This is a genomic window from Algibacter aquimarinus, assembly GCF_039543265.1.
GTDB classification, from domain to species: domain Bacteria; phylum Bacteroidota; class Bacteroidia; order Flavobacteriales; family Flavobacteriaceae; genus Algibacter_B; species Algibacter_B aquimarinus.
Window position 1 is genome coordinate 1,325,842 of the sequence record NZ_BAABJK010000004.1, and the last position, 57,671, is coordinate 1,383,512.

Annotated in this window: 50 protein-coding genes, 1 tRNA gene and 1 pseudogene (2 of these 52 only partly in view); 39 read left to right on the plus strand and 13 right to left on the minus strand. The window is 32.8% G+C overall.

Annotated elements, in window-relative coordinates; translation table 11 throughout:
* The 13 genes from accC to ABD939_RS08715 all read left to right on the plus strand — a co-directional run.
* Positions 1-1,252, plus strand: the 3' portion of a protein-coding gene (accC, locus tag ABD939_RS08655) for an acetyl-CoA carboxylase biotin carboxylase subunit (RefSeq protein WP_345167082.1). The gene continues 101 nt to the left of window position 1, outside the view; only the last 1,252 of its 1,353 coding nucleotides appear in the window; the start codon falls outside the window, past its left edge; its stop codon occupies positions 1,250-1,252.
* Positions 1,253-1,331: 79 nt separating this feature from the next.
* On the plus strand, positions 1,332-2,447 hold the full coding sequence (locus tag ABD939_RS08660; RefSeq protein WP_345167084.1) for an NAD(P)/FAD-dependent oxidoreductase: 1,116 nt from the start codon (positions 1,332-1,334) through the stop codon (positions 2,445-2,447).
* The gene (locus tag ABD939_RS08665; protein WP_345167086.1) at positions 2,444-2,893 is read left to right on the plus strand and encodes a GreA/GreB family elongation factor; all 450 of its coding nucleotides are present in this window, start codon (positions 2,444-2,446) and stop codon (positions 2,891-2,893) included. Before ABD939_RS08660 ends, ABD939_RS08665 begins: the two co-directional genes overlap by 4 nt.
* Before the next feature lie 48 nt (positions 2,894-2,941).
* On the plus strand, positions 2,942-3,463 hold the full coding sequence (locus tag ABD939_RS08670; protein ID WP_345167089.1) for a YceI family protein: 522 nt from the start codon (positions 2,942-2,944) through the stop codon (positions 3,461-3,463).
* Complete coding sequence (locus ABD939_RS08675) at positions 3,456-4,586, plus strand: NAD(P)/FAD-dependent oxidoreductase (protein ID WP_345167092.1); 1,131 nt, start codon at positions 3,456-3,458, stop codon at positions 4,584-4,586. Before ABD939_RS08670 ends, ABD939_RS08675 begins: the two co-directional genes overlap by 8 nt.
* Entirely contained in the window at positions 4,586-5,296 is a 711-nt protein-coding gene (locus ABD939_RS08680) for a methyltransferase domain-containing protein (RefSeq protein WP_345167095.1), read from the plus strand. Before ABD939_RS08675 ends, ABD939_RS08680 begins: the two co-directional genes overlap by 1 nt.
* On the plus strand, positions 5,297-6,349 hold the full coding sequence (locus ABD939_RS08685; protein WP_345167098.1) for a type III polyketide synthase: 1,053 nt from the start codon (positions 5,297-5,299) through the stop codon (positions 6,347-6,349). It begins immediately after the preceding gene.
* 108 nt (positions 6,350-6,457) lie between these two features.
* Positions 6,458-7,252 carry an SDR family oxidoreductase gene (locus ABD939_RS08690; protein WP_345167101.1) on the plus strand — a complete coding sequence of 265 codons (795 nt, stop codon included), beginning with the start codon at positions 6,458-6,460 and terminating at the stop codon, positions 7,250-7,252.
* Between the two features lie 25 nt (positions 7,253-7,277).
* Positions 7,278-7,715 (plus strand): 3-hydroxyacyl-ACP dehydratase FabZ family protein, encoded by a 438-nt coding sequence (locus ABD939_RS08695; protein ID WP_345167104.1) that lies wholly within the window; start codon positions 7,278-7,280, stop codon positions 7,713-7,715.
* Positions 7,712-8,986, plus strand: a complete 1,275-nt coding sequence (locus tag ABD939_RS08700; protein WP_345167107.1) for a beta-ketoacyl-[acyl-carrier-protein] synthase family protein — start codon at positions 7,712-7,714, stop codon at positions 8,984-8,986. The genes ABD939_RS08695 and ABD939_RS08700 overlap by 4 nt, the downstream gene beginning before the upstream one ends.
* Positions 8,987-9,042: 56 nt before the next feature.
* Positions 9,043-9,294 carry an acyl carrier protein gene (locus ABD939_RS08705; RefSeq protein WP_345167110.1) on the plus strand — a complete coding sequence of 84 codons (252 nt, stop codon included), beginning with the start codon at positions 9,043-9,045 and terminating at the stop codon, positions 9,292-9,294.
* Positions 9,294-9,857 (plus strand): 4'-phosphopantetheinyl transferase family protein, encoded by a 564-nt coding sequence (locus tag ABD939_RS08710; protein ID WP_345167113.1) that lies wholly within the window; start codon positions 9,294-9,296, stop codon positions 9,855-9,857. Before ABD939_RS08705 ends, ABD939_RS08710 begins: the two co-directional genes overlap by 1 nt.
* A gap of 2 nt (positions 9,858-9,859) precedes the next feature.
* Positions 9,860-12,112, plus strand: a complete 2,253-nt coding sequence (locus ABD939_RS08715) for an efflux RND transporter permease subunit (RefSeq protein WP_345167115.1) — start codon at positions 9,860-9,862, stop codon at positions 12,110-12,112.
* On the opposite strand, the gene ABD939_RS08720 is transcribed toward ABD939_RS08715, so the two are convergent.
* The 6 genes from ABD939_RS08720 to ABD939_RS08745 all read right to left on the minus strand — a co-directional run bounded on the left by ABD939_RS08720 (position 12,113) and on the right by ABD939_RS08745 (position 18,683).
* Positions 12,113-13,024, minus strand: a complete 912-nt coding sequence (locus tag ABD939_RS08720; RefSeq protein ID WP_345167364.1) for an ABC transporter ATP-binding protein — start codon at positions 13,022-13,024, stop codon at positions 12,113-12,115.
* Positions 13,025-13,103: 79 nt separating this feature from the next.
* Entirely contained in the window at positions 13,104-15,260 is a 2,157-nt protein-coding gene (locus ABD939_RS08725) for a prolyl oligopeptidase family serine peptidase (RefSeq protein ID WP_345167118.1), read from the minus strand.
* Positions 15,261-15,337: 77 nt separating this feature from the next.
* Entirely contained in the window at positions 15,338-16,327 is a 990-nt protein-coding gene (locus ABD939_RS08730) for an aspartate-semialdehyde dehydrogenase (protein ID WP_345167121.1), read from the minus strand.
* A gap of 135 nt (positions 16,328-16,462) precedes the next feature.
* Positions 16,463-16,864, minus strand: a complete 402-nt coding sequence (gene mscL, locus ABD939_RS08735; protein ID WP_345167124.1) for a large-conductance mechanosensitive channel protein MscL — start codon at positions 16,862-16,864, stop codon at positions 16,463-16,465.
* 72 nt (positions 16,865-16,936) lie between these two features.
* A complete protein-coding gene (alr, locus tag ABD939_RS08740) occupies positions 16,937-18,043 on the minus strand; it encodes an alanine racemase (RefSeq protein ID WP_345167126.1) in 1,107 nt (368 codons plus the stop codon).
* A complete protein-coding gene (locus ABD939_RS08745; protein ID WP_345167129.1) occupies positions 18,036-18,683 on the minus strand; it encodes a thymidine kinase in 648 nt (215 codons plus the stop codon). The genes alr and ABD939_RS08745 overlap by 8 nt, the downstream gene beginning before the upstream one ends.
* A 108-nt stretch (positions 18,684-18,791) precedes the next feature.
* Between ABD939_RS08745 and ABD939_RS08750 the strand changes: the two genes are divergently transcribed.
* Positions 18,792-19,532, plus strand: a complete 741-nt coding sequence (locus ABD939_RS08750) for a hypothetical protein (protein ID WP_345167131.1) — start codon at positions 18,792-18,794, stop codon at positions 19,530-19,532.
* Here ABD939_RS08750 and ABD939_RS08755 read toward each other — a convergent pair.
* Positions 19,529-20,014 carry a DUF2867 domain-containing protein gene (locus ABD939_RS08755; RefSeq protein ID WP_345167132.1) on the minus strand — a complete coding sequence of 162 codons (486 nt, stop codon included), beginning with the start codon at positions 20,012-20,014 and terminating at the stop codon, positions 19,529-19,531. The genes ABD939_RS08750 and ABD939_RS08755 overlap by 4 nt on opposite strands.
* Before the next feature lie 84 nt (positions 20,015-20,098).
* On the opposite strand from ABD939_RS08755, the gene ABD939_RS08760 reads away from it, so the two are divergent.
* From ABD939_RS08760 to ABD939_RS08775, 4 genes are read left to right on the plus strand one after another with little or no spacing between them, the layout of a single operon-like run.
* The gene (locus ABD939_RS08760) at positions 20,099-20,719 is read left to right on the plus strand and encodes a TetR/AcrR family transcriptional regulator (RefSeq protein WP_345167135.1); all 621 of its coding nucleotides are present in this window, start codon (positions 20,099-20,101) and stop codon (positions 20,717-20,719) included.
* Positions 20,720-20,737: 18 nt separating this feature from the next.
* A complete protein-coding gene (gene rsmI / locus ABD939_RS08765) occupies positions 20,738-21,409 on the plus strand; it encodes a 16S rRNA (cytidine(1402)-2'-O)-methyltransferase (RefSeq protein WP_345167138.1) in 672 nt (223 codons plus the stop codon).
* A 22-nt stretch (positions 21,410-21,431) separates the two neighbouring features.
* Complete coding sequence (locus ABD939_RS08770; RefSeq protein WP_345167141.1) at positions 21,432-23,012, plus strand: family 20 glycosylhydrolase; 1,581 nt, start codon at positions 21,432-21,434, stop codon at positions 23,010-23,012.
* Positions 23,013-23,015: 3 nt separating this feature from the next.
* The gene (locus tag ABD939_RS08775; protein WP_345167143.1) at positions 23,016-23,588 is read left to right on the plus strand and encodes a uracil-DNA glycosylase family protein; all 573 of its coding nucleotides are present in this window, start codon (positions 23,016-23,018) and stop codon (positions 23,586-23,588) included.
* Here ABD939_RS08775 and ABD939_RS08780 read toward each other — a convergent pair.
* Together ABD939_RS08780 and ABD939_RS08785 are read right to left on the minus strand one after the other, a co-directional pair.
* Positions 23,582-23,788 carry a hypothetical protein gene (locus ABD939_RS08780; RefSeq protein ID WP_345167145.1) on the minus strand — a complete coding sequence of 69 codons (207 nt, stop codon included), beginning with the start codon at positions 23,786-23,788 and terminating at the stop codon, positions 23,582-23,584. The two genes, ABD939_RS08775 and ABD939_RS08780, sit on opposite strands and share 7 nt — an antisense overlap.
* Positions 23,789-24,145: 357 nt before the next feature.
* Positions 24,146-24,736, minus strand: coding sequence for a carboxymuconolactone decarboxylase family protein (locus ABD939_RS08785; RefSeq protein WP_345167148.1), 591 nt, complete (start codon positions 24,734-24,736; stop codon positions 24,146-24,148).
* 221 nt (positions 24,737-24,957) lie between these two features.
* On the opposite strand from ABD939_RS08785, the gene ABD939_RS08790 reads away from it, so the two are divergent.
* The 3 genes from ABD939_RS08790 to ABD939_RS08800 are packed head-to-tail and all read left to right on the plus strand — an operon-like array spanning position 24,958 to position 28,379.
* On the plus strand, positions 24,958-25,380 hold the full coding sequence (locus ABD939_RS08790; protein WP_345167152.1) for an OsmC family protein: 423 nt from the start codon (positions 24,958-24,960) through the stop codon (positions 25,378-25,380).
* A gap of 35 nt (positions 25,381-25,415) precedes the next feature.
* Positions 25,416-27,107: a single-stranded-DNA-specific exonuclease RecJ gene (gene recJ, locus ABD939_RS08795; RefSeq protein ID WP_345167155.1), complete on the plus strand. Its 1,692-nt coding sequence runs from the start codon at positions 25,416-25,418 to the stop codon at positions 27,105-27,107.
* A 3-nt stretch (positions 27,108-27,110) separates the two neighbouring features.
* Positions 27,111-28,379, plus strand: a complete 1,269-nt coding sequence (locus ABD939_RS08800; protein ID WP_345167158.1) for an MFS transporter — start codon at positions 27,111-27,113, stop codon at positions 28,377-28,379.
* On the opposite strand, the gene ABD939_RS08805 is transcribed toward ABD939_RS08800, so the two are convergent.
* On the minus strand, positions 28,376-29,128 hold the full coding sequence (locus ABD939_RS08805) for a UDP-2,3-diacylglucosamine diphosphatase (protein WP_345167162.1): 753 nt from the start codon (positions 29,126-29,128) through the stop codon (positions 28,376-28,378). The genes ABD939_RS08800 and ABD939_RS08805 overlap by 4 nt on opposite strands.
* 156 nt (positions 29,129-29,284) lie before the next feature.
* Here ABD939_RS08805 and ABD939_RS08810 point away from each other — a divergent pair, with 156 nt between their 5' ends.
* Both ABD939_RS08810 and ABD939_RS08815 read left to right on the plus strand, forming a co-directional pair.
* On the plus strand, positions 29,285-30,163 hold the full coding sequence (locus ABD939_RS08810; protein WP_345167165.1) for a helix-turn-helix domain-containing protein: 879 nt from the start codon (positions 29,285-29,287) through the stop codon (positions 30,161-30,163).
* Between the two features lie 92 nt (positions 30,164-30,255).
* Positions 30,256-31,131: a nuclear transport factor 2 family protein gene (locus tag ABD939_RS08815; protein ID WP_345167168.1), complete on the plus strand. Its 876-nt coding sequence runs from the start codon at positions 30,256-30,258 to the stop codon at positions 31,129-31,131.
* Between the two features lie 272 nt (positions 31,132-31,403).
* Here the strand turns inward: ABD939_RS08815 and ABD939_RS08820 are convergent, their stop codons facing one another.
* From ABD939_RS08820 to ABD939_RS08830, 3 genes are all read right to left on the minus strand, one after another.
* Positions 31,404-31,859, minus strand: coding sequence for a 6-pyruvoyl trahydropterin synthase family protein (locus tag ABD939_RS08820; RefSeq protein ID WP_298340975.1), 456 nt, complete (start codon positions 31,857-31,859; stop codon positions 31,404-31,406).
* 135 nt (positions 31,860-31,994) lie between these two features.
* Entirely contained in the window at positions 31,995-33,329 is a 1,335-nt protein-coding gene (locus ABD939_RS08825; RefSeq protein ID WP_345167174.1) for an MATE family efflux transporter, read from the minus strand.
* Entirely contained in the window at positions 33,326-33,826 is a 501-nt protein-coding gene (locus ABD939_RS08830; RefSeq protein ID WP_345167177.1) for a GNAT family N-acetyltransferase, read from the minus strand. Before ABD939_RS08830 ends, ABD939_RS08825 begins: the two co-directional genes overlap by 4 nt.
* Positions 33,827-33,884: 58 nt before the next feature.
* On the opposite strand from ABD939_RS08830, the gene ABD939_RS08835 reads away from it, so the two are divergent.
* The 16 genes and pseudogenes from ABD939_RS08835 to ABD939_RS08910 form a co-directional block, all read left to right on the plus strand.
* Positions 33,885-34,679: a universal stress protein gene (locus ABD939_RS08835; RefSeq protein WP_345167179.1), complete on the plus strand. Its 795-nt coding sequence runs from the start codon at positions 33,885-33,887 to the stop codon at positions 34,677-34,679.
* A 357-nt stretch (positions 34,680-35,036) separates the two neighbouring features.
* Positions 35,037-36,497: a type III PLP-dependent enzyme domain-containing protein gene (locus ABD939_RS08840; RefSeq protein ID WP_345167182.1), complete on the plus strand. Its 1,461-nt coding sequence runs from the start codon at positions 35,037-35,039 to the stop codon at positions 36,495-36,497.
* Between the two features lie 2 nt (positions 36,498-36,499).
* Entirely contained in the window at positions 36,500-37,438 is a 939-nt protein-coding gene (gene speB / locus ABD939_RS08845; RefSeq protein WP_345167184.1) for an agmatinase, read from the plus strand.
* Positions 37,428-38,402, plus strand: a complete 975-nt coding sequence (locus tag ABD939_RS08850; protein WP_345167367.1) for a deoxyhypusine synthase family protein — start codon at positions 37,428-37,430, stop codon at positions 38,400-38,402. The genes speB and ABD939_RS08850 overlap by 11 nt, the downstream gene beginning before the upstream one ends.
* 10 nt (positions 38,403-38,412) lie before the next feature.
* Entirely contained in the window at positions 38,413-38,697 is a 285-nt protein-coding gene (locus tag ABD939_RS08855) for a hypothetical protein (RefSeq protein ID WP_345167186.1), read from the plus strand.
* A 370-nt stretch (positions 38,698-39,067) separates the two neighbouring features.
* Complete coding sequence (gene rimK, locus ABD939_RS08860; RefSeq protein WP_345167189.1) at positions 39,068-40,447, plus strand: 30S ribosomal protein S6--L-glutamate ligase; 1,380 nt, start codon at positions 39,068-39,070, stop codon at positions 40,445-40,447.
* Positions 40,448-40,557: 110 nt separating this feature from the next.
* Positions 40,558-40,631, plus strand: a tRNA-Ala gene (locus tag ABD939_RS08865).
* Positions 40,632-40,764: 133 nt separating this feature from the next.
* A pseudogene (locus tag ABD939_RS08870) lies at positions 40,765-40,926 on the plus strand (glycoside hydrolase family 97 C-terminal domain-containing protein); the annotation flags it as partial.
* A gap of 113 nt (positions 40,927-41,039) precedes the next feature.
* Positions 41,040-42,917: a glycoside hydrolase family 13 protein gene (locus ABD939_RS08875; protein ID WP_345167192.1), complete on the plus strand. Its 1,878-nt coding sequence runs from the start codon at positions 41,040-41,042 to the stop codon at positions 42,915-42,917.
* 232 nt (positions 42,918-43,149) lie between these two features.
* Positions 43,150-45,963 (plus strand): helix-turn-helix and ligand-binding sensor domain-containing protein, encoded by a 2,814-nt coding sequence (locus tag ABD939_RS08880; RefSeq protein WP_345167193.1) that lies wholly within the window; start codon positions 43,150-43,152, stop codon positions 45,961-45,963.
* Between the two features lie 218 nt (positions 45,964-46,181).
* A complete protein-coding gene (locus ABD939_RS08885; protein ID WP_345167195.1) occupies positions 46,182-49,202 on the plus strand; it encodes a SusC/RagA family TonB-linked outer membrane protein in 3,021 nt (1,006 codons plus the stop codon).
* Positions 49,203-49,209: 7 nt separating this feature from the next.
* The gene (locus ABD939_RS08890) at positions 49,210-50,685 is read left to right on the plus strand and encodes a RagB/SusD family nutrient uptake outer membrane protein (protein WP_345167197.1); all 1,476 of its coding nucleotides are present in this window, start codon (positions 49,210-49,212) and stop codon (positions 50,683-50,685) included.
* Positions 50,686-50,699: 14 nt separating this feature from the next.
* Complete coding sequence (locus tag ABD939_RS08895; protein WP_345167199.1) at positions 50,700-52,877, plus strand: hypothetical protein; 2,178 nt, start codon at positions 50,700-50,702, stop codon at positions 52,875-52,877.
* A 12-nt stretch (positions 52,878-52,889) separates the two neighbouring features.
* On the plus strand, positions 52,890-53,780 hold the full coding sequence (locus tag ABD939_RS08900) for a glucan endo-1,3-beta-D-glucosidase (protein WP_345167202.1): 891 nt from the start codon (positions 52,890-52,892) through the stop codon (positions 53,778-53,780).
* A gap of 591 nt (positions 53,781-54,371) precedes the next feature.
* Positions 54,372-57,533, plus strand: a complete 3,162-nt coding sequence (locus tag ABD939_RS08905) for a glycoside hydrolase family 2 TIM barrel-domain containing protein (RefSeq protein ID WP_345167205.1) — start codon at positions 54,372-54,374, stop codon at positions 57,531-57,533.
* Between the two features lie 12 nt (positions 57,534-57,545).
* On the plus strand, positions 57,546-57,671 hold the start of the coding sequence (locus tag ABD939_RS08910; protein ID WP_345167208.1) for a carbohydrate-binding protein. 1,293 nt of this gene lie beyond the right edge of the window; the window shows 126 of its 1,419 coding nt (coding positions 1-126); it begins with the start codon at positions 57,546-57,548; its stop codon lies off the right edge, out of view.

The window sequence follows — 57,671 nt, forward strand, 5'->3', positions numbered from 1 at the left end:
TGTTGATGAAGAAAGTCTTCACGTTAAATTTGCAGATGAAGCCGTTTGTATTGGGCCTCCTGCAAGTAGTGAATCTTATTTAAAAATGTCTAATATTATAGCAGCAGCAGAAATTACAAATGCTGATGCGATTCATCCAGGATACGGTTTTTTGTCAGAGAACGCTAAATTTTCTAAAATTTGCGATGAGCACGGAATAAAATTCATCGGGGCTTCACCAGAGATGATTGATAGAATGGGAGACAAGGCTAACGCTAAAGCAACTATGAAAGCTGCAGGTGTGCCATGTGTACCAGGTAGTGATGGTATTATCGAAACTTTTGATGAATGCCAAAAAATAGCAAAAACTACTGGATATCCAGTAATGCTTAAAGCATCTGCAGGTGGTGGAGGAAAAGGAATGCGTGCGGTTTGGAAACCTGAAGACTTAAAAGATGCCTGGGATTCTGCTAGACAAGAAAGTAAAGCAGCCTTTGGAAATGATGATATGTATATGGAAAAGCTTATTGAAGAGCCTAGACATATAGAAATTCAAATAGTTGGAGATTCTCGTGGAAAAGCATGCCATTTATCGGAAAGAGATTGTTCTGTTCAACGTCGTCATCAAAAATTAACAGAAGAAACGCCATCTCCATTTATGACGGATAAACTCCGTGATAAGATGGGTAAAGCCGCAGTTAAAGCTTCAGAATACATTAAATATGAAGGCGCAGGTACTGTTGAGTTTTTAGTAGATAAACATAGAAATTTCTACTTCATGGAAATGAATACTCGTATTCAAGTTGAGCACCCCATAACAGAGCAAGTTATTGATTTCGACTTAATTAGAGAACAAATACTTGTAGCTGCAGGCGTGCCAATTTCTGGTAAACACTATACTCCAAAATTGCACTCAATTGAATGTCGAATTAATGCTGAAGATCCTTATAATGGATTTAGACCATCACCAGGAGTTATTACAACATTACACGCCCCTGGAGGTCATGGTGTACGTTTAGACACACATGTTTACGCTGGTTATGCTATTCCGCCAAACTATGATTCTATGATTGCTAAGTTAATTACTACTGCGCAAACTAGAGAAGAAGCGATAAATAAAATGAAACGTGCCTTAGATGAATTTGTAATTGAAGGTATTAAAACAACGATTCCTTTCCATAGACAACTTATGGATCATCCAGATTATTTAGCTGGTAATTATACCACGAAGTTTATGGAAGACTTTGTTATGAAAAAACAAGTTGAAGAATAAATATTTAAAACTCCGAAAGTAATTTTTCGGAGTTTTTTTATAAAACAATTTTCCTGTAAGAAAACATTAAATTAGCATTATGAATTTTTCGTATTGGGAAATAAAAAGCTGGTTTTCAAATGTTGATTTTACCATTGTTGGCAGTGGTATTGTTGGACTAAGTTGTGCTCTTCAATTAAAAAATCGGTTTCCTAAAGCAAAAATACTTGTACTTGAAAAAGGTATGCTTCCTCAGGGAGCGAGTACTAAAAATGCTGGTTTTGCTTGTTTTGGAAGCTTAAGCGAAATTCTTGATGATTTAAAAAGTCATTCTGAAGAAGAAGTAATCCAACTCATAACAAAACGTATAGCCGGATTAAAACTTTTAACAGAGACTTTAGGGGTTAACGCAATTAATTTCCAACAGTTAGGAGGCTACGAATTGTTTCATAGGACTGATACTGAATTGTTTGAAAATTGTTTATCAGAAAAAGAAAGAATAAATAAGCTTCTTAAACCGATTTTTAAAGATGCTGTATTTAGTTTAAAAGGAAATTTGTTTCATTTTAAAAACATAAAGGAAGACTACGTTTTTAATCAATTTGAAGGACAGATAGATACTGGTAAAATGATGGAAGCTTTAGTTCAAGAAGCCCAATCTAAAGGTATAAAAGTTTTAAATAATATTTTTGTTGAAAGCTACACGGAAGATATTAATTCTGTAAAGTTGAAAACCAATCAATTCGAATTAGCAACATCAAAGTTATTAATTGCGACTAACGGTTTTGCCTCACAATTATTAAATGAAAATGTTAGTCCAGCTCGAGCACAGGTTTTAATTACTAAACCAATTGAAAACCTAAAAATAAAAGGAACTTTTCATTTAGACAGGGGTTATTATTATTTCAGAAATATTGATAATAGAATCTTATTTGGTGGTGGGAGGCATTTAGACATAAAAGGCGAAGAAACTATAGATTTTGGTCAAACGAAAAAAATTCAAAAACAATTAGAATCACTTTTAAAAACTACTATTTTACCAGATCAAAATTTTCAAATAGAGCGTCGTTGGAGTGGTATTATGGGAGTTGGAAAACAAAAAAAAGCAATTGTAAAACAAGTATCTAATAACGTTTTTTGTGGTGTGCGTTTAGGCGGAATGGGTATTGCTATTGGAAGTATAGTTGGCAAGGAATTGGCAGATTTAACTGTATGAACATAAAAGAACAATTATATAAAGAGTGTCAAAAATTTCTAAATCAACGTTTGGAAAATATACAACACACCATTACTGATATTCAAAATTCATTATTATCAGAAACAAAAAGTAGTGCTGGCGATAAACACGAAACTGGTCGTGCCATGTTACAATTAGAGCGTGAAAAAGCAGGACAGCAACTAGCTGAATTGCAAACGCAAATAGAAATATTGCAAAAAATAAATCCAGAACTTTCACAAGAAAATGTAGCACTTGGCAGTATTGTAAAAACTTCAGCATCAAACTATTTTATTTCGGTAAGTGTTGGAGAAATCAAGTTTAATAATGAATCCTTTTATGGTATTTCTGCAGCAACGCCTATTGGGAAACTCCTTTTGTCTAAGCACGTGGGAGACTCCATTAACTTTAGAACACAAAAATTTACTATTCTAGAAATATCATAAAAAAGTAAAATTACGTGAGGCTTTTTGTGTAACTTAAACCACAAAAAGATGAAGAAGTACCTTTCACTTGTTATAATAGTATTTTACACATCACTTTGTGTTGCACAAGAAAAGTCTAAAATAGAATTTGTTATTCGTAATGTTGGATTAAATGTTGATGGTCATTTTGATTCTTTTTCAGTTACAACAAAGTTTGATACCTTAAATAACTTAGAAAAATTAAGTGGTGAGGCGAAAGTAAAATCTATTGAAACCGGTATTGATAGTCGTGACGATCATTTGTTAGAAGAAGACTATTTTAATGTTTCAAAGTTTCCCAAAATCACTTTAAAAAGTATAGCATTAAAAAAAATAGTTACAAATCAATATTCCGCAAAAGTTAATCTCACCATTAAAGGTAAAACAAAGCAAATAACAATACCTATAACAGTTGAAATCTCTGAGGCTTCTCGAAAAATAACGTCAAAATTTCAGATAAACCGAAGGGATTTTGGTGTTGGTGGTCGTAGTCTCGTTATGAGTAATACAGTTAAAATTAGTGTGGTTCACATTGAAGAAATCAATGGATAAAACTAAAGCGGATATTATTATAATTGGTGGTGGTTTAGCAGGATTAGCAAGTGCCATTCATTTAGGAAAAGCAAATTATAATGTGTTGCTTATTGAAAAAAATAACTATCCTAAACATAAAGTTTGTGGTGAATATGTCTCAAACGAAGTGTTACCATATCTTACTTTTTTAGGTTTTGATCCATTTAAATTTGGTGCTAAGCGCATCTCTAATTTTGAGCTTACAACTCATAATTCTAGAAGTATAAAAGCGAAATTACCTTTGGGTGGTTTTGGAATGAGCCGCTATCAAATGGATTTTCAATTGTACCAATTAGCTTTACAAAACAAGGTTAAGGTGCTTCAAGACACAGTGACTAATGTGAATTATGATGAAGATTTATTTCTAGTAAAAACCACATTAAATGGCACTCTAGAATCTAAAATAGTAATTGGCGCTTTTGGTAAACGCTCTAATTTAGATATGGAGTTGGAGCGAACATTCATAAAAAATAAATCACCATATTTAGGTGTAAAAATGCACGTTTCTGGTGATTTTCCTGAAGATAAAGTTGCGTTACATAATTTTAAAGGTGGGTATTGCGGAGTTTCAAAAGTTGAGAATAATCATATTAATTTATGTTATATCACTGATTTTAAGGCTTTCAAGAGGTTTAAAAATATAGAAGCGTTTCAGGAAGCTATCGTATTCAAAAATCAAAAGTTAAAAGCTCTATTTAAAAGTTCAACACCACAGTTTGAAAAACCACTCACTATCAGTCAAATTTCTTTTGAAACCAAACAGCCTGTAGAACATCATATTATTATGTGTGGCGACACAGCAGGTATGATTCATCCGCTATGCGGCAATGGAATGGGAATGGCAATTAGAAGCGCACAATTAGCTTCAAAACTAATAATTGATTACCTTGAAGAAAAAATTGAAAATCGAAACACATTTGAGCAGCTTTACATAAAGCAGTGGAAAAAAACCTTTAGCCTAAGACTAAAAGTAGGCCATGGTATAGCCTACCTGTTTAGGCAAAATTGGTTAGCACCGAAACTGCTAGTAATACTTGCTAAATTTCCGTTTCTATTACCAAAAATTATTAGAATGACCCATGGCAAATCTATGAACGTTTAATGGCTTTATTTATAGACACCACAAACCGTAGTAACGCTACCGAAATCATGGACGATTTTTCTATGAAAGGCACTTTGTTACGCGATACACTTGATAAATTAGGTAGTATTAATAGATGGCTTGGGGGTAACACTATTACCTTAAATGGCATTAAGCAATTATTAAAAAATCAACCAAAAGCCAAAACCTACACTATTATAGATTTAGGTTGTGGCCATGGTGATATTTTAAGGTTGGTTGCAGATTATGGGCGAAAACACAACTTTAGTTTCAACTTAATTGGTATAGACGCCAACCAAGATGCTATAGATTATGCCAATGAATTATCTGTTAGCTATCCAGAACTAACATTTCAAAACCTTGATATTTTTTCAGAAGCATTTCAAAATTTAGAGTTCGATATTGTGCTTAGTACACTTTTTTTACATCATTTTAAGGACGAAGACATTGTAAATTTATTACAAAACCTATCGCATAAAGCAACATTAGGCATTGTTATTAACGACTTACATCGCAGTAAAATAGCTTACGGGTTATTTAAATTGTTGGGCTTGGTTATTTCAAATCACATGATTGTGCAAGATGGCTTAACCTCTATTCTTCGTGCTTTCAAAAGACAAGATTTAGAAAAATTATCGAAAACATTAGACGTTAAATCAAAAATCTACTGGAAATGGGCATTTCGTTACCAGTGGTTAATAAAAACATAAATGGCAGTAAAAATAATAGCAGTAGCAAAACAATTGCCGCAATATACAAGAGAAACCAAAGATATTCTGCCGTTTGTAGAGCTTTGGTTAGAGGGACAAGACGAACGTTTTAAACGAAAAGTGCTCAAAATTTTTGAGAACGCCGCGGTAGATAGACGTTATTCTATTATGAATCCTGAAGAGGTTTTTCTCAATACATCTTTTGAGAAAAAAAATGATATTTACAGTCGTGAAAGTATCAAGCTTGCTGAAAAAAGCTTGGTAAAAGCTTTAGATAAAGCGCAGTTACAACCCACAGATATTGATTATATCATCACTGTAAGTTGTACGGGTATTATGATTCCTTCTTTAGATGCTTATTTAATAAATAGCCTAAAAATGAAACAGGATATTGTGCGATTGCCCGTAACCGAAATGGGTTGCGCAGCGGGTGTTTCAGGTGTTATTTATGCGAAAAATTTTTTAAAAGCAAATCCCAATAAGCGGGCCGTAGTTGTTGCTGTAGAATCGCCTACGGCCACCTTTCAGTTAGAAGATTATTCTATGGTAAATATTGTAAGTGCCGCAATTTTTGGCGACGGGTGCGCCAGTGTTATTTTATCCTCTTATGAGGATGAAGTAGGTCCTGAAATTAAAGATGAAGCCATGTATCATTTTTACGATGCCAACCACATGATGGGTTTTAAATTACGCAATACAGGCTTGCAAATGATACTAGACCAAACGGTACCACAAACCATTGCAGATCATTTTCCTAACATTATTCACCCGTTTTTAAAAGAAAACAATCTAACCATTGATGATATAAAACATTTAGTGTTTCACCCTGGCGGAAAAAAAATTGTACAAACCGTTGAAGATTTATTTGGGGCTTTAGGTAAAAATATAAATGACACTAAAGAGGTGTTACGATTGTACGGCAATATGAGTAGCGCTACGGTATTGTATGTTTTAGAGCGTTTTATGGATAGAAATTTACCCAAGGGCGATAAAGGCATCATGCTTAGTTTTGGACCAGGATTTTCGGCGCAACGTGTGTTGTTGGAATGGTAATTAATTTTTGTGATTCTGAACTTGGTGCAGTATCTTAATTGTTAATTAAATCTCTTAGGTTTTGGAAACCAGTTAGGTCATAGAAATTAGATTTTTTTAGTTTACAACATGAAAGAATTTCAAAACAAAAATCAATGGGCGTTAATTTTAGGCGGTAGTAGCGGCTTGGGTTTAGCCACAGCAATAAAGCTAGCAAAGCATGGGTTAAATATTTGTATTGTTTACCGAAATCCGCGCATACAAGAAGCCGAAATTCAAACTGCGTTTGATACTATAAAACAGGAAAATATTCAGTTTAAAGCGTTTAATACCGATGCTTTTAAGTCTGAAAAACGTGATGCGGTAATTGAAATATTAAAAACGGAATTAGGCACACAAGGCAGCATTAAAACGCTTGTACATAGCGTAGCTAAAGGCAATTTAAAACCCATGATTTCAAAAGAAGCGCAAGTTTTAAAACATGATGATTTTGCTTTAACCATAAACGCCATGGGCATTAGTTTATACGATTGGACAACAGCAATTTTTGAAGCTAAATTATTTGCTGATGATGCCCGAATTATAAGTTTTACAAGTGAAGGTAATACCAAAGCATGGAAAAATTATGCAGCGGTTTCTGCAGCAAAAGTTACCCTAGAAGCCATAACCAGAAATATAGCTTTAGAGTTTGCGCCCTATGGTATAAAAGCCAATTGTATTCAAGCTGGAGTTACAGATACATCGTCTCTACGTATGATTCCAGGGAGCGATAACATTATTAAACATAGTTTAATTAGAAATCCAAACAAACGTTTAACGCTTCCTGAAGATGTAGCCAATGCGGTGTATTTATTAAGTAAAGATGAAGCTTCTTGGATTACAGGCACTATTATTCCTGTAGATGGTGGGGAACATTTATCTTAAAAAAACCTGTGAGTCTATTTAACGTATGAATACAAATCAAATCATAACACTACTACCCTACCAAAAACCATTTTTGTTTGTAGATGGTATTGATACAATTTCTGAAGAAGGCGTCACTGGACACTACACCTTCAAAAAAAACGAATCATTTTACGAAGGTCATTTTAAAAATAATCCGATAACACCAGGAGTGATATTAACAGAATGTATGGCGCAAATAGGTTTGGTATGTTTGGGTATGTTTATGTTGAAAGACGAATTGAACGCCCAAACACCACCACAAATAGCCTTAACATCACACCAAATGGATTTTTATAAGCCTGTGCTTCCTGAGGAAAAAGTAACGGTAATTTCAGAAAAACAAGTCTTTAGATTTCATAAATTAAAATGCAAGGTGAAGATGCTAAACTCAAAAGGCGAATTGGTAGCTAAAGGATTAATTTCAGGAATGTTGAAAGCATGAAAAACAGAGTAGTTATTACGGGATTAGGCGTAGTAGCGCCAAATGGTGTTGGTGTTACAAAATTCACCGAAGCGTTAAAAAATGGAACATCAGGCATTAAGCACCATCAAGAATTAAAAGATTTAAATTTTTCATGTCAGATTGGTGGAATTCCCAATATTTCAGATGCACTAAAATCTAAATATTTCACAGCGTTACAATTGCGCGGATTTAATAGTTCGGGTATTTTATACGGTTGCATTGCAGGAATTGATGCCTGGAAAGACGCAGGATTTGAAGTAAACGCTAGAAGCGAATTAGATACAGACACAGGGCTTATTTTTGGCACAGGCACGTCGGGTGTTGAGAAATTTAGAGAAGCCATTTACAATTTAGATAAAGGTAACGTGCGCAGGTTAGGAAGCACTGTAGTATTACAAACTATGACAAGTGGAGTGAGTGCATATTTAAGTGGTATGTTGGGTTTAGGAAACCAAGTCACTACAAATTCTTCGGCTTGTAGCACAGGTACAGAAGCTATACTAATGGGTTTTGAGCGCATACAATATGGTAAAGCAAAACGCATGTTGGTTGGCAGTTGTAGCGATCATGGACCTTACGTTTGGGGTGGTTTTGATGCCATGCGTGTCATGACGTATAAACATAATGAAAACCCAGAAGAAGGGTCTCGCCCAATGAGTGCCACAGCTAGTGGTTTTGTTCCAGGAAGTGGTGCTGGTGCATTAGTGTTAGAATCTTTAGAAAGTGCTTTAGATCGTGGTGCAACAATTTACGCCGAGGTTTTAGGCGGTGAAGTTAATTCTGGCGGACAACGTCAAGGAGGCACCCTCACAGCACCAAACCCAGAAGCTGTAAAGCGTTGTATTACCAATGCTATTAAAAATTCGGGGGTAGATGCTAATACAATAGATGTGATTAATGGCCATTTAACAGCAACTTCAAAAGACGGATTAGAAATTGAAAATTGGGTGAAAGCTTTACATAGAAAGGGCAAAGATTTCCCTTACATAAATGCAACAAAGTCTTTAGTTGGACATTGTTTAGCAGCGGCAGGCACCATAGAATGCGTAGCAAGCGTTATTCAACTTAAATCACAATTTATTGCACCTAATAAAAATTGTGAGGATTTGCATCCTGACATCGAAGCTTTAATTCCTTCAGAAAAAATACCACAACAAAAAATAGAACTAGCCTTTAATACGATAATTAAGGCCAGTTTTGGCTTTGGAGATGTAAATGCTTGTGTACTTTTTAAAACATATACTATTTAATACCTGTAGGGTCTTTTTACCAAGTGTTTTGTAACTTAGCTTAAGAAAAATTAATTATGAAAAACGACACGTTAATAGTCAAACTCAAAACAATTATAGAGCCTTATATTCAAGATGAAGACGCTTTTAAAAACCTTTCAGAAGAGACTGATTTTGTCAAAGATTTAAAGATAAATTCTGCAAACTTGGTAGACATTATTCTTGATATTGAAGATGAATTTGATATTCGTTTAGAAAATGAGGATATGGAAAAAATGCTAGATGTAAAATCTGCAATGGCTATTGTAAATACTAAGTTAAACGCTTAATGGTTGGTAACGACATTGTTGATATAAGTGAAGCGAAACGCACATCTAATTGGCAACGTCCACGATTTTTAGAAAAGCTATTTACTAATAATGAACAAGGTATCATAAAAAATGCTCCAAATCCATTTTTAAAAGTTTGGCAATTATGGAGTATGAAAGAAGCTGCTTATAAATTATACACGCAGTTGTATCCCAGTAAGTTTTATAATCCAAAGGGATTTGCGTGTTTTATGAAAGAAGACTTTGGGATCGTGAAGTTTAAAATGTTTCAATGTTATGTTACAACACAAATAACGTCTGAATATATCATTTCCGAAGCGCGACTAAATCAAGAATGGATGACTTCTAAAGTTATAAAATTTGAAAACAAAAATCCTCAGAAACAAAGTAAAACCATCAGAAAAGCCTTGATTGAAACAGGTATTGATAGGTTTGATATTTCAACTGAACAGGTAAAGATTCTAAGCTCAAAATACGGTATTCCTAGTTTGCAAATACCATCTAAAATAGTGCCTTTAAGTATAACACACCATGGGTATTATGGTGCCTTTGCTATCTCCTAACTATGAAAAATCTTAAAAGCATCGTCCAGTTTATTATAAAATTCAGAATTGCTATTATCGTAGTATTTGCAATTTTAATGGCATTGGCTGGTCATCAAACTCTTAATAAACTTAGTGTAGACAATTCACTATCTATCTGGTTTTTAGAGGATGATCCAAGTTATAAAGCCTATATTGATTTTCAGGAAAGATTTGGATCAGACGAGATTTTTATCGCCATGCTTCCTGTTGAAAATGCCATTGGTGAGCCAGATGTTGAGGCTTTAAAGCAATTACATAAGGATATTGAATCGTTGCCTTATGTAAAAACCACATTTAGTTTAGCTAAAGCTAAATACCCTATTTATGCGAACAATAAAATAAATTTTGATGATTTATATAATCCTAAACGTAGTGAAAAAGGATTAAAAAGTCTTTTTTCAAAATTACCGAACATTACGTCTCAATTAGTAACAAAAGATTATAAGCATCAATTTTTCTATATACAAATGAAACCTACGCCAACCATTGAGGAAAAGCGACAGGACATTGCTGTAGAAATTAGAACTGTTATAGATAAATCTTACTCAAATTATTATCTCACTGGGCCGCCAGTACTTAATGAAGCTTATAGCAAGGGTATTTATAAAGAGAGTTTGACTTTTGGAATATTAACCGTTTTGGTTATTACCATTTTACTTTTGTTTTTGCTTCCAAGCAAACGTTATTTGTTTATCGCGTTACTATCAGTAGCAATTCCAGTTAGTTTATTATTCGGATTAATTACATCTTTAGGATTTGCCCTAAACATGATTTCTATGCTTATACCAACAATCCTTATGGTATATAGTGTGAGTGACGCAGTGCATATAATTAATATTTATCATAAAGAAGGTTTAATAAACACTTCAATTTCAAAAGTTGACTTGATTACTATTGCTATTCGCAGGAGTTTAACACCTTGTTTTTATACTACGTTAACAACGTTTGTTGGTTATTTTGCACTTTATATATCACCACTTCCCGCGTTTAAAAATATGGGAGTTTTTACCTGTATTGGTTTATTAATGAGCTTTATTTTGGTTTATGTTATTACCATTATTGGTTTTAGTTTCATGAATTTGAATTTTGAAAAAGCGAAACCAATCTTTAGTCTTAAAGGAATATCTCAAACCAATTTTATAGAATGGCTTAATGGGTTTACGTCTACTTATAAAACATCAATTATTACCGTTTTCACATTAGTTTTAACGTTTGGCATTTATTCTATTTTTCAAGTTGATATCGATACAAATTCACGAGATTTGTTAGCAGAAGGACAAGCAAAAGATGACCTAAGAACTGTGGAGGTAGAACTTGGCGGAAGCAATAGGCTGCAACTTAATATTTCAACCACAAATGGCGATGTTATTTTAAATAAAGAGGCCTTAAAAAAGTTGGAAATTTTTCATGAAAAATTAGAAGAGAATCCACTTATTTCATCACCCGTTTCAGTTGTAACCATTAAATCATTTTTACAAAAACGGACTCCTGTTTTATTTCAATCTTCTATTTCTGAAGACAAACTAAAAAACACTTTAGCTGATGTTGACGCTGCTGAAAATAGTTTTTTCAAATTATTTTCTGAAGATTTATCAACTGCTGGCTTTACATTAACTTTAATGGAAATGCGAACCTCTGAGCTTGAGCAAGTTTTAAACGATATAAAAGTTGCTTTTGAAGATACTTTTGACACCAATGATTTTAGTCTAAAAATAAACGGTTTTGCAGTCGTGTTTTCACAGCTAAACAACTTTATTTTAGAAACACAATTTAAGTCCTTTTTCGCGGCATTTTTTGTAGCGTTTTTATGTTTATGGTTTTTTATACGGAGCTTACGAACTACAATTTTGGTGTTAATACCAAATATATTACCGCTGGCAATTTTAGCCATTTTTATGAGTTTGTTAAACATTCCGTTAGATGTTTCAACAGCTATGATTACACCTATAATGTTAGGAATTGCTATGGACGACACTATACATTTAGTGCATAAATACCGAAAAAGTAAGCGCGTACAAGGAACTGCAGAACAGCGAATGAATAATGCTATGCACTACACAGGTGGCGCACTTCTATCCACTACAATAGCTTTAGTTGGAGGTTTTTTAATTATTGCATCTAGTGCAACGCCATCGGTTAGCGATTTTGGAGCTTTATGTGCAGTAACCGTTGCAATTGCTTTAATTACCGATATATTTTACTTACCAGCTTTGTTAAAGACTTTTGACAAATAATTACGTTATTATTTCTAGAAATATAATAGTAGATTTTTTAATATCAGTATCATGTTCAAAGAAGATAGATTTTCCGTTTAAATCGGCCTCAATTAAAAAGTAGTGCCCTTTGTAGTAGCACTCTTTTACAATAGCCTTTAATTTAGATTTTTCAGTAAGTTTTATATGATTGGCATAAATAATATCTCCATTAACGTCATTAAACTCATTGAAAAAGGAAGCAATTAATTTGTTTTTAGGATTTTTGTATAAAGATTTCGGCGTTTCGCTTGCCATAATTTTATTGTCATGTAAAACAATCATATGGTCTGAAAATGATAAAACATCATCTTTATCGTGAGTAGCAAGAATACATGTAATTTTTTTTTCTTTTAAATACTTAAACAAGCTTCTTCGCAAGGACTGTTTTTTAAAATTATCAATATGACTAAAAGGTTCGTCTAGCAATAGTATTTCGGGTTGCTTTGCTATAGATTTAGCTATAGCAACTCGTTGTTTTTGTCCGCCGCTTAACAGTTTTACTTTGGTGTTAGCAAAATCATTTAGTTCAACAACAGCTAGAAGCTCTTTGATGCGTATTTGCTTTTCTTCAGGATAAAAATTAGATAGAAATTCACCAATATTTTCAGCAACAGTTGTAAAAGGCATCAAGTCAAACTCTTGAGCTACATATTTCATGAATTCAGGACCAATTATTAGATTGTATTTAGGCCCTAAAATTTGTTTTTTTTTCCAGAAAATTTGCCCCTCGCTTAAATCATAAGTTCCATAAAGTAATTTTAAAAGTGTGCTTTTCCCAGAACCACTTTCACCTATAATAGAAAAATGTTCACCTTCTTTAACATTAAAGCTAATGTTGTTTAAAACAGGTTGTGTTTTGTAACGAAAAGATATATTTTTAACTTGAAGCATAACTATTTGAAGTGCAAAAATAACATAAAAAAATCTGCCCAAAACTTGAACAGATTTTTAAATTCATACTCAGTTAATATTATCCTTTTATTTTCTCTTTTGTTTTACTGGGAAGAACTTCAAACCCCATGTTGTAAAGTGTGAAACTAAAGATGTCAGCATATTGTTCAATAGATTTACTTACAGGAGTTCCAGCGCCATGTCCGGCATCTGTTTCTACACGAATTAATGCAGGATTAGTTCCTGATTGTTTACTCTGTAATTCTGCAGCAAATTTAAAACTATGCGCTGGCACTACGCGGTCGTCGTGGTCGCTAGTTGTTATTAAAGTTGCAGGGTATTGAACACCTTCTTTTACATTATGTACGGGAGAATATCCTTTTAAATATTCGAACATTTCTTTACTATCTTCAGAAGTGCCATAATCATATGACCATGCGGCTCCAATAGTAAATTTATGGTAACGTAACATATCATGAACACCAACAGCTGGAAGTGCTACCTTAGCTAAGTCTGGTCTTTGTGTTATAACTGCGCCTACTAAAAGACCTCCATTTGAACCTCCAAGAAGTGCTAAATAATCTGAAGAGGTGTAGTTTTTTTCAATTAAAAATTCACCAGCTGCGATAAAATCATTAAACACATTTTGCTTTTGCATTTTTGTTCCAGCATCATGCCACGCTTTGCCATATTCTCCACCGCCTCTTAAATTGGCTACGGCATAAATACCTCCTTGTTCCATCCAAATAGCATTGGTAATTCTAAAACTTGGAGTCTGACTAATATTAAACCCACCATAGCCATAAAGAATGGTTGGGTTTTTACCGTTAAGCTTTAAACCCTTTTTATGGGTTATCATCATTGGTATTTTTGTACCATCTTTTGAAGTATAAAATACTTGATTACTTTCATAATCATCGCTGTTAAAAGCTATTTCAGGCTTCCAGTATAATTCAGTATTTCCAGATTCAATATTGAGCTTATAAATACTTGGAGGTGTATTATAATTGGTAAATACAAAGTAATCTGAATGTTCTTCTTTTTTACTTCCAAAACCACCTGCAGTACCTAGCCCTGGAAGCTTAATATCTCTAACAAGTGTTCCGTCAAAATTATATTGTTTCACTTGAGAAATAGCATCTACCATATAGTGCGCAATAATAAATTTTCCGCTTGTTGAAGCTGATAAAACATTACTAGTTTCTGGTATAACATCTACCCAGTTTTTAGGGCTAGGATTTGAGGCATCAACAGAAACTATTTTTTTGTTAGGTGCGCCTAAATTTGTTAAAAGAAATAACTTACTGCCTATATTTTCAATAATTGATGTATCGCTCTCTAAATGATCTAAAACACTAATGAATTTACTATTTGGAACAGATAAATGTTTAATTAATAATTTATTTCCTGAAGAAGATTCACCGGGTAAAACAACTAAATACTTGTCATCTGTGGTAACATAAGACCGTATGTATCTGTGCTTTTCATTATTTGCGCCACCATAAATTAAGACATCACTTTTTTGAGAAGTTCCCATTTTATGATAATATACTTTATGGTTATTGTTTTCTTCAGAAAGCTCGCTGCCTTTTGGCTTATCGTAGCTTGAGTAATAAAACCCTTCACTCTTATACCAAGAAACACCACTAAATTTTATATTTTTTAGCGTATCTCCTGTAATCTCTTTAGTTTCAGTATTTATAACTATTACTTTTCTCCAGTCGCTTCCACCCTCAGAAATTGAATAGGCTGCTAATTTTGAATTTTTTGAGAAGCTTAAACCACTTAGTGAAATAGTACCATCATCAGAAAATGTATTGGGGTCCAAAAAAACTTCGGCATCTTCATTTCCTTTTTTTCTGTAAATAACATTTTGATTTTGAAGTCCGTCATTTTTGCTAAAGTAAGTGTAATCTCCTTCGGTAAAAGGCGCACCAATTTTTTCGTAATTCCAAATTTCAGATAAGCGCTCTTTCAAATCATTTTTGAAAGGAATTTTATCTAAATAACCAAAAGTAGTTTTGTTTTGAGCTTCAACCCATGCTTCGGTATCTTTACTTCTATCGTCTTCCAGCCAACGGTAAGGGTCTTTTACATCAACCCCAAAATAATTGTCAACTGTATCAACAGTTTTGGTTTTGGGATAATTCACAATGATTTCATTTTTATCTGTTGTGTTTTTTTTACATGAAGAAATGACTAAAACGACTAGTAAGCAAATAGTTAGTTTTTTCATGATTACTTTTTAAGCAAAAGTAAACAAAAAGCCCTTGTTAAAAAACAAAGGCTTTTTTAATACTGAAAATTAAAAGGCTACACTAAATTATTTTCAACTAAATATTCAGCAATTTGTATCGTGTTTGTTGCGGCACCTTTACGAAGGTTATCTGCAACAATCCACATATTTAAAGTGTTTGGTTGTGTTTCGTCTCTACGTATTCTACCAACAAAAACTTCATCTTTATCATGAGCATAAATTGGCATTGGATAGGTGTTAGTGTCTGTATTATCTTGAACAACTACACCTGGTGTTTCGTGTAACATTTTACGAACATCAGCTAAGTCAAAATCATTTTCAAACTCAACATTTACAGATTCAGAGTGCCCACCTGCAGTTGGTATTCTAACCGCTGTTGCAGTAACAGAAAATGTTTTGTCATTAAATATTTTTTGAGGTTCTCTCGCTAACTTCATTTCCTCTTTAGTGTATCCATTTTCCATGAATACATCGCAATGAGGTAAAGCATTTCTTCCTATAGGATAGGGGTAAGCCATTTCGCCTTCAATACCAGCAATTTCATTTTCTAACTGTTTTACAGCTTTCACACCTGTACCTGAAACAGATTGATAAGTAGAAACTACAACACGTTTCATTTTATATTTAGCATGAAGCGGAGAAAGCGCTAATACCATTTGTATGGTAGAACAGTTTGGATTGGCTATAATTTTATCTTCTTTTGTAAGTTCGCTAGCGTTAATTTCTGGAACCACTAATTTTTTGGTAGGGTCCATCCTCCAAGCGGAAGAATTATCAACAACGGTTGTACCTGCTTCGGCAAATTTAGGAGCCCATTTTAAAGAGGTATCTCCACCTGCAGAAAAAATAGCTATTTCTGGTTTTGCTGCTACAGCATCTGCTAAGCCTATAATTGAATATTCTTTGTTTTTGAAAGTTAATTTTTTACCAACTGATCTTTCTGAAGCTACTAACAATAATTCTGTAATTGGAAAATTACGCTCTTCAAGTACTTTAAGCATTACTTCGCCAACCATTCCTGTTGCTCCTACAACTGCTACTTTCATTGTTTTATGTTTTGATAATTGAATGAGCAAAACTAAGTATTAATTCTATTTTAGAATCTAAAAAAAGCCCTCATTTTTTTAAAACGAGGGCTTTTTAACAACAAAATAACACAGTGTTATTTAATTAACAATTTGTTATTTTTTAAGCAAATCTCTTATTTCTCCAAGTAATTCTTCTTGTGTTGGTCCAGCAGGAGCTTCAGGAGCTGGTTCTTCTTTCTTCTTCATTTTGTTTACACCTTTAACAACCAAGAACATAACAAATGCAACAATTATAAAGTCTATAACGTTGGTTAAAAATGTACCATACTCTAAGTAAACTTCTCCAGCCATTTCGCCTGCATCATTTAATGCGCCATCTTTTAATTTGTACCTTAATGCTTTAAAGTCTGAATCGAAAATTAAACCAATTAATGGCGAAACAATACCTCCAGTAAAAGCTGTTACTACTTCTTTAAAAGCAGCACCCATTACAAAACCTACTGCAATGTCGATAAGGTTACCCTTCATTGCAAATTCTTTAAACTCTTTTAACATAATTATAAATTTCTAGTTAGTGAGCCACTAAAATAGGTAAAAAAGTTAAAATATTAACATTTGTTAAAATAGTTATTCAATAAAAGTGCGCTTAATCCTCTGAGAAACAGCAGTTATAACCTCGTAAGAAATTGTATTTGCTGTTTCTGCTAAATCTTCGGCTGTTGTATTTGCATCGAATAGAATTACTTCATCTCCTTCTTTACAATCAATATCTGTAATATTAACCATAATCATATCCATGCATACATTACCTACTATAGGTGCTTTTTGTCCTTTAATAATAACGTAACCTTTTCCATTACCATACTGTCTTCCAATACCATCAGCATGACCAATGGGAAGTGTTGCCGTTTTTTGTAAGCCATCACTTTTGTAAGCCCTATTATAACCAACAGATTCTCCTTTTTCAATTAAGTGAATTTGTGAAATAATAGTTTTTAAACTTGCTATGGGTTTTAGGTTTTTATTTTCTATTTCTGAATTTCCAAATCCGTATAAACCAATACCGCTTCGAACCATATCTAAATGTGCTTCTGGATAATTTAAAATTCCCGAAGTATTACATATATGAAGCATAGGTTTATAACCAACGGTTTTTTCAAAATTTTTAGCAATAGTTTTAAAATCTTTAATTTGATTGGTTGTAAAAGGTTTTTCGTTTAAATCCTCACTAGCTGCCAAATGAGAGAATATAGATTTAACAGTAATAGTTTTGGTTAGAGATAGTGTTTTGTTAATAAAATTAATGTCGTTGTGCCAAAACCCTAAACGATTTAATCCCGTGTTAAACTTGATGTGTACAGGATAATTTTTTTGGTTTTCTATAGAAGTAGCAGTTATAAATTCTTTTAAAATTTTAGCATTATATAAACTAGGTTCTAAACAATTTTCGATTAAAGCTTTAAAATTTACAGCCTGCGGATGAAGTACTAAAATAGGTGTTTTTATACCAGCTTTTCTTAGAGCGATACCTTCATTAATGTAAGCAACAGCAAAATAATCTACATGAAGTGTTTCTAAATATTTAGCAATTTTGCACGCATCACTACCATAACCAAAAGCTTTAACAACTGCTAAAAACTTTGTGCTAGGTTGTAATTTAGATTTTAAATATTGAAAATTATGTTTAAGTGCTTTTAAGTCTATTTCAAGCACAGTCTCTTGTGCTTTAGGCATCCTTATCCTTAGTTTTAGAATTTATTTCTTCAGCGTCGTTTACACTCATATTGCGAACTTTATCGCGCATGGTTGCTTTATAATAAGCAGCTCTACTTAGGGGTTCGTAATCTTCAACTTCACCAACTAGAACTAAATCGTCACTTTTACTTTTGCGGTAACTATACTGTGCTAAATTTCCAGTTCGGGTGCAAACAGCATGTACTTTTGTAACATATTCTGCAGTTGCCATAAGGTTTGGCATAGGACCAAAAGGATTGCCTTTAAAATCCATATCTAAACCGGCAACGATAACACGAACACCTTTGTTAGCTAAATCGTTACAAACACGCACTATTTCGTCATCAAAAAACTGTGCTTCGTCAATACCAACAACATCACAACCATCGGCTAAAATAGGGATATTTGCAGCTGCAGGAACTGGTGTAGAGCGAATTTCGTTAGCATCATGAGATACCACCATTTCCTCATTATATCGCACATCAACAGTAGGCTTAAAAATCTCTACTTTTTGTCTTGCAAATTGAGCACGTTTAAGCCTGCGGATAAGTTCTTCTGTCTTTCCAGAAAACATGGAGCCACAAATAACTTCAATCCACCCAAATTGTTCTTTATGATTTACGGTATTTTCAAGAAACATTTTGTAATTTTAACACTAAAACAAAGCTATTATTCGTTTGTATAAAGGTGACGCAAATTTATTTAAAAATCAAAAGTCTAAAGCGCAATAATTAAAAATTTATAAACAATGAAGAAGAAGCTAGAATCTGAACTCATTAGTATAGCCCACAGAATTCTGAAATTAAAAGGGAAAGAAGATGTCGTAAAAATGCATGCCGAAGCGTCTGCGCTATATGAAAAGTTATCTGTATTAAAATTTGCGCATGAAAATTTTGATGATGATATTCCAACGATTGGAAGTAACTCCTCCTTTTTTGGAATGTTAGACGAAGCATTTAATAATAAAATAAGCGATACTATTGAGGTTGAAGATAAAATATATATTAATCTAGATGAGGTTGAGGATGACGATATTATGGAACCTGTAATGGAAAAGATTAAAGATATGGTGGCTCAAATGCCTCATGAGACTCAGCAAGTAGACACTATTTTTGAAGAAGCAGTACCAAAACAACCTATAAAAAAGCATAATTTAGAAGATATTACAGAAGGCTTTAAAGAAATGCCTGTTTTTGAACCCGTTTCGAGAGAAAACGGAGCATCTAACGAAAAAAAATCCTTGAATGATAAAATTAAAATAGGCCGATTAAATATTGGTCTAAATGATAAAATTGCTTTCATAAAGCATTTATTTGATGGGAAGGCAGAAGATTATGATCGTGTTGTATCGCAACTTAATACATCACTTTCTTTTAGTGATGCTAAACGTTTTATTGAAGATATTGTAAAACCAGATTACAACGATTGGGTTGATAAAGAAGAGTTTGAAGAGCGCTTTATAGAAATTATTGAGGCTAAGTTTAACTAAACCTTATAAGCTTGTTTTACCATATGCTTTACAATAACGATGTGAAATGGTCTAATTAGAGCCATATAAACCTTACCAAATAGATTATTGTATTTTACTAAGGTAGTAACCTTAATATTATGTTGATATTCTTTTGAATTGAAAACACTCACCCTAAAGTCTAAATGTTTATCATCTGCCCCAATTAAAACCTCATTATCTTCAACACTAAACACCTTAATAAATCCAATACTTTCACCTGGTTTATATTGTGGCTTGAAATCTTTACCCATATCCGTTTTTAAACCAAATATTTTAACTAAAGCATTACGCAAACGCATTAAAAACATTACCCATTTGGGCATCGTTCCAAAAATTAAATGCGTTATAGTTTCTAAGGAATCTTTATGATTTGTAGTTGAAAACGTATCTGTAAAATCTATTCTAGAAAGTGCCTGTTTTATACCCTTTGTGTTTGGGGACTGTTCTGTTTTTACAACCATTATTAGTGTTTAAATTAAAATTAGGTCAAATATACTAATTTTTATTGATTAGGTCAACTATACTAAATTTAATATATTTGATTTATGGGGAATACTAAAGAGATTATTCTTAAAACAGCCTTAGATTTGTTTAATACACAAGGGATGGCTAAGGTTACATTAAGAGCTATTGCTAATAAAATGGGTATTAGCCAAGGCAATTTAAATTATCATTTTAAAAAAAGAGAGGACATTGTAGAGGCACTCTATTTTCAAATTGTTGAAAATATAAACCAAGCAGTTACCAATAGTATGCAATCTCAAAATCATTTAGAAGCTCTATTTGGTGTATCTAAAACCATAATGTTTACATTTTATAAATATCAGTTTTTCTTACTAGATTTTGTTTTAATTATGCGAGAGCATAAAACAATTAAGCAGCATTATATAATGTTGATAAAGCAACGAGAAGCAGAGTTTTTAAATATGACTAAAATATTAATAGATTATAACATACTTAGACAACCCATATTTTTAAATGAATACAATAATCTGTTTAAACGGTTTCAGATTTTAAGTGACTTTTGGATGTCTTCAGTCGTTGTAGAACGCGGTAAAATTACTAAAGCATCAGTAGATGAGTATTCAGAAATTATTTATCAGTCTATCTTTCCCTACTTAACTTTAAAAGGGCAAGAACAATTTAAGTCATTATCTTTAGCGTAATTTTAATATAACATTTAAATGAGTAAACTCTTTATAGTACCCACTCCAATAGGTAATTTAAAAGACATCACTTTTAGAGCCATTGAAGTTTTAAAGCATGTTGATTTAATTTTAGCTGAAGATACCCGAACCTCAGGGAAACTTTTGAAGCATTTTGAGATAACAACCCACATGCAATCGCATCATATGCATAATGAGCATAAAACGGTTGAAAGTATTATTCAAAAATTAAAATCAGGAACATCAGTAGCATTAATAAGTGATGCAGGAACACCAGCCATTTCAGACCCTGGTTTTTTACTCTCCCGTGCTTGTATTGAAAACAATATAGAAATAGAGTGTTTACCTGGAGCTACGGCATTTGTACCAGCATTGGTAAATTCTGGATTACCAAATGATAAATTTGTGTTTGAAGGCTTCTTACCTGTTAAAAAAGGGCGTCAAACAAGACTAATACTACTTGCTGAAGAAACTAGAACCATAATTTTTTACGAAAGCCCTCATAAATTAGTAAAAACTCTAGGACATTTTTGTGAGTATTTTGGAGAAGATAGACAGGTCACTGTATCCAGAGAATTAACCAAATTGTATGAAGAAACCGTTCGCGGAACAGCTAAAGAGGTTTTAGAATATTACACCAACAAACCACCTAAAGGAGAGATTGTTGTTGTGGTTGGTGGAAGAAAATAGATTAAAGGTTTAATTTTTCAATATGAATTTATTTACTAAAAGAATTGCTTTATTATTATCAATTCTAGTTTTAATTGCGTGTAATAAAGAGACCAAAATTCCAGTTCTAAGTTTTGGGAAAACAGATTTGACTGCAGAAAGTATAATTCCAAAACCACTAGAAACAGAATCAACAAACCAAGGCTTTTCTTTAGATAAGCATACAACAATATCTATTTCTGAAAAAACGGATGATTTAATAGGTTTAGTTGGATTCTTATCTGAGAAAATAAAATCTAAAACTAATCTAGATATTTCATTGGCTGACCCTGAAATTTTTCAAAAAGGAACAATAATTTATATTGAAAAAACGAATGATTTAGAATTAAAAGGAGAAGAAGCTTATGAGTTAAATATAAATCAAGATTCACTTATTTTAAGTTCTAGTCATGCTTCTGGGCTTTTTAGAGGCTTACAAACAGTTAGACAGATTATCCCTGAAAAAAGTAATGATACTATCACAACATATAAAACTTGGCCAATCCCTACTGGAAAAATAAAAGACAAACCTCAATTTGAATACAGAGGTTTTATGTTGGATGTATCTCGTCACTTCTTTAGTGTTGAAGATGTTAAAAAACATATTGATTTACTCGCATATTATAAATACAATTACTTACACCTTCACCTGTCTGATGACCAAGGTTGGAGAATCGAAATAAAATCTTGGCCTTTATTAACTAAAGTAGGCGGGAGTACTGAGGTAGGTGGTGGATCAAGTGGGTTTTATACTCAAGAGGATTATGTGGACATCGTAAATTATGCTGCAAAACATCATATTACTATAATTCCTGAGATAGACATGCCTGGTCATACCAATGCAGCATCGGTGTCTTACCCGAAGCTAAACGGAAACGGTAAAACACCAGAGCTTTATACAGGAACACGGGTTGGAATGAGTACTCTTGATACAAGAAAAGATGAGGTATATACATTTATTGATGATGTTGTCAAAGAGATTTCTGCGATTACTCCAGGTCCTTATTTTCATATCGGTGGTGATGAGAGTCATGTAACTAAAAAAGTGGATTATAACTACTTTGTAGAAAAAGTTGAAAAAATTGTACAGCAACATGGTAAGCAAATGATTGGCTGGGATGAAATTGCTACTGCAAATATTAGCTCCAGTTCTATTTCGCAATTTTGGAGAAGTAAAGAGAATGTACTTTTGGCTGTAGAAAAAAACATGAAGATTATTTTATCTCCTGCTAAGAAAGCCTATTTAGATATGAAGTATGATAAAGAATCTAAATATGGGTTAACCTGGGCTGGAGAGATTCCAGTTGATACGGCTTATATTTGGACACCAGAGAATTATGAAGAAATTCCAACAAAAAACATTCTAGGAATAGAGGCGCCTCTTTGGTCTGAAACTATTACTAATTTGAACGAATTACAGTATCTTGCTTTTCCTAGAGCTATTGGTTACGCAGAACTTGGATGGAGTAAAAGAGAAAATCGTGATTGGGAAGACTATAAAAAACGTTTAGCTAATCAAACGGCTTTTTTAAATCGTATGAATGTAAAATACTATCCATCTTCACAAATTAAGTGGCAAAAATAAATAATGCAAGATTTATTACAAGATATAAAGCAATGTACCATTTGTAAAGAACACCTAATTTTAGGCCCAAGGCCTGTAGTTTCTGCACATCCAGAATCTAAAATTGTTATTATTGGTCAAGCACCAGGAACAAAAGTGCATGCTTCTGGAGTGCCTTGGGATGATGCAAGCGGCAAACAATTACGTAAATGGTTGAATGTTACGGATGAAGACTTTTATGATGAAAAAAAGTTTGCCATAATCCCTATGGGGTTTTGTTATCCAGGAAAAGGAAAAACAGGCGATTTACCACCACGACCAGAATGTGCACCTCAATGGCACAAACCTCTTTTTGATGAACTTAAAAATGTAGAACTCGTTATTTTAATAGGTATGTATGCCCAAAAATATTACTTAGGAAAGGCCGCGAAAAAAACCTTAACGGAGACGGTTGGTAATTTTCAAGAATATTTGCCTAAATATTTGCCTTTACCACATCCATCGCCTAGAAATAGATTTTGGTTGACTAAGAATCCTTGGTTTGAAGTTGAGGTTTTACCAGAGTTAAGGGAGAGAGTTAAGAATTTAATTCATTGATTTTTTTCAGAACAGTTATCTTTTTTAAAAACTTTTAAATAATCTGTTTTAGAGTTTTTTTCATATTCTCCCATTGATCTTATACTAGATTCATTTATTTCTTTTAGTTGGGAAATTCTAAAAGATTTACCAACTTCCATTGTAATTACAATTAAAAGTATAGTGATTAGAGTTGCGAATATAATTTTTAATTTTTTCATAATATGTCTAATTTCAAACTAAAGTAAATCAGTCTTTTGGATTGGTTTAAGACATGAAAATTTACCCTAATGATTATTTCAACATTCAAGCTACAAAAAAGGGTGACTTAGTAAAAGGACAACTGGATTCATCATTTAATAGTTTGATTATCAAATACCTGAAAAAAAATAGTTAGGTTGAAATAGATAGAAGTATATTGTAAACTTCCTACTATTAATTACTTAACAAAATATATATAGGACAATTTTCGAAAAAAAAATTTTGTCCTAAATGAGAAAACCTCCCCATTTCTGGAAAGGTTTTATTCTAATATATCTAAAAGCGAAGCGCTCTAAAAATCTAACAATCTAAAAGGTCTAACTATGCTTCCCCTTTTCCCAACCGTGCTTACCTAAATACTGCTCACCACTTTCAACAGCACCACCTTCAATAGAGGTTCCCATGCTATCATTCCATCTATTGAGATAACCAAACAACGAAATTACTCCAAGCATTTCAACAATTTCGCCTTCATCCCAATGTTCATATAAACGTTTTTTTATTTCCTCATCAACACCGTTTGGTACTTGAGAAGCTTGCAATGAAAAATCTAAAGCAGCACGTTCTGCTTCGCTAAAGGCTGGATGTGTTCTGTATTCCCAAATATTATCTAATTGCTCTTGTTCAGCTCCATAGCGTTCAGCAGCACGAATAGCATGGGCTTGACAATATCTGCAACCTGTTGAGTTACTAGATACCCAAGCAATCATACGTTTTAAAGCAGATGTTACTCTGCCTTCATTGGCCATAACTGCTTTATTCAAGTTAATAAATGCTTTGCTTATAGCAGGTCTGCGTTGCATGGTTAATACCGAGTTTGGACAAAACCCTAAGGTTTCATTAAAGAATTCGGCAAGTTTTTTGGTTTCTAAATCGTGGTCGGCAGATAGTGGTGTTACTAAAGGCATATTTTGTTTTTTAATTTATGAACTGATTTCAGCCTTTTACATTTGCTAAAAAATTATCATTTTTCGCCCACTTTTCAGCTTTTTATCATTCCGTAGCGCTGCTATGGAAATTTAAAATTTTTTTAATTGGACAAAAACTAACTAATTTTCGCTTAAACGTAAAAAGTTAAAATCAGTTCAGTATTTTTGAAGTTACAAGTTAACAAAAAATAATTCAGAAAATGTCAGTTAAAGTAACAACAACATGGTTAGGGAATATGCGGTTTGAAAGTACAAATCCATCAGGCCTCAATTTATTTATTGATGCAGGAGAAGAGAATGGAGGAAAAAGTGAAGGCTATCGCCCAAAAGCATTAATGCTATCTGGTTTAGCGGGTTGTTCGGGTTTAGATGTCGCTTCTTTAATTAAAAAAATGAAGTTAGATGTTGACGATTTTAAAATAGAAATTGAAGCCAATTTAACAGATGAACATCCAAAGTATTATGATAAAGTAGCAATGCATTTTCATTTTTACGGGAACAACTTAAGCGAAAATAAACTTCAAAAAGCGGTAGATTTATCTATCGAAAAATACTGTGGTGTTATGGAAATGTTTCGTCAATTTTCAGAGTTGGAAATAGAAACCCACTTTCATAATAAATAAGCATTAGTTTTCCCTTTCGGAAATTAAAAGGACATATGCGTTGGACCATAAAACCAAAACCAGAAACTAAAAAAGTTGAAGCTTTACAAAAAGCACTTCAGGTTGATACTACTGTAGCAACTTTACTTTTACAACGTGGTATTGAAACTTATGAAGATGCCAAAACTTTTTTCCGACCAAGTTTAAACGATTTACATAATCCATTCTTAATGAAAGATATGGATATAGCTGTTTCTAGAATTCAGGAAGCCATAACTAAAAACGAGAATATATTGGTTTATGGGGATTATGATGTAGATGGCACAACTTCAGTTGCTTTAATGGCCACGTATTTAAAAACTAAATCTGAACATATTGCAACCTATATTCCAGACCGATATGAAGAAGGTTATGGCGTTTCTTTCAAAGGAATTGACTTTGCAAATGATAATGATTTCACACTTATTATTGCCTTAGATTGTGGGATTAAAGCTCATGATAAAGTTAATTATGCGAGAGAAAAAGGAATAGATTTTATTATTTGCGACCACCACAGACCAAGTGAAAATATTCCAAATGCTGTTGCTGTTTTAGACCCCAAAAGAAAAGATTGTGAATATCCGTATAAAGAACTTTGCGGATGTGGTGTTGGTTTTAAACTCATTCAAGCACTAGCGTCTAAAGAAGGAAAAACGACTGAAGATTTAGTTAGTTATTTAGATTTGGTAGCCACAGCAATTGCCGCAGATATTGTTCCCATTACAGGAGAAAATAGAGTTTTGGCATATTTTGGAATGCAGGTTATTAATGAAAATCCACGTGTTGGAATTGCTGCAATTATTTCTGAAATTAAAAAAAAGGAATTAACCATTACCGATGTCGTTTTTATTATTGCGCCAAGAATTAACGCAGCCGGACGAATGAAACATGGGTATTATGCTGTAACACTTTTAACAGAAACGAACCCAAGTTTAGCAAAAGAATATGCATCCGAAATAGAAACTTTTAATACCGATAGGCGTGATACAGATAAACAAATTACAGAAGAAGCTCTTCAACAAATTAAAGAACAAAAAGAACAGGAACGCTTTACTACTGTTGTTTATGACGAAAATTGGCATAAAGGTGTTATTGGTATTGTGGCTTCTCGATTAACAGAAACCTATTACAGACCTACTTTGGTTTTTACAAAAAGTGGCGATAAGCTAGCAGCATCTGCACGCTCAGTATCTGGTTTTGATGTTTATAATGCTTTAGAAAATTGTAAAGAACATATTGAGCAATTTGGCGGGCATAAATATGCCGCTGGATTAACCCTTGCAGAAGAAAATTATGAAACGTTTAAACAGGCCTTTGAAGATGAGGTTTGTAGAACAATTGATAAAAATTTATTGTCGCCTGAAGTTAAAATAGATATGAAGATTGATCTTAATCAAGTCGATGATAAACTTATGCGAATCATAAATCAGTTTCAACCTTTTGGACCAGGAAACATGACACCCGTTTTTATGACTGAAAACTTGAAAGATACAGGATATGGTAAATGTGTTGGAGAAGATAAAACACATTTAAGATTAACTGTTAAGCAGCCAGAATCAAATAGTTTAGTTTGTATAGGTTTTGGTATGGGAGATAAACTAGATATTATATCTGATAGAAAACCTTTTAAAGCAGTTTATTCAATTGATGAAAATGAGTGGCAAGGACAAGTTAGTTTACAACTAAAATTAAAAGATATAAAAGCATAGTTTATGCCGAAAAACGACCCATACGCAGCGTTACGAATAAAGGAATTTAATATTTTTTTATTATTACGGTTATTTTTAGTTTTTGGTTGGTCTATGCAATTTATTGTTATTGAGTGGCAAGTTTATAGTATTACTAAAGACCCATTATCACTAGGAATAATTGGTCTCATGGAGATTATTCCAGCATTTACTATGGCGTTATTTGCGGGTCATATTGTAGATCAAAAGGAAAAGAGAAACCTGTTTGCGTTGTGTATTGCTGCTTTTTCTCTTATAAGTTTAGGGTTGTTTTTATTAACCACGGAGGATGTTACAGCAAACTGGTCTACAAATTCTATTTTATATGCTATTTATGCCTTGGTATTTTTTGGAGGTTTTTTGCGTTCCTTTTTTGGGCCTATTATTTTTTCTTTAGTGGCTTTAATTGTGCCCAAAAAAATATATCCAAATGCAGCAACATGGAGTACCAGTACTTGGAAAACGGCAGCAGTTTTAGGGGCACTATTTGGTGGATTTTTTATAAGTTGGATTGGTGTAGATAAAACCTTATGCGTTGTTTTTGTTTTGGTGCTAATTTCATTTTTTCTGGTTTTTTTAATAAGCAAGAAACCTATTTTGAATAAAAAAATTGGCGAACCTGTTAAGGAGAGTTTAAAAGGAGGCATTCGGTTTGTATTTCAAAATAAAGCCATTTTAGGAGCTTTGACCTTGGATATGATTGCCGTTTTATTTGGAGGCACTGTAGCTATTCTCTCTGTTTTTGCCCAAGATGTTTTAGAAGTAGGAAGCGAAGGTTTTGGTATACTTAATGCATCTATTTCGTTAGGAAGTATAATCACCATGTTTGCAACTACGTACATTCCTATTAGTAAAAATACAGGTAAAAAATTGCTCATATCTGTATTTATATTTGGTGTAAGTATAATAGGTTTTGGCTTATCTAATATCTTTTGGTTAAGTGTGCTGATGTTATTTATTAGTGGTGCTGCTGATGGTATTTCTATGATTATTCGTCAGACTATTTTACAATTAAAAACACCTGATGATATGCGTGGGCGCGTATCTTCCGTTAACTCCATGTTTGTTGGATCATCCAATGAGTTGGGGGCCTTTGAAAGTGGTTTAGCAGCCAAATTAGTTGGTCCTGTTGCCGCAGTTGTTTTTGGTGGCACCATGACGTTAATTACTGTTTTTACTATTGGTACGAAAAACCCTGTACTTCGAGATTTGGATTTAACTGAAGATATGTATGCTAATGAGATAGAGGATTAATACTCTTTCAATTCTAAAGTTTCCCCATCAAAAACACCATAAGTATAATACTGAATCCAGTCGCCTAAGTTGAGGTATTTTGAGTTTTCATTCAGTGTTATGTCTAACGGTAAATGTCTGTGACCAAATATAAAGAAATCGCGATGTTTGTCTTCTAGTTTGCGTTTACAATACTGCACAAGCCATTCGTTTTCTTCACCCAAGAATTTGGCATCATCATCACCAGAAATGAGTTTGTTTTTTACTGAAAAATATTGTGCAATCTTCATTCCAATATCTGGATGCCCCCATTGAAAAATCCATTTAAAAAACGGATTTGTAAATACTTTTTTTAAACGCTTGTAGCCTTTATCTCCTGGGCCTAAACCATCACCATGACCTATAAAAAATGTTTTATCATTAAAGGTAAATTCTTTGGGTTTGTGGTAAACGGGAATTCCTAATTCTTCTTCAAAATACCCATTCATCCATAAATCATGATTACCTACAAAATAGTGAATAGGTATTCCGGAATCTGAAATTTCGGCTAGTTTGCCAAGTGTTCTTGTAAATCCGCGAGGAACCACAGTTTTATATTCAAACCAAAAATCGAATAAATCGCCCAAAAGAAAAATAACAGCAGCGTCGTGTTTTATTTCATCTAGCCAAGCGACAAATTTTTTTTCGCGAGGATAAGAGGCTTCTTTGGTTGGCGCACCTAAGTGATTATCAGAAGCGAAATATATTTTTTTTCCTTTTGGAATTTGCATGCGTAAATATACTAATTCCTTTGCATGCAGGAATCTTTGCTTTTAATATTTATAAACTGTTTTATATGGTTTGACTTTGTTAGAAAAATTAGCGAACTTCGTTTAACATTGATATAAAACATTAAAACGATTTCATATCATGTCGTTGTAGGTAATATGACCAAAGACATTCCACATATCAAATTTAATGCTTCTACAACCGAAAATTTTGGGTTTGAAATTCTTCCAATTGAAAAAATCGCCAGAGAAAAGGAAAAGTACAATCATAATCCTGAATTACCACACCAACTCAAATTTTATAATTTGATTTTTTTCACAAGTGGTTCAGGAAGGCATTTTATTGATTTTAATTGGTTCCCAGTACAAGAAAATAGTTTGGTTTATCTGACAAAAGAGCAAGTTAATGCATTTGATTTTTCAGCTAACTTAAACGGTTTTTGCATCATATTCACAGAGCAATATTTTGTTAATTGCTTTTCTAATTTACCTGAAGATTTTGTATTTCGATTGTTCAACCCACAATTGTTTTCCCCAATTCTACGAATTCCAAAACTATCTGATTTCAGAACTTATTTCAACCTGCTACAACAAGAATTTAGTAGCACAGAATCATTCAATCAGAAATCAATTATTGAATCCTTATTTGTTATTCTTATTTCAAAAGCAGAAGATTTAAAGCAGAATCAAACCTTTCATATAAAGGATAATTCAAAAATCAAAGTTTTTCAAAAATTTACTTCGTTAATTGAAACGCATTTATCAAAAAGTAGAAGTGCTGATTTCTATGCCCGAGAATTAAGCATCACATACAAACACTTAAACGTAATCTGTAAAGAGCTGGTAAACAAAACAGCGAAAACCGTAATTGACGATTTTATAATTCTTCAAGCAAAAAGAAATCTAATTAATTCAAGCCTAAAGATTACAGAATTAGCTTATAAATTAGGTTTTGAAGACCCAACAAACTTTTCAAAATACTTCAAAAAACATACGAGTTTAACCCCAAATTCTTTCATAAAATCTATTTCAAAATAGGAAAGGTTCGATTTTAACCATTTTTATTCCGTTTTCAATCTTTCGATAACACAAGAGTTGTTTCACCTTTGTATCAAATAAAAATCGCAGAAATGAAACAAATAGTAGTAACAGTTGCAACAGTACTTTTAATTGCTTCTTGTGCAAAAAACCACAAAGAATCAAAAACAAATAACACAGAAAAAATGGAATCAAAAACAGAATTAACAAACAAAGAAAAATCAGCCGCATTGCTAGAAAGTCTTGAAAATGGAGACAAATCAACCATTGCATATATTAATCCAACAAACTATAAACAGCACAACCTTGGTGTTGCTGATGGTTTAGAAGGTTTTGGTGCGGTATTGCAAAATGCACCGGAAGGTGGTTTTAAGGCTAACGTTGTTCGTTCTTTTCAAGATGGAGATTACACCTTTTCACAGACTATTTACGACTTCTTTGGGCCTAAAGTCGGATTTGATATATTCAGATATGAAAATGGGAAAATTGTGGAGCACTGGGACAATCTTTCTCCAATAGCAGATGTAAACCCAAGTAACCGAACTCAAACGGACGGAAGTACTACTGTAACAGATTTGGACAAGACCAAAGCGAATAAAGAAATAGTCAAAGGTTTCGTAAATACTGTTTTAGTAAACGGTGATTTTGATAAAATGGGAAACTTTTTTGATGGAGATACTTATATTCAGCACAACTCGATGATTGGAGATGGGCTATCAGGATTAGGTAAGGCTCTTGAAGAAATGGCAAAAAATGGAGTTACAATGGTTTATGAAAAGAATCATATTGTATTAGGGGAAGGCAATTTTGTACTTGCTGTTAGTGAAGGGCAGTTTGCAGGAAAACATACTTCTTTTTACGATCTATTTAGAATTGAAAATGGAAAAATTGCTGAACATTGGGATGTCATGGAAACAATTGCACCAACTACTGAACATAAAAACAGTAATGGGAAATTCAACTTTTAGTACCTTCAACAATGTATAAAAACAAAAGCGGTTCGGGTGCAAACTCGAACCGTTTTTGCGTTTAATTAAGTATATTGCTTTTCGAAAAGTTATTGATTATAATCTGCTACTTTTCATATATAAACCGTTAAACGAACCTATTTAAAAAAGCAAAAGCTTTGGTTTAAAAAATATGATAGCAAATTAACCCGCGTTAGGGATTGAAGCGGCATCCTTTTTTGCCACTAAAAGCAAAAAGATATAGCCGAAAGCCCGACCCTTGTGGTAACGCCCTAATTGTTTTCGTAAGCAAACCACTCTGCAAAAGAGGTGTCTGTTTCTTGAAGTTTTAAGGAATGTAATTTGATGTGTTTTGGAAGTCTTTTGTCTATTTTCTCTGCAAAGTCTATAACCATCATTTCGCTGGTTGGTTGATAATCAACCAATAAAACATTGTGCCCACGATCTTGCAACTCTTTAGCTAACTCTACATGAGGTGTGTTTTTATTGAATACAGTAGCGTGGTCGAATACGTTTACAATTTCTTCTTTCACAATTTTTTTTAAATCGCCAAAATCTATTACCATTCCAAATTTTACGTTGGTATTATCTGTTATGGGTTTACCAATAACGGTTACCGAGAGTTTGTAGCTATGCCCGTGTACATTTTTGCATTTTCCGTCGTACCCGTAAAGGGCATGCCCGGTTTCAAAAGAGAATTGTTTTGTGATGCGAATGTTGTTTCCCATTATCTTCTTTTTCTTTTATTGACGAAATATACGATGATTAAAACTAGACCTAGTATTAGAAATAATCCGTTTCCGCTAATGAATGACATAATATCCATACTGTGATTTTTTTAATGTCTATTTACTGGCCCAAAGTTAAGTTTTTTGCGCAAGCGGTATAAATATTTTCCTGAATTTTATAATTAATGGAATACCTCGTGCTATAATCCAAATGGTAATAGCAATAAATATGGCATGGAGTTTATGGTTTAAACTATCTAACCAAAATAAAACAGGGATAAAAACAAGAAAGGTTGAAAATAAAAGCACGTTTCTTAGGTATTTCATTTTTCCTAGACCTTTAAAAATACCATCGAAAATAAAAGCCAAAGTACAGAGGGGTTGCATAACGAGTACAATCCAGAATACGTTGTAAAAGGCTTTTAATACTTCTGGTTCTTTGGTAAAAATACGCCCGATAGGATAATAAAATATTGCGCCTATAATGCCTAAAATAATACCTATAACTACACCGTATTTTATGAGTTTATTACTTAGTATTATTAAAGTTTTATAGGCTTTTGCTCCAAATAGTTTGCCCGATAAAATGTTACCGGCGCTTGCGTAACCATCAACTATAAATGCTCCTAAAAACCATAAGTTAATAGCTATGGTATAGGCTGCAATATATTCTGCACCGTAGCTTGTTGCAAATGCGCTAGCGTAATACAACGTAACGTTTAGGGCAATGGTTCTAACAAAAAGATTTAGAATCATTAAAATAAATCGTTTTATTTCTGGATTAAAAGGAAAGGTTGGTTTTAATGGGATGCTTGTTTTTTTAAGAAGATAAAACGCTGAAAAACCTGCCATTAATATTTGAGCAATAACACTAGCGTATGCTGCTCCCTCAATATGCATTGGTGCTAAAAAACCTTCTATTCCATAAACTAAAACAATGTCTAAAACAATATTTGATGCGGCGCCAATAATAGCAATTATCATTGGATAATAGGTATTTTGCAACCCTCTAAATGCTCCAAAAACGGCAATGGTAAATAGTGTAAATGGAAACCCTAACACTCGTATTTTATAGTAAATAACTGAATAATCTAAGATTAAATCGGAGGCATTATAAAGTTTAAAAATCTGTTTTGCTATGGGATATGTTCCAAAAATAATAAGAATACTAAGTGAGGTAATTATAAAAATAGCCTGAGCTGGAAGGTTTTTAATGTTTTCTAGTTTATTAGCACCAACATATTGAGATACAATAGAAGAAATGGCACTTCTGGTTTGCCCTAAAACCCAAATAAGCATAGATATAAATGTGGTAACTATACCAACGGCAGCTAACGATTCTGTTGCGTTTATATCTATATTACCAATTATGGCAGCATCCGTTAATGATAAAATAGGTTCAGATACTCCAGAAATTAATGCTGGAATAGCCAGTTTGTTTATATGTTTTAAACTGATATTTGTATTCACAAGACAAGTTCATAACAGTGAAATGGATGTTCACTTTGTTTTGGGAAGTAGATATTGCCAAGTTTTTTATAGCCACGAAGTTCATAAAACTTTTGATTTCTTTTGTTTTGTGAAAACGTATCTAATCGAACAGATTGATAATTATTTTTCTGTGCATAATCCTCAGCAAATTGCATGAGTTGTTGGGCAAAACCTTTGCCTTGTTGATCTGGATGAACAGCTAAACGATGAATATAAATATTTTTTTCATTAGGTGTTAACCAAGAGATTGGAATATATTCCTCGTCCATAAACGTTGAAACTGTTACACAACCTATAATCTCATTTTCAATTTCTAAAACGTATAATTCGCCTCGATTAGCATCTTTTATAAAGGGATTTTTATTAGGGTAGAATTCGTTCCATTGAAAAATATTTTTTGTAATCATATAAGCAGCACATGCTTTTGTGACTTTAAGAATATTGTCGATATCTCCGTGAGTTCCTTTTCTTATCATTTAAATGTTTTACTTTTGCTTCAAATTTATTGTAAATTTAGTTTTAAAACTTACAAGTATGAAGAATATTTTAGTTCCTGTTGGGTCATCCAAAAATGCACTATGTCATTTACAGTACGCTGTTGATTTTGCTAAGTATGTTGGTGCTAAACTTTTTGTAGTTCAAGTCTATAATGTTTACACTAAGGCGGGAACTATGATAAAAGTTGATCGAATTATTGAAAGGGAAAGCAAAGCTTTTTTGAATGATTTGGTGTCGCAAATAGACACTAAAGGTGTTGAAGTTGTTGTTAAAACCTTAAAAGGAAATTTGATTGATACTTTGGAATTAGCTTGTAAAGCCGCAGATGTAGATTTAGTTTTGGTTGAACCTAGAACCAATTCTATTAAAGATGAAGTGTATTTAGGAAAAACATCGGGCAGAATTATTAAACAAATGGATGTTCCTGCACTTATTGTTCCTGAATGTTATAAATTTTCTAAACCTAGTAGTATTTTAATGGCCATTAAATCGGCAATTATCAAGAAAAAAGGTGTTTTGAATCGCCTTGCAGATTTTAAGGATAAATTTGATGCTAACGTTGATTTATTGTTGGTTAAAACTCCATTTCATAATGAAGGCGATTTTAATATTAACAAAGAGCTTTCAGGTATGGTAAAGAGTATTACTGAAACTGAAAACGCAACGACGTTTCAAGGTGTTTTAGAACATTTTCAATCTCATAATCCTGATATGTTGTGCGTAGTGAGACGTAAACGTGGTTTTTTTGCTAAGAAATGGGAAAAGAATACTATTTTAAAAAAAGATTTCCATAGCAGTATTCCAGTATTAGTTTTAAGCGGATTGAAATAATAAATGAGTATTTAGATTAGTTAGCTGTAGGGCGCTAATAAATAATATTTTTTTATTCATTTTTTTTTATTTCATTTGTTGTACTAAAGCTTTTACCATAGGAGCTATTAGCTGAACAAATTGAAACATGTTTATAAGTTCGGTCTTTTGAAAATTAGGAAGTCATATTCAAAAGAAGCTTACAGAGTAAGTAACCGAAATTTAAAGCTAACTTCCGTTTTAAAAAATTTATCTACGCAGTATAAGTTGTGTTTTGTGTCTAAAATGCAATATCAAATTATAATTTGATTTTAGTTATTAATTTTTTTTAGGAGAGCTTTATGCTTTCGTATTCTAATAACTTTTATTACATTTATAATGAACACAAAATATATTGATTTAATCAATCAAACTTTTGATTTTCCTCAAGAGGAATTTCTTCTCAAAAAAGACCAGTTGCTTTTTCATGATATAGATCTAAATAAACTGGTTGAAACTTATGGAACACCTTTAAAGTTCACTTATTTGCCTAAAATTTCTGATAACATTAATAAATCAAAAGTTTGGTTTAAAAATGCTATAGAAAAGTATAACTACAGTGGTAACTACAACTATTGCTATTGTACAAAAAGCTCACATTTTAAATATGTTTTAAATGAAGCTTTGAAGAACGACATACATGTTGAAACCTCTTCGGCTTTTGATATTGATATTATTGAAACTTTAAAAGAAGAAGGGAAAATAAATGACAATACGTTTGTTATCAGTAATGGATTTAAACGTGCTCAATACATCACAAATATTGCGAGGCTAATTAATAACGGTCATCAAAATTGCATTCCAATTATTGACAACTATGAAGAGATTGATTTACTTTCAAATGAAATACATGATAACTATAATATAGGCATTCGCATAGCTTCAGAAGAAGAGCCCAAATTTGAATTTTATACGTCGAGATTAGGCATAGGTTATAAAAATATTGTGCCTTTTTATAACAAGCAAATTAAAGACCATCCAAAAGTACAGCTTAAAATGCTTCATTTCTTTATCAATACAGGTATTAGGGATAATGCATACTATTGGAACGAGCTTTTAAAATGCCTTAAAGTATACACAAGTTTAAAAAAGATATGTCCTACGCTTGATAGTTTAAATATTGGAGGTGGTTTTCCTATTAAAAACTCATTAGCATTTGATTTTGACTATGAATACATCATAGATGAAATTATCAATCAAATTAAATTGACTTGTGAAGAAGAAGGTGTAGATGTCCCTAATATTTTCACAGAGTTTGGAAGTTTTACCGTTGGCGAGAGTGGTGGAGCAATTTATGAAGTGCTTTATCAAAAGCAACAAAACGATAGGGAAAAATGGAATATGATAAACTCTTCATTTATAACGACACTTCCAGATACTTGGGCGATTAATAAACGCTTTATTATGTTGCCCATAAACCGTTGGAATGATACTTATGAGCGTGTTTTACTTGGAGGATTAACTTGTGATAGTGATGATTATTATAACAGCGAACAACACATGAACGCTATTTATTTGCCAAAATACCATAAAGACAAACCATTATACATAGGGTTTTTCAACATTGGAGCTTATCAAGAATCTATAGGTGGTTATGGAGGGTTGCAACATTGTTTAATCCCTGCGCCTAAACATATTTTAATTGATAAAGATACCCACGGAAATATTTCAACACAATTATTTAGAGAACAACAAAAAAGTGAAGAATTACTTGAAATTTTAGGCTATGATAAAAAGCCTGAAAAACATACAATTCAAAAATTTAATGCAAATGCTGAATTACAATTAGCAGATAAATAAAAATGGAAACTAAAACTTACGCTGGAATACCAGAAGAATTTGCAAAATTAGAACAGGCAAAGATTGTATTAATCCCTGTTCCTTATGATGGAACAAGTACATGGCAAAAGGGAGCAGATAAAGGACCTAAAGCCTTTTTAGAAGCTTCTGAAAACATGGAACTCTACGATATTGAAACCGATTCGGAAGTTTATAGACAAGGCATATACTTAACTGAACCTATAACGATAAATGCCACACCAGAAGCTATGGCAGATGCTGTACATCAGGAAACTAAAAGCTATATAAAAAAGAACAAATTTGTGACTGTTTTTGGCGGAGAACATTCCATATCTATTGGGACAATTAGAGCATTTAATGAAATGTTCCCAAGTTTAACAGTATTGCATATTGATGCGCATGCCGATTTAAGGAAAAGTTATGATGGTAGTACTTGCAATCATGCTTGTGCCGTTTATGAAGCCAGCCAGAATACGAATTTAATTCAAGTAGGTATTCGATCTATGGACATTATGGAGAAATCCATTATGAATCTAGACAAAACCTATTTTGCACATGAAATGGTTATGGATGATTCTTGGATGGATTCAGCGATTGACCAGATGACAGATAATGTATTTATTACATTCGATTTAGATGCTTTTGATCCTTCCATTTTGCCAAGTACTGGTACTCCAGAGCCTGGAGGTTTGTTTTGGTATGAAACTTTAGATTTTTTAAAGCAAGTATTTAGCGAAAAAAATGTTGTCGGTTTTGATATTGTTGAGTTGTGTCCAAATGAAATAGATAAATCTTCAGATTTTCTTGCAGCCAAACTATATTATAAAATGTTGAGTTATAAATTTCAAAACGAGGATTCTGAAGATAATTATGAAGAGACTTACGAAGAGTCGAATAGATTGAGTAACTATTTAAAATTTAATGAAAATGATGACTACTAAAGGCGCAATTACCAACTTTATAGAAGAATACTTTTTACATTTTAATGCTGCTACAGTTGTTGATGCTGCAAAAGCTTATGAAACACAATTAAATCAAGGTTCAAAAATGTTAGTGTCTTTGGCAGGAGCAATGAGTACAGCAGAAATAGGAAAGATTTTTGCTGAAATGATACGTCAAGATAAAGTCCACATTATTTCATGCACAGGAGCAAATTTAGAAGAAGATATCATGAACTTAGTTGCACATTCTCACTATAAGCGAATTCCTGATTATCGTGATTTAACTCCTAAACAAGAATGGGATTTATTAGAACAAGGACTCAATCGCGTTACAGATACTTGCATTCCTGAAGAAGAAGCATTTAGAAGATTACAAATACACATTTATGAAATTTGGAAGCAAGCCGATATAAGAGGAGAAAGATACTTACCACATGAGTATATGTATAAACTATTATTATCTGGAGTACTAGAAGAATACTATGAAATAGATCTAAAAGATTCTTGGATGTATGCAGCTGCAGAAAAGAACTTACCAATTTTATGCCCAGGATGGGAAGATAGTACTATGGGAAATATTTTTGCAAGTTATGTGTTAAAAGGAGAAGTAAATACAAATATTGCGAAGTCTGGAATCGAGTATATGACCTTTCTAGCAGAATGGTATTCCAAAAATTCTAAAAATGGCATTGGTTTTTTTCAAATAGGAGGTGGGATAGCAGGAGATTTCCCAATATGTGTCGTGCCAATGTTATATCAAGATATGCAAAGAACAGATACACCTTTCTGGAGCTATTTCTGCCAAATAAGTGATTCTACAACAAGTTATGGTTCGTATTCTGGTGCTGTTCCTAATGAAAAAATAACTTGGGGGAAATTAGATATTAATACACCAAAATTTATAATTGAGAGTGATGCTACGATTGTTGCTCCATTAATCTTTGCCTATTTACTAGGCATGTAACACTAAACAAATGATTCGTAAAATTGTAGATTACCAAAAACTGAATGAAGATATTTTAAATCTATTAGTAGAAAAATTTCCTGATGGTTATGATGAAGGCGATATTATTTCATTTAGAAATGCAAAAAATGAAATAATTGAAACCGTAGAAGTTAAAACTGATGATGTTACTTATCTCGTTAAAGTAGGCGTAAAGTTAATAAAGGCCATGGAAGATTTTGGAGATGACGAAGATTTAGATGAAGGTACCGACGAATCTGATATAAATGTTGATGGGTTACATGAAGACGATTAAGATTAAACATGCTAAAAAAATAGATAAATCTATATGCTTTAAAGTAAAGATAAGATTAGATTCTTGTTCTTGAAAAGATAGTCACTTAGAGCAAATAAGTTTTTATAGATGGCATTAAAAAAAATTGTCAATAATTTATAATGTACATTTTTAAAGAAAAAAGGTGCGAAAATAAAAATAAAAATTTGACTTGTATTATGTTGAGAATATGAAAAATTAAACGCCGGGAATAGCTATACAAAAAATACTTCATCAAATTAAAATATTAAAGTTTTAGAATTTCATAAAATTAAATAATTATTAGGTATTATTATTTTAATAGTTTCAGAGTTAATAGATTCATGATTCTAAAAATTAAAAAATAAACACATTGAACAATTTGAAAATAATAGGCAGTGAGGAATGGTGCGTGTTTGAAACTTTTGGTATTCCTGCAATAAAGGCAAGGGTAGATTCTGGCGCAAAAACATCATCAATTCAAGCCAATAAAATAAAAATTTTCTTCAAAGATACCGAAGAGTGGGTGCGTTTTCACGTTAATCCAATTCAAGATAATAGAAGTATAAATATAAGTTGTGAAGCAAAAGTACATGCCAAACGCTCTGTAAAAAGCTCAATGGGTATCTCAGAGGAACGTATTGTTATTAAAGCTCCAGTAAGCTTAGGGGACAATGTTTTTGATATAGAATTAACCCTTGCCAATAGGGATTCTATGGAATTTAGAATGCTATTAGGTCGCGAAGCTTTAAACGAGCGGTACTTGGTAAATTCATCTGCCAACTATCTTCTAGCTCAATATTCGAAAGAGGATATGGATAAGAAATATGCAGCTTTTCATAAAGAAAAAACAGGTTTAAAAATTGCCGTATTAGCAAGTAATCCTGAATTGTTTAGTAACAAACGTATTGTTGAATCAGGACGTGCACGAGGACACGAAATGGTTTTTCTAAATGTAGAACAAGCCTATATGAAATTTGATGCAAAAGAGCCTCAAATACGATACCGAGGTGGAAATATTATAGATCAGTTTGATGCCATAATACCAAGAATAAAGCCATCTGTTACATTTTATGCTTGCGCATTATTGAGACAGTTTGACGCCATGGGTACATATTGCTTAAATGCAGCAGATGCGATAACGCAGTCTAGAGATAAACTATTGGCAACGCAATTATTTGCAAAAAACGACTTACATATACCTATTACAGGATTTGCAAATTCACCACTTGATACCAAAGACTTAATAAAAATGGTAAATGGAGCCCCTTTGATTATTAAATTATTAGAAAGCACGCAAGGAAAAGGGGTTGTGCTGGCTGAAACTACTAAGGCAGCAGAAAGCGTTATTAATGCATTTAAAAGTGTTAAAACCAATATATTAGTGCAAGAATACGTAAAGGAAGCTAACGGGCAAGATATCCGTTGTTTTGTGGTAAACGGAAAAGTAGTAGCCTCAATGCAACGACAAGCTGCTAAAGGAGAATTTAGAGCTAACATCCATCAAGGTGGTACGGCATCAAAAATAAAAATTACTCCCGAAGAACGTAAATTGGCTATTAAAGCTGCTAAAATTTTGGATTTACCTGTAGCAGGTGTTGACATTATTAGGTCAAATAAAGGTCCTTTGTTGTTAGAAGTGAATTCTTCTCCTGGGCTTGAAGGTATAGAAAATGCAACGGGACTAGATATTGCTAATATTATGATAGAAGCCATAGAAAAGAAACTTAAATTTAAACATCAATTAGTATAGAAAATAAATCGATAGCTTAGTTTGAGGTAGTAGTTTTTTGCAACGAAATACATACATTTGTATCGAAATGAATGTCATTCAAAACCATGTATAGATAGTACTTACTTTTTGGGGCATTAGCTCATTTGGCTAGAGCGCTACGCTGGCAGCGTAGAGGCGATCGGTTCGAATCCGATATGCTCCACTATTAAAACCCTCATATAAGTTAACTACATGAGGGTTTTACTTTTGGATAGATTTCTAATTTAATTTTCGAGATTTTACAGTCTTTTAAAAATAATTTTCTTTACTAGCTAGGTTCTAAACAACAAAGACAAAAATATATAGCTACTATTTATGCCGATGCTAAGGATGCACATTATAAAACGAACCCGCAGGCCTATACAATTAAAACAAAAAAAGTATCAAGTAAATCTAAAATTACTATTCTATCTGCTTCTGGGGGTGGTTATGCTATTAGCATAAAAGAAATTAAATAAAGCGATTTATTATAATAATGCACTCAAAAAATAAAAATATAATAAATCCGATAGTTTTAATTGGATTACTATTTGTATTTACTATAAATTTAGCTTGCAAAAACCAAAATGACATGAGTCAGGTTGAAACTGATGATAGATTAACAATAGTTGAGCAAAATGATATTCAACGCATTGAGCCACCAAATTGGTGGATAGGCTTTAAAAACTTGTCGTTACAACTTTTGGTTCATCATCCTCAAATTTCTAAACGGACTCCTTATATTTCATATCAAGGTGTTTCAATTGAAAAAGTTCATCATGCAGATAGTCCAAATTATTTATTTATAGATTTAAGCATATCCAAAGGCACAAAAGCTGGAAGATTTAATATTGTTTTCAAAAAAGAAGGTGAAGATGATTTGACTCAAACCTATGAATTAAAATCTAGAATAAAACCAGCCGAAGATTATTTAGGTTTTAATAGTACTGACGCTATTTACCTTATAACTCCGGACAGATTCGCAAACGGAGACCCAGAAAATGACATTGTTGAAAATTTAAAAGAAAAAAAGATTGACAGAAATGATGGGTACGCTAGACATGGTGGCGATATTAAGGGCATCATCAATAATTTAGATTACATTCAAGATATGGGTTTTACTGCGCTTTGGCCCTGTCCTTTGTTAACGAACGATATGCCACAAGGATCGTATCATGGTTATGCGATTACGGATTATTACCAAATAGACCCGCGATTTGGAACCATGGAAGATTATTTAGAGATGTCTTCTAAATTATCTGAAAAAGGAATGAAATTAATTATGGATCAGGTAGCAAACCATTGTGGTGTAGAGCATTGGTGGATGAAAGATTTTCCTTTTAAAGATTGGATTAACCATCAAGAACATTATGAGAATAATAATGAAAACTGGGAAGGAGTTAAAGCCATAACTACAAATCATAGACGGACTACAAATCAAGATATTTATGCCTCAAAAATTGATAAAAAAAACATGAACGAAGGTTGGTTTGTTTCTGCAATGCCAGATTTAAATCAACGAAATCCGTTCATGGCAAATTACACTATTCAAAATAGTATTTGGTGGATAGAAACGGCTAATTTAGGAGGTATTCGTCAAGATACTTATCCCTATCCAGATAAAGATTTTATGAGTCGTTGGGCTGGTGAAATTATGAATGAATATCCAAATTTTAATATTGTGGGTGAAGAGTGGACGAGTAATCCATTATTAATCGCTTATTGGCAGAAAGACAATGCCAATAAAGATGGATACAACTCCAATTTAAAATCGCCTATGGATTTTGCAATGCAAGAAAAGATTGTAAAGGGTATAAATGATGAAGAAACTTGGGCAACTGGCTTTATTGAAATTTACAGGGCATTAGCAAATGATTTTATTTATGTTAGCCCGAGTGATATTATGGTATTTCCTGATAATCATGATATGAGTCGTATTTTTACACAACTTCATGGCAATGTGGTAAACACAAAAATGGCTTTGAGTTATATTTTAACGCTTCCAAGAATTCCACAAATATATTACGGAACAGAAATTTTAATGCATGATTTCGATAAACCTGGAGATCATGGACTAATACGAACAGATTTTCCCGGAGGTTGGGATGGTGATGAGGTCAATGCATTTACTGGAAAAGGTTTAAATGATGAGCAAAAAGACATGCAATCTTATCTAAAAAAGTTACTAAACTATAGAAAAACAAGTAGTGCTATTCATGAAGGGCAAACTATTCATTTTGCTCCAGAAAACGGAATTTACGTATTGTTTAGAACTGATAATAATGAAACAGTAGTTCATATTTTAAACAAAAATGAAAGCCCTGTTGAATTAAATTTAAAACGATTTGAAGAAATAGGTTTAAATGGAAAAACTTTAACCAATATTATTACAGACGCCTCTGTGGTTTGGCAAGATAAATTCTTATTGGAAGATAGAGGAAGTGTTATTTTGACTACTAAAAGTGACTAAAATTAAGCTTTCTGTTAAAAACAAAAGAACTTACAAAAATCACCATTTCTTAAATCTGAAATTAAAATGGCATTATAAAAATGAATTCTCCATTTAATGTTGTGCTAATTGACAAGAATTAAACCTTTTTTAAAAAGTTAAAAATAGTATACACTAACCATACAAAATTAAAATAAAGCTATATTTTACAGTATTTTAGTTAACTTAGTAGCTTAACATTTATTTTTTTAAGGTGAAAACTAAGTTTTGGATTGTATGTTTCGTGTATTACTTGTTTACTTCAACATTAAGTGCGCAAGAGTTTCCACCTATTGATGTTTACCCGCCAGATGTTTATGGTGCAGACAACCAAAATTGGTCAATTTCGCAGTCTAAAGACAAATATATTTATGTAGCAAACAATAAAGGGCTTCTGGAATTTAATGGTGAAGAATGGCAGCTTTATGATTCACCAAGCGGAAAAATGCGCTCGGTTAATGTAATTGATAGCTTAATATACACAGGTTCATACAGGGAATTTGGATATTGGAAAAAAAATAAATTTGGAATTTTAGATTACACATCTCTTTCAAATAATCTTGAGATTGAATTTTTAGAAGATGAAGAGTTTTGGAGCATTATTAAAATAGAAGAATTCATTCTTTTTCAATCGTTAAAGCGTATATATGTCTTCAATAAAACAGATAATTCTTATTCTGTTATAGATTCTAATACGCAAATTCATAAAATTTTTAAAGTAAATGAAAGTATATATTTTCAAAAGTTAAAAGATGGCATTTACAAAATTGAGAATGGTAGGTCTGAATTAGTTTCTAACCATGAAATAATAAGAAAAAACAAGTTAGTTAATATTTTTCCCTACAATGATGAGCTTTTAATTGAAACTGAGGATAATGGGTTTTATAGATTTGATGATGTTGGAATATCTGCGTGGAATGTTCCAGCAAATGAATTATTATCAGACCTCAGTGTTTACAGAAGTTTACAATTAAGAGATGATAGTTTTGTGATTGGAACAAGATCAAATGGTGTTATAAAAGTTAGTTATGATGGCACAATAGATTTTTCCATAGATTTTTCAAAGGGCTTAAGCAATAATTCAATCCATTATATTTTTGAAGACTCTGAGAACAATATATGGCTTGCTCTAGAGAATGGTATAAACTGTTTAAATACCAACTCACCTTTTCAAATTTATAATGATAAAAAAGGGAAATTAGGTACTATTTATGCTTCTGTTTTATTTGATGACTATTTATATTTAGGAACAAATCAAGGCCTATTCTGTAAACAACTAAATCAAGAAGATGAAACAGAATTCAAGTTTATTAAAGGCACAGGTGGCCCTGTTAGATCTTTACATGTGTTTGATGACACTGTGTTTTGTGGGCATGATATTGGCACACTTATTATAGAAAAAGATAAGTTAGCTAATAATATAGAAACATTAGGAACGTGGAGTATTATACCCATAAATAAAGAACAAACACAGTTATTACAAGGCCATTACAATGGACTAAGTGTTATTGAAAAAACAGATAATGAATGGAAAGTAAGAAACAAAATTAAAGGTTTTGATATTTCAAGTAAGTTTTTTGAAATACATGATAACAACCATGTTTTTGTTAGTCATGAATATAAAGGTGTTTTTAAAATAAAATTAAATAACGATTTTACCGAAGCGGTTGAGGTCGTTAAAGATTCTTCTATTGAAAAAGGTTTACACTCAAGTATAGTAAAATATAGAGACAATATATATTACAGTTACAACAAAGGAGTATTTAAATATGATCCATCAAATAATAGGTTTATAAAAGATACACTTTTAAGTAAGCTTTTGAAAAAAGAAGAGTATACTTCAGGAAAACTTATATCTGATGTAAGTAATAATATACTCTGGGGTGTCACAAAAAAAGATTTAAACTATTTAACTCCTGGAAAACTTAGTAATGTTCCAAAAATAAATAAAGTTCCTTTTTCTAAAGCATTACCAAGAGGTTTAACAGGTTATGAAAATATATCACATTTAAGAAATCAAGAATATTTAATTGGAACCTCCACGGGCTATATAGTCGTAGATTTAGACAAGGTTCAAGATAAATTATATAACATTGAAATAAACACAATTACTAATGGTAATTTAGATCATGATATTTTAAATTCAATAGATAAAACAGTTTCAGGTGAATTTAAAAATAAACAAAGCACTCTTCAATTTAATTATAGTGTTGCAGAGTTTGATAAATACTTAGATACTGAATATCAATATCAATTAGAAGGGATTTCATCTCAATGGACTAATTGGTCTTCAAGACCTTATGCTTTGTTTGAAAATTTGCCTCATGGAAACTATACTTTTAATGTTAGAGCAAGGGTAGGAAATATAATGTCTAAAAATACAGCTTCTTACAGTTTTTCTGTAGCTCGTCCTTGGTATTTTTCGAATACGATGATTATTTCTTATATTCTTATTGTGTTATTGTTTTCTCTGTTTATGCATAATATTTATAAGAGATATTACAAAAAGCAAAGAGAAAAATTAATGGAAAAAACTTTAAGGGAATTAGAACTTAAAGAGTTGGAAAATAAGCAACAACTTATGCGCTTTAATAATGAAAAATTAAGACAAGATATAGAAAACAAGAATAGAGAATTAGGTATTTCTACAATGAGCTTAATAAAAAAGAACGAGTTTTTAAATAGTATTAAAAAAGAATTGCAAAATAGTCCAGATAGTAAAAACCTGAAGAGTGTAATAAAAATAATTGATAGAAATCTTAACAATACTGATGACTGGCATCTTTTTGAAGAAGCCTTTAATAATGCAGATAAAGATTTTCTTAAAAAGATTAAAAGTGAGCACCCATCACTCACATCAAACGACCTTCGCTTATGTGCATATCTTAGATTGAATTTATCCTCTAAAGAAATAGCTCCACTACTTAACATATCTCCACGAAGTGTAGAGGTAAAACGCTACAGATTGCGAAAAAAGATGAATTTAAAGCATGAATCAAGCCTCTCAGATTATATTTTAGAGATGTAATTGCTATACAGCTGTATTTTTCACCTATACAAGACCACAACATTCTTACTTTTTCTGCCACCCTACAATTACGTAATCTTCATAAATACAGGGCTTTTTTGTGTTTTTGAGAAAAATAGTATGTTTTTTTTATCATGTATGTTTTTTGTTGAGGCTATAAATTATAATTCCTTAAAAGGTGTCATTATTTTTATAGAAACTAAAAAACTAAATATAACATGAAACAAACGTTCTTAAAAATTCTGACACTATTGTTTGTCGCTTACTCAAGCGCACAAAGTTTAGATGTTAGTGGAACCGTAAGTGACAACACAGGTTTTCCTATACCAGGAGTAAATGTGCTTGTTAAAGACACAAGTAAAGGAGCTGTTACAGATTTTGATGGTAATTTCACAATTACAAATATCGAAATTGGCTCTACACTTACTTTCAGCTACATTGGTTATGTAACAAAGGAATTTGTAGTAACCGATAATTCTAAATTAACCATCCAATTAGAGGAAGATCTTGCGCAATTAGACGAGGTTGTGGTAATTGGATATGGAACTCAAACAAAGAAGGAAATAACAGGAGCAGTTTCTGTTGTAGGTGCTGAAACAATTGAGGCTTTAAAGCCCACACGTATCGAGCAAGCTTTACAAGGTCAAGTTGCTGGGGTTAATATAACAAGCCAGTCTGGATCACCTGGTGGAGGTGCTACTATAAGTATAAGAGGTGTGTCTACAAATGGAGATAGCAGACCGCTTATTCTGGTAGATGGAAATGTTATTGAGGATTTAAGTGTATTAAACCCCAATGACATAGAGAGTATGAATATTCTAAAAGATGCCACTGCTGGTATTTATGGTGTGCGTGCTGCAAATGGTGTTATTTTAATCAAAACAAAGTCAGGGCGTAAAGAAATGCCCCTTACTTTAGAATATAATGCTTTTGGAGGTTTTCAAGAAACTACTAGAAGAATTCCTGTTTTGAATGCTGCTCAATATGGTTTAATTGTAAATGAGGCTTTTGCTGCTGCCGGAGATACTCCTCCATTTGGAGATTTATCTACTTTAGGAGTTGGCACCGATTGGCAAGATAAAGTTTTTGAAACAGCACCAATACAAAGCCATAGCATAATGATTAAGGGGGGAGGCGAAAAGTCTACCTATGCCTATAGCGGTTCTTTTTTAACACAAGATGGTATTGTTGGTGGAGATGATTCAAACTTTAATCGTTTTACCAATAACATAAATTACACTTTAGATTTTCTTGAGAACTTTAAGCTTACGTCTGGACTCACATTAATGCGAACTAACAGAAGAAACCTTCCAGAAAACTCTAACGCTTCAATTCTTTTTAATGCGCTTAACAATGCACCAACTTTAGATGTAAGAGACGAAAATGGAGATTTCACCAAATCAATAGGCTTAGGAGCTGAGGTTGTTAATCCATTAGCTCAAATGGCTGATGCTTCAGATAGAACGAGGGTTTTTAGACTTAGTGGTAATGCTGGATTATCTTATAATTTTCTTGATCATTTCACGGTACAATCTAATATTCAATTTAATTATTCAGAAGTTGATGTTAAAAGGTATAACCCCATAGTAGATTTTGGACCCGGGAAAGTTTTTAATGTTTTGGATGAAGCAAACCTATTTGAAGGACTAGACTATTTCAGAGATTACACTTTTGATGCATTTCTTAAATATGAGAATGAATTTAATGATGTTCACAAACTAAACGTACTTCTTGGTACATCTGTATTTAAAACCGCAGGAGAATTTACAGGGGTAAATGGTTTTGGTTTACCTAATAGTATAGAACTAGCTACATTAGAAAATGCCGAACGTCTTGTAAACATAAATCAAAACAGAGGAGGCATAAATGCAACTTTCGATTCTCGTTTACTTTCATATTTTGCCAGAGTGCAGTACGATTATAAAGGCAAATATTTACTATCAGCAGTAGTGCGTAGGGATGGATCTACAAAATTTGGTCCAGAAAACCAGTTCGGGTTTTTCCCATCAGGATCTGTTGGTTGGGTAGCATCAGATGAAGACTTTCTTAAAGAAAGTAATTTTTTCGATTTATTAAAATTTAGAGCATCATACGGAGTTTTAGGAAATGATAGGATTGGCGATTTTAGATTTGTTTCATTATTAAATGGAGAAGGAACCTATATCTTCAATGATCAGGAATTTATTGGTACTGCTACAGGAGGTATTGCAAACCCAGAAATTAGATGGGAAAAGCAAAAAACACTAGATATTGGTGTAGATATGAGATTTTTAAACAATACAGTTGATATTACTGCAGATTATTTTAAAAAAACAACCGAAGATTTATTAGTAATTCCTGAAGTTTCAGGTTTATTAGGAGTTGGTGGTGCTCCTGTTGTGAATGGAGGTGTTGTAGAAAATGAAGGTGTGGAATTTGCAATTGGCTACACAGATAATTTTAGTGATGATTTTAAATTTAGCGTAAGATACAACGTAACATACATTAGGAACGAAGTAATTTCTGTAAATACAGATACTGGTATTCTTGAGGGAGGTTCATTTGGAATTGGCCAACCACAACCATCTAGAATGGAAGCTGGTTTCCCCATAGGATATTTTAGCGGCCTTCAAACCGATGGTATTTATCAAAACCAAGCAGAAATAAATGGATCTGTGTTTGGTAATGTAATACCGCAACCAGGAGATATAAGATATATAGATCAAAATGGAGATGGTGTTATAGATACAGATGACAATGTAGAATTAGGAAGCCCAATTCCAGATGCTACTATGGGCCTAAATATTTCATTTGATTATAAGAATTTTGACTTTGCTGCTTATGCGTTTGCATCTGTAGGAAACGAAATTGTTAGAAATTATGAAAACACTAACCCTTTAACAAATAGCACTATTTATACTTTAAATAGATGGACTGGTGAGGGGTCAACTAATGTTTATCCTAGAGTTACAGGAGGAACGTCTCCAAATAACTTATTCTCAGATTATTTTGTAGAAGATGGGTCTTTTGTAAGATTACAAAATGTACAATTAGGATATTCGTTTTCTGATAAAGCACTAGAGAACTCAAAAATCAGCAAATTGCGTTTATACGTTGCAGGAACTAATTTGTTTACGTTAACAGAATATAAAGGTTTTGACCCTACAGCTTCAACTGGAGCTCCAATTGGAGGAGGGATAGATCAAGGATTTTATCCTACGGCCAAACAATTTTTGTTAGGTATTAACTTAAAATTTTAATTGTATTATGAAAGATATAAAAATAAAAAACATCCTCTCATTAGTTGCTTTTTTAGCTATGTTTTCTTGTGCAGATGATTTTATTATCGTTGCACCAGACGATGAAAATTCTGAGGATTTTTTCAACACAGAAGAAGATTACCAAAAAGCTTTAGTATCAGCTTATGATATGCTACAAGCTACAGCTAGAAACTATCAATTAGGAGAAATAGCTTCAGATAACACGCTGTGTGGCGGACAAAATGCACTGGATACTCCTGGTTATCAGGAAATTGATGACATGATTCATACACCCGTAAATGCCCAATTAAGAGAAATATGGACGTGGATGTACACAGGAGTCAATAGAACCAACTACATCATGGAATTTCAAGATAAATTGGATTTTCCAAGTAAAACAAGTGTTTTAGCTCAAACAAGATTTTTAAGAGCTTATTACTATTTCCAATTAGTTAAGTGGTTTGGAGATGTGCCTTTGGCAGTTGATGCGCGTATTCAATTTGGAGATCAGTTTAATATAGAAAGAACACCCAAAGCAGAAGTTTATACACAAATAGAACAAGACCTAATGTTTGCGGCTTCCAACCTACCCTACACACAACCTCAAACAGGAAGAATTACCAAAGGGGCAGCCGAAGCTTTATTAGGTAAAGTATATTTATATCAAGATAAATTTACCGAATCTGCTACAGTATTAGAAAGCTTAATTAACAATGGTCCTCATAGATTATTAAGCTCAACAGAGGCACCACTTATGTGGGAAAATGAAAATGAGAATAATATTGAATCAGTTTTTGAAATTCAGTACTCAGATATTGATGGTGGTTCTTATGACTGTTTTTATTGCCTAGAAGGAAACTTTGCAATTGGATTTAATGGAGTAAGAGGATATGTTGGGCCAGTTTTCGATTTTGGCTTTAGTTTTAACGTACCGGTGCAAGAAGTAGTAGATGCTTTCGAACCAGGAGATATTCGTTTAGAGTATTCAATTTTAGATATTGAACAATGGATTGCAGATAACCCAACGGCAACTTATGATGAAACAGCAGGCTTCGAGCAAACAGGGTATTTTAATAGAAAATACATTGCACGTCAAGGTGACTTAAATTTACCAGATGCGGCGCTTACTAATCCAAATAACACAAGAGCAATAAGGTATGCAGATGTGTTATTAATGGCAGCTGAAGCTTTAAACCGTGGAGGAATTAGTGATACTAGAGCACAAGATTATTTAAATGAAGTTAGAAATAGAGCGATGCTTGACGATGTAACTACTACTGGTCCTAACTTAACAAATGATATTTATAAAGAGCGTCGTGTAGAATTAGTAGGTGAAGGGCATCGTTTCTTTGATTTAGTAAGAACTGGAAGAGCTGCTACCGAGATAGATGGTTTTCAAACAGGTAAACATGAACTTTTTCCAATTCCTATCCAAGAAATACAATTGGCTGGTAACGTTTGGGAACAAAATCCAGGATACTAATAAAAAAATAAGATATGAAAACAATAAAATATATATTTAGTTTCATCGTCATAGCACTTTTTATGAGCTGTGAGGATGACAATAACGATTTAAGCTTTCTTGATAGTATAGTTGCACCTAGCGATGTTTTAGCTAATTTTCAAATAGCTCAAGATAACTCAGGGTTAGTAACTATAACGCCAAATGCTACAGGAGCAGCATCCTATAACATTAAATTAGGTGTTGATGAATTAGAACCAGTAAGTGTTAAGCAAGGAGAAAGTGTTGAAAACACTTATGACGAAGGTGTTTACACTATTGAATTAGAGGCTGTAGGACTAAGTGGATTAAAAACAGTGGCTACACAAGATTTAGTAGTTTCTTTTAGAGCACCAGAGAATTTAGAGGTTACAGCTGAAATAGATGGATCTAACCCGTTTATACTTAACGTGTCAGCAGTAGCAGATTTTGCTGCGTCATTTAATGTATTTTTTGATACATCTAATGTAGATGAAGAACCTACTATGTTGGCTTTAGGAGAAACAGTAAGTTTTGAATATCCTGGAGTTGGTGATTATACAATACGTGTAGTTGCATTAAGTGGGGGATTAGAAACGACTGAAATCACCCAAGTTGTTACCATTGAAAAACCAACAGAGTTGCCAATAGATTTTGAAATATTTGACGCTAGTGTTTTTAATGGTTTTGGAGGAGCTTCAAATGCTATCATAGACAATCCAGACACAAATGGAAATGAGTCTGCTAAAGTTGCTCAAATTATAAAAGACGCACCAGAAGGTTGGGCAGGTAATGTTATAGAATTATCAGCGCCATTGGATTTCTCTACTAAGAAATTAATAACAATGGATGTTTGGTCACCAAGACCAGACGGAAAATTACTTTTAAAGTTAGAAAATCAAACTGATGATACGGTTTTTATTGAAAAAGAAATTACTTTAAACGGGACAAGTTCTTGGGAAGAAGCTGCTTTTGATTTAAGTGATATATCTACAGATGTTGAATATCAAAAAATTGTTTTATTCTTTGATTTTGGAACAGTTGGCGACGGAAGCTCAGACTGGACTTTTTATGTTGATAATATAAAACAATCAACAGTTCCGGTTGAAGCTGGCGAGCCTCTTTTGTTTGACGATTTTGATGGGAATAGCAACATAACTACTTGGACCGGAGACGCAGCAGGTTTAGATACAGCTTTACCTAATCCATATGTAAATGCCGATAATTTCTCTGCAACGGTTTTAGAGTATACTGATACAGGAGGAACTTTTGCTAATATTCAGTTTGTGGCAGATTCTAATTTCGATTTATCAGCAGGAAATAGTGTATTTACTTTAAAAGTGTATGTACCTTCTTCTAGTGTTACAGGTTCAGAGACAAATCAAATATCATTAAAACTTCAGAACAGCAGTTTAGGTGGTAATGCATGGCAAACTCAAACTGAAATAGTTAAGACTATTGTTTTAGACCAATGGCAAGAAGTTAGTTTTGACTTTGTAAATGATAATTGGCAAAATTTAAACTTCAATGGTGTTGATCCAGATCCTGTTGATAGAACAGATTTAGACAAAGTTGTTTTGCAATTAAATGGTGAAAACAATAGTAGTGAAGTTACAGGTTATATTGATGATTTCTATTATGGAACTGCTCCAGCAGCTGAATTCCCTCCTTTTGCTAGAGATGGTTTTGAAGGAAGAGGAACAATAACAACTTGGTTGGGAGATGATTGCGGAATGGATAACGCTTTTGCTAATCCATTTATAGATGCAAATAATAATTCAGCAACAGTTTTACAATATGATGACACTGGAGGAACCTTCGCCAATGTTCAATTTACAATTACTCCTAACTTAGATATATCTTTAAAAAGTAAGTTTACATTAAAGGTTTATGTGCCATCATCAAGTGTAACAGGATCACAAAACAATCAAATTTCATTGAAATTACAGAACAGTAGTTTAGGTGGAAATGCATGGCAAACTCAAACAGAAATAGTAAAGACTATTGTTTTAGACCAATGGCAGGAGCTAACATTTGACTTTATAAATGATAACTGGCAGAATTTAAACTTCAATGGAGTTGATCCAGATCCTGTAGATAGAACAGATTTAGACAAAGTTGTTTTACAGTTAAATGGTGAAAACAATAATGATCTTGTTACTGCTTACATTGATGATTTTAACTACCATAATTAAAATTCTTAAAAAATGAAAAACATAAAATATAAAATAGCAATCTTTTTCTCTGCATTATTAGTCTTTAGTAGCTGTCAGGAAGATGATGTAGATGCAGGTAGCATAGTTGCACCCTCCAATATAGAAATATCTGTAACCTATGTAGATAATGGAACAGAAAGTCCAGCACCTGGTTTAGGCAGTGGAGAGGTAATTTTATCAGCAACAGCAGACAATGCCTTATCTTACCATTTTGTAATTCAAGGGCAAACAAAGCTTCAACAATCCGGTAGTGTATCAAATATTTTTACGACACTAGGTACAGTTACTTACCCAGTAACTGTTATTGCTTTTGGTGCAGGAGGTGCTTCTACAAGTAAAACTATTGATTTAGAAGTTCAGGCTTTATATGAGCCACCAGCAGATTTAATTGAAATGCTTACTTCCAATAGCTCTAGAACATTCAGAATTGATACAGATAAGCCTAACTACTTTGGTTTAGGTCCTGTAGGAACTACAAGGTTAGGTGAGTTTTTTCCAAATGGAGGAGACCCTAACAAAGATGGTGTAGGAATGAATGATGATAGATATATCTTTAATATTGATGGAACCTACACGCACATAACTAATGGAGATGTTTTTGGTAGAGAAGGTTTAATTAATGAAATTGGTGGTCCTGGAGATGGTACACCAGACGGAGCTGATATATTAAACTACTCTTATGCAGATTATTCAGGTTTTTGGACATTAACTGCACCAGGAGGAGTTGAAACATTAACATTGAGTGATTCGGCTTTTATTGGTTACTATATAGGAGGAGACCATTCCTATAGAATATTTGAAAGATCCGCTAATGGATTCTCTATATTATCTACGGATGGAAACAATGAATTCGACTGGAATTTCATTCTAGTTGCAGATTAGTTTTTATAATAAGTTTAGTTTGTTTAAGTTTAATTATAGTAGATTATTAAGATTTCAAGGATTAACAGTTTTAGTTAATCCTTGATTTTTTTTGTATAGTATCATTGTTGCTTATTTCATAACTCATTATTTTTTTCTTCAAACAACCTTTTTGTAAATCAATAAATGCAGGTAGTTTATAAATATGGAATAAAGATTTTTTTCTACTTACCTATATAATTTTTTTTAAGTATGGTGATTAATAGCTTTTTCACACTCTTACTTTATATACAACAAAATGCTTTTTTACCTATACAATACCAATACAACAACCGTTGTTAGCAAAATTATATTAACCATTAAGCACCTAATTTTAGCATTTTAACGGATTTTATTGCTGTTTTGTCATTAAACAGATTGTTTTTTTGATGTGTATGTTTTTTGTTGAGGTATTTTTTATCGACTTCGCAATTAATTAAGTTAATTTTAACATTATCGAATTTACTTGAATAGATTCAAACGTTAAATAATGAATGCCATGACAATTTGTTTTTAAGTATCAAAACCTAAAAACAAATTATCTAAATACTAACTCAATAACTAAATAGAACTATGAAAAACAATTTTCTAAGATTATTACTTTTCTTATTCACGATTAGTGCTTTTTCACAAGCTGATAAAGTATCTATTGTGAGCAACGATGAAGGCAAAAAGCTAGTTGTTAATGGAAAAGATTTCATGATTAATGGTATTAATTGGGATTACGTCCCTATTGGTACTGATGTAACAAACGCTAATTTTTACGAACAGTCTGACGACATAATTAAAGCAGGATTAGATAATGAAATGGGGCTTTTGCAGAATATGAATGTAAATGTTGTAAGACAATATGTTGGAGTGCCAGCTAAATGGGTAACGTATATCTACGAAAAGTATGGTATTTATACACTTTTAAATCACCAATTTGGGCGTTATGGTTTAACTATAGATGGCGTATGGACTCCAGTTACTGATTATTCAGACAAAAAAACACAAGATTTATTAGTGTCTGAAATGATTCAATTGGTTGAAGACTATAAAGATGTTCCAGGTATATTAATGTACATGATGGGTAACGAAAACAATTATGGGTTATTCTGGCAAGGAGCAGAAACTGAAGATTTTCCTGAAGGCGAAGAACAAAAAAGAGCTGTTGGGGAAAACAGAGGTAGGCCAATGTATAAACTCATGAATGACGTTGCAAAAAAGATAAAAGCAATGGACTCAAATCACCCGGTTGCAATTTGTAATGGTGATGTATTGTTTATTGACATTATTGCAGAAGAATGTAAAGATGTCGATGTTTATGGAGCCAATACCTACAGAGGAGAATCTTTTGGAGATTTTTTCCAAGTTGTTAACGACCAACTAGACATGGCGCTCATGTTTACAGAGTTTGGCGCCGATGCATTCAATGCTCTTTCTGGTGAAGAAGACCAATATTGGCAAGCCTATTACAATTTACTTAACTGGAAAGAAATTTATGAAAATGCTGCTGGTTTAGGAAAAGTTGGAAACTCTATTGGAGGTTTTACTTTTCAGTTTAGTGATGGCTGGTGGAAATTAGGTTTTGATGATCGTGAAAATGCAGATACTCATGAAACAGGAGCTTCATGGAGTAATGGAGGATATTACCACGACACCAAAAATGGCTCAAATAATATGAACGAAGAGTGGTTTGGTATTTGTGCAAAGGGGCCAACCAATGAAAGAGGGTTATATGACTTATATCCTCGTGCTTCTTATTACGCATTAAAAGATGCTCACGCTTTGGATATATTCAATGAGGAAATGACGCTTGAATTTATTAACAACTATTTCAATAGTATTAATATTAGAGATGCTGTCTTAAGAGCTAGAGGAGATAAAGCGGCATTTGAAAGTGTAAGTGGAGGTGGAAATACAATTAGCATTAGTAATTTGAGAGCCGAATTCACAACATTTAATACAGGGGGAGAATTAATCACAACGCCAAGTACAGCAGATCCAAATAATGCAACATTTCCAAATGAATTGGGCTTCGATCACATGCAATCTTATTACATAGGTGTTCAAGGACAACCTACATCACAAATGAAGGCAAATGTAAACTTCAATATAATAGGTAATGTCGCTTCAAATCCTATAAATGAAATTTTTTACGAAAATCGTGGGCGCCCTGTTTCTGTTAGAGGTGAAGACGGCGATGTTATTACTATACCAGATGTAAACCGTGTTCAGGTTTATAATGCAGAATATGAATGGAATACTGAATATGCCGATGTTAGAGGTTTTTATAGAACAGGACATTATCATTGGGGTTACGAAGGTGATTTCTTCGGTCTATACCCAGAAGCAAATTATGGTCCAAATCTAGATATCTATCAAGGAGAAATACTAGGTATGGAAGTTGAAGGGCATAAAACCTTCAAAGGATTAACAGCAGCATTTGGTCCACAACTTTGGTGGGGAGCAAACCCAGCAATTTTATTAAAATATAGTACCCATATAGGAAAATGGGGTGTTACTGGAGTTTTTCATGAAGACGTAGATAATGCAGGTGCTGCAGTAACGTCAATTGCAATACCAGTTCCAAAAACAAGAAGAGCTACAATAAGTTTAGAAAAAGAGCTTGGAAGTTTTGAAGTTCAGCTAGGTGGTATGTGGGGAGGACAACCTCTAAATGGAAGAGAGTTTCAATATGTAGAAGGTGGCCCAGGAAATTATACTGTTTTTGATGATGTAATAGGTACAGAAGATAATTGGGCAGCTAAAGCAAAAATTACATATCAAAAAGGTAAATTTAATTGGTATGCCTTAGGAGCTACAGCAGGTTTAGTTGCTAATGGAGGATTTGATCAGACTTTAACATTTACCGGTTGGAAATTAAAAGACAATGGTAGTGGTAACCAGAATAGTTTTTTAACTGGATTTACCTATACTATAGGAGATTTTCAAATTGCACCAAACTTTTTATGGCAAGAACCATTGGTTGACGCAATTCCTAATGATGCACCTGCACCAGCTAGATTAAGAAATATACAAGACGATCCGTTTGCTGTAAGAGCAAATAGAAAAACAACTGCAGGTGAAATATTACTTACTTATGATCCAACTCCTGGATCTTGGTTTTATGCTTGGGATAACGACCGTAGTGAAAAGTCAAAATTTGCTTTTAATCTTGGTTTTGTTTATCGCCGATTACCAACAACTATGGATGCCTCAATAGGTTTTTTCGAAAACTCTCGTGTTGGTGCACCATTTGCTAATTCGGCACCAGCTGAAGATTTATGGGAAGCACATTCTCGTGTTGTTTCAAAAATAAGTCCAGATTTAGCATTAATTGGTAATTTTTATGTTGGTAATGGTCAAGCTAATGGAAGTGACGATAGAGTTATAAATAGATTAGGAGGAGATGTTCGTATGATTATAAATAAATGGAAAATTGAACATTCATTCAAGTTTAATGACTGGGGTCCTTACGATTATCATCGAGATTTCAACTTAACTTATCCGGCGCAATTCATGTTAGATATTTCAACAAGTTTAGGTAAACCAGATTGGTTTATTCTACCAGATACTAAAATTGGAATACGAGGTACTTGGCGCTCACTTAATGAATTTTCTCCGCGTTACTCGCCTAACGCAACGATTCCAAATACATTTCCACCTGGGCCTAGGTTAAGTCCAGTAGGATTCGATGATGGTCAAGAATGGGAAATTAGAACGTACGTACACATCAATATTGGGAAATAAAAAGTTAGAAAAATGAAAAATATTAAAAATATTCAAAAAAATATATCACTCTATTTGATCTTAATACTTTTGCTTTCAATTAGTTGTGAAAGAGATTTGTCAAATGAAGCAGAACTTGCCACTTTTGGAAAGCAAGGA

Coding starts and splice junctions, on each gene's coding strand:
- ABD939_RS08840 (WP_345167182.1), top strand. CDS start 35,037: ATGAACACAAAATATATTGATTTAATCAATCAAACTTTTGATTTTCCT.
- speB (WP_345167184.1), top strand. CDS start 36,500: ATGGAAACTAAAACTTACGCTGGAATACCAGAAGAATTTGCAAAATTA.
- ABD939_RS08805 (WP_345167162.1), bottom strand. CDS start 29,128: ATGCAAATTCCAAAAGGAAAAAAAATATATTTCGCTTCTGATAATCAC.
- ABD939_RS08665 (WP_345167086.1), top strand. CDS start 2,444: ATGAACATAAAAGAACAATTATATAAAGAGTGTCAAAAATTTCTAAAT.
- mscL (WP_345167124.1), bottom strand. CDS start 16,864: ATGTTAAAAGAGTTTAAAGAATTTGCAATGAAGGGTAACCTTATCGAC.
- ABD939_RS08725 (WP_345167118.1), bottom strand. CDS start 15,260: ATGAAAAAACTAACTATTTGCTTACTAGTCGTTTTAGTCATTTCTTCA.
- ABD939_RS08760 (WP_345167135.1), top strand. CDS start 20,099: ATGGGGAATACTAAAGAGATTATTCTTAAAACAGCCTTAGATTTGTTT.
- ABD939_RS08680 (WP_345167095.1), top strand. CDS start 4,586: ATGGCTTTATTTATAGACACCACAAACCGTAGTAACGCTACCGAAATC.
- ABD939_RS08815 (WP_345167168.1), top strand. CDS start 30,256: ATGAAACAAATAGTAGTAACAGTTGCAACAGTACTTTTAATTGCTTCT.
- rsmI (WP_345167138.1), top strand. CDS start 20,738: ATGAGTAAACTCTTTATAGTACCCACTCCAATAGGTAATTTAAAAGAC.
- ABD939_RS08685 (WP_345167098.1), top strand. CDS start 5,297: ATGGCAGTAAAAATAATAGCAGTAGCAAAACAATTGCCGCAATATACA.
- ABD939_RS08780 (WP_345167145.1), bottom strand. CDS start 23,788: ATGAAAAAATTAAAAATTATATTCGCAACTCTAATCACTATACTTTTA.
- ABD939_RS08690 (WP_345167101.1), top strand. CDS start 6,458: ATGAAAGAATTTCAAAACAAAAATCAATGGGCGTTAATTTTAGGCGGT.
- ABD939_RS08755 (WP_345167132.1), bottom strand. CDS start 20,014: ATGGTTGTAAAAACAGAACAGTCCCCAAACACAAAGGGTATAAAACAG.
- ABD939_RS08800 (WP_345167158.1), top strand. CDS start 27,111: ATGCCGAAAAACGACCCATACGCAGCGTTACGAATAAAGGAATTTAAT.
- ABD939_RS08695 (WP_345167104.1), top strand. CDS start 7,278: ATGAATACAAATCAAATCATAACACTACTACCCTACCAAAAACCATTT.
- ABD939_RS08855 (WP_345167186.1), top strand. CDS start 38,413: ATGATTCGTAAAATTGTAGATTACCAAAAACTGAATGAAGATATTTTA.
- ABD939_RS08835 (WP_345167179.1), top strand. CDS start 33,885: ATGAAGAATATTTTAGTTCCTGTTGGGTCATCCAAAAATGCACTATGT.
- ABD939_RS08830 (WP_345167177.1), bottom strand. CDS start 33,826: ATGATAAGAAAAGGAACTCACGGAGATATCGACAATATTCTTAAAGTC.
- ABD939_RS08745 (WP_345167129.1), bottom strand. CDS start 18,683: ATGTTTCTTGAAAATACCGTAAATCATAAAGAACAATTTGGGTGGATT.
- ABD939_RS08675 (WP_345167092.1), top strand. CDS start 3,456: ATGGATAAAACTAAAGCGGATATTATTATAATTGGTGGTGGTTTAGCA.
- ABD939_RS08775 (WP_345167143.1), top strand. CDS start 23,016: ATGCAAGATTTATTACAAGATATAAAGCAATGTACCATTTGTAAAGAA.
- ABD939_RS08785 (WP_345167148.1), bottom strand. CDS start 24,736: ATGCCTTTAGTAACACCACTATCTGCCGACCACGATTTAGAAACCAAA.
- ABD939_RS08770 (WP_345167141.1), top strand. CDS start 21,432: ATGAATTTATTTACTAAAAGAATTGCTTTATTATTATCAATTCTAGTT.
- ABD939_RS08660 (WP_345167084.1), top strand. CDS start 1,332: ATGAATTTTTCGTATTGGGAAATAAAAAGCTGGTTTTCAAATGTTGAT.
- ABD939_RS08730 (WP_345167121.1), bottom strand. CDS start 16,327: ATGAAAGTAGCAGTTGTAGGAGCAACAGGAATGGTTGGCGAAGTAATG.
- ABD939_RS08700 (WP_345167107.1), top strand. CDS start 7,712: ATGAAAAACAGAGTAGTTATTACGGGATTAGGCGTAGTAGCGCCAAAT.
- ABD939_RS08895 (WP_345167199.1), top strand. CDS start 50,700: ATGAAAACAATAAAATATATATTTAGTTTCATCGTCATAGCACTTTTT.
- ABD939_RS08875 (WP_345167192.1), top strand. CDS start 41,040: ATGAGTCAGGTTGAAACTGATGATAGATTAACAATAGTTGAGCAAAAT.
- ABD939_RS08710 (WP_345167113.1), top strand. CDS start 9,294: ATGGTTGGTAACGACATTGTTGATATAAGTGAAGCGAAACGCACATCT.
- ABD939_RS08790 (WP_345167152.1), top strand. CDS start 24,958: ATGTCAGTTAAAGTAACAACAACATGGTTAGGGAATATGCGGTTTGAA.
- ABD939_RS08715 (WP_345167115.1), top strand. CDS start 9,860: ATGAAAAATCTTAAAAGCATCGTCCAGTTTATTATAAAATTCAGAATT.
- ABD939_RS08750 (WP_345167131.1), top strand. CDS start 18,792: ATGAAGAAGAAGCTAGAATCTGAACTCATTAGTATAGCCCACAGAATT.
- ABD939_RS08705 (WP_345167110.1), top strand. CDS start 9,043: ATGAAAAACGACACGTTAATAGTCAAACTCAAAACAATTATAGAGCCT.
- ABD939_RS08885 (WP_345167195.1), top strand. CDS start 46,182: ATGAAACAAACGTTCTTAAAAATTCTGACACTATTGTTTGTCGCTTAC.
- alr (WP_345167126.1), bottom strand. CDS start 18,043: ATGCCTAAAGCACAAGAGACTGTGCTTGAAATAGACTTAAAAGCACTT.
- ABD939_RS08850 (WP_345167367.1), top strand. CDS start 37,428: ATGACTACTAAAGGCGCAATTACCAACTTTATAGAAGAATACTTTTTA.
- ABD939_RS08810 (WP_345167165.1), top strand. CDS start 29,285: ATGACCAAAGACATTCCACATATCAAATTTAATGCTTCTACAACCGAA.
- ABD939_RS08670 (WP_345167089.1), top strand. CDS start 2,942: ATGAAGAAGTACCTTTCACTTGTTATAATAGTATTTTACACATCACTT.
- ABD939_RS08890 (WP_345167197.1), top strand. CDS start 49,210: ATGAAAGATATAAAAATAAAAAACATCCTCTCATTAGTTGCTTTTTTA.
- recJ (WP_345167155.1), top strand. CDS start 25,416: ATGCGTTGGACCATAAAACCAAAACCAGAAACTAAAAAAGTTGAAGCT.
- ABD939_RS08900 (WP_345167202.1), top strand. CDS start 52,890: ATGAAAAACATAAAATATAAAATAGCAATCTTTTTCTCTGCATTATTA.
- ABD939_RS08720 (WP_345167364.1), bottom strand. CDS start 13,024: ATGCTTCAAGTTAAAAATATATCTTTTCGTTACAAAACACAACCTGTT.
- ABD939_RS08820 (WP_298340975.1), bottom strand. CDS start 31,859: ATGGGAAACAACATTCGCATCACAAAACAATTCTCTTTTGAAACCGGG.
- ABD939_RS08905 (WP_345167205.1), top strand. CDS start 54,372: ATGAAAAACAATTTTCTAAGATTATTACTTTTCTTATTCACGATTAGT.